Here is a 47,523-nt window from a genome sequence, read left to right on the forward strand (position 1 = left end):
TCCGCGGTCGCCAGGGCGGGGGCGACGGCCTTCTGGACCAGTACGTGAACGATCGCCCCTATGCGGCCTCGTCGTTTCTGAGTGTCGCGATCGCACGCGGCATCCGCGAGGCCATGGCGGGCCGGAGTCGGGAACGGCAGCCCCTTGCCGATACGGCGATCCCGCTCGACGCGGAGGTCGCGCCGCTCCCGGTGCGGGGGACGACGGACCTCGTCGGACGGCTGTTCGAACCCCTCGGCTACCACGTCGCCGTCACGCGCCATCGTCTCGATCCGGAGCGGCCGGATTGGGGTGAGGCCCCCTATGTGACGCTTCGGCTGTCCGGCACCGCGCGTCTTTCCGACCTCCTCACGCACCTCTACGTGCTGATGCCGGTCCTCGATGACCGGAAGCACTATTTCGTCGGCGAAGACGAGTTGCAGAAGCTGCTGGCGCGTGGAGACGGCTGGCTCGCAGCCCATCCCGAGCGCGACCTCATCACGGCACGTTATCTCAAGCGGCGGAGTTCCCTGATCAAAGCCGCGCTCGCGCAGCTCGTGCCGGACGAGGCCGGACCGGAGGGGCAGCTCGACCCCGCGCGGGGCGACGCGGCCGAAACCGTCATCGAGCGCCCGCTTCGTCTGCACGAGCGACGGCTGGACCGCGTGGCCGAATTGATCGCGCAGACGGGAGCACGGCGCGTGCTGGATCTCGGCTGCGGCGACGGCAAGCTGATCGCGCGCCTCATCCGCAATCCGGCCATCGCGGAGATCGTCGGGGTCGAGGTGTCGAGCCAAGAGCTGGCCCGTGCCGATGCCCGGTTCACCGATCTGCCGGAGGTGCAGAAGCGGAAGCTGACGCTCCTGCAGGGCTCGCTCATCTATCGCGATCTCCGCCTGCGCGGTTTCGAGGCCGCCGCCCTGGTCGAAGTGATCGAGCATTTCGAGTTGGATCGGCTTCCGCATCTCGAACGCGCGCTGTTCGGAGACGCGCGCCCTGCGACAGTGATCGTCACCACGCCGAACCGCGATCACAACGTGATGTTCGAGGGGCTGGCCCCCGGAGCGTTCCGGCATCCCGACCATCGCTTCGAATGGAGCCGTCGGGAGTTCCAGGGCTGGGCGCAGCGCGTCGCTGCGGAGCATGGTTACAGCGTGCGCTTCGAAGGGGTCGGCGACGCGCATCCGGAATTCGGTGCCCCCGGACAACTCGCGGTGCTGACGCGATGAGCGGAGAGATTGCCTCCACGGCGGGTCGGAAGATCGCCGTTCCCGAATTCTCGATGATCGTCCTCATCGGGGCGTCGGGCTCGGGAAAATCCACCTTCGCACGCCGCCACTTCCGGCAGACCGAGGTCGTTTCGTCGGACACCTGTCGTGGACTCGTCGCCGACGACGAGAACGATCAGGCGGCCACGCCGGATGCCTTCGCGCTTCTCCAGACCATCCTAGAGCTGCGCCTCAAGGGCCGCCGCCTCGTGGTCGTCGATGCCACCAACGTGCGGCCGGAGGATCGCCGGAAGCTCGTCGAGATCGCCCGCCGCTTCCATGCCCTGTCGGTCGCCATCGTGCTCGATCCCGGCGAGGATGTCTGCCGCAACCGCAATGCCGGGAGGCAGGATCGTGCTTTTGGTCCGCATGTCGTGCGCAACCAGATGGCGGCGCTCCGCCGCGGTCTGCGCGGACTGGCACGCGAAGGCTTCAGGCAGGTCCATCATCTGACGTCGGTCGACGAGATCGACAGTGCGGAGGTGAGCCGCCAGCGCCTGTGGACGGACCGCCGCGACGAGACCGGCCCGTTCGACATCATCGGCGACGTCCACGGCTGTGCCGACGAACTGGAGGCCCTGCTGGCCCGGCTCGGCTACACGGTCGAGCGCGGCCATGAGGACGGCGAGCCGCGCTATCGCGTCACCGCGCCCGCCGGCCGCAAGGCCGTCTTCGTCGGCGATCTCGTGGATCGCGGACCGCGGGTGGCGGACAGCCTGCGCCTTGCCATGGACATGGTCGAGAACGGCGTTGCCCTCTGCGTCCTCGGCAACCACGAGGCCAAGGTCGAGAAATGGCTGGCCGGTCGCGACGTGAAGGTCGCGCACGGACTTCAAACCACCATCGACGATCTCGCCCGGCAGAGCGACGCCTTCCGGGTGCGGGCGAAGGGCTTCATCGGCGGCCTCGTCAGTCACTATCTGCTCGATGGCGGTCGGCTGGCGGTCGCCCACGCCGGCATCAAGGAGGAGATGCAGGGCCGCGCCTCCGGCACCATCCGCGGCTTCTGCCTGTTCGGCGAGACGACAGGCGAGATCGACGATTTCGGCCTGCCCGTCCGACAGAACTGGGCGGCCGAGTACAGGGGAAGTACGAAGGTCGTCTACGGCCACACGCCCGTGGTCGAGGCGGCTTGGCTCAACAATACGCTCTGCATCGACACAGGCTGCGTGTTCGGCGGAATGCTCTCGGCCCTTCGCTACCCCGAGATGGAGATCGTCTCCGTCCCGGCCGCGCAGGTCCATTCCGAGCCGGTTCGGCCGCTCGCTTCCGCTGCCGCGCCCTCCGGCGCGATCAGCCGACAGGCCGAGGCAGACGATCTCCTCGACCTCGCCGACGTCTCGGGCAAGCGGATCATCACGACCCGGCTCCAGCCCTCCGTCACGATCCGCGAGGAAAACACGGCCGCGGCCCTGGAGGTGATGAGCCGCTTCGCCATCGACCCGAAATGGCTGATCTACCTGCCGCCGACCATGTCACCCTCCGAGACTTCGAAGGAAGAGGGCTTCCTGGAGCATCCGCGCGACGCGTTCGACTTCTACCGCCGCGAGGGCCTTCGCGAAGTCGTCGTTCAGGAAAAGCACATGGGGTCGCGCGCCCTCATGGTCGTCTGCCGCGACGCGGACGCCGCACGCGCGCGCTTCGGGGTGACGAGCGGCGAGATCGGGGCCGTCTATACGCGCTCGGGCCGGGCCTTCTTCAACGATCCGGCACGGCGCGACGCGGTTCTTGCGCGGACTCGCGATGCACTCGCCGCGACCGGCCTGTTCGATGAACTCGGATCGGAGTGGCTGCTGCTCGATGCCGAGATCATGCCGTGGTCGGCGAAGGCGCAGGCACTCATCTCCTCGCAATACGGCCCGACCGCCGCCGCCGCGCGGATCGGACTCGGTGCGAGCCGAGAAGCGCTCCGGCGCGCGGTGAGCGCCGGCCTCCCGCTGGACGATCTTGCCGCGAAGACGGCCAGCCGACTCGCCGGCGCCGAGGCCTTCGCCTCTGTCGTGCGTCGCTATGCCTGGCCCGTGGCCGGCATCGACGACCTGAAGATCGCGCCCTTCCATCTCCTGGCGAGCGAGAACCACGTCCACAGCGACAAGCCGCATTCCTGGCACATGGACCGACTGGTCCGGCTGGCCGAGGCCGACTCGCTGTTCAAGGTCACCCGGGTGCTCGGCATCGATCTCGACAGCGAGGCGGATGTCGAGCGCGGCATCCGTTGGTGGCTCGACCTGACCGCCGACGGCGGCGAAGGAATGGTCCTGAAGCCGGGCGAGTTTTTGGCACGGGGCCGGCGCGGGATCACGCAGCCCGCGATCAAGTGCCGGGGCCGCGAGTACCTGCGCATCATCTACGGCCCGGACTACGACAGGCCGGATCATCTCGACCGGCTGCGCCAACGCGGCCTCGGCGCCAAGCGCTCGATGGCCTTCCGCGAGTTCGCGCTCGGCCTCGAAGCCCTCGACCGGTTCGTCGCGCGCGAGCCTCTCCGGCGCATCCATGAATGCGTGTTCGGCGTCCTTGCACTCGAATCCGAACCGGTGGATCCGAGGTTGTGACCGTACGCTGACGCGGTCGGCGTTGCGGGCCAATTCGGTCCGCTTCCGGGCATGGAGCAGGCTTCCGTTCCCACCCGAACCGGCCCCGCAGCCCATCGAACAGCCGGCCTTCACCGCCTACCGCCGCGATCCGCCGTCGCCGCGCCGCGCGCGGGTCATGCGGGTGGGGGCGTGGAAGTCGTCGGGCTTGCCGCGCACCCAGTCGAGGAAGCGGGCGATCTCGGGGTCGGCGCGCAGAGCCTCGACCTCGGCCAGCCGGCGGGCGATCTCGGCCTCGCTGTAGCGGGCATGGATCGCCGAGTGGCAGATCTGATGGAGCCGGACGGTTCCCCCGTGGGTGCCGCCCTTCAGCTTCGGCGTGAGGTGATGCAGGCTCTGGCGCGCATGGGCCGGGATCGGCCGCTCGCAGAGCGGGCAGACCGGCAGGCCCGCCGGCTTCGGCCCGTGCGTCTCCAGATCGTCATCGCGCCAGCGACGGGAACGCCGCCCCACCACCCTCTGTCTCCGCTCGAGCCCCGGTCCTGCCGGGCGCGGGGGAAACGGGCCGGGAGGCCGCCCGGCTCCCGCCGCGGCCCCGCGTCACGGGCGCCGCCGCTGGAGCCCTCCGCCGTCCGGCCGGCGCCTTGTTGCGGCGGCGGGGGCAGGCTACCCCTGAGGGCGAGACACACCACGGGCGGTGGCACGGGGACGGGCAGGATGAAGCGGACACCCATCGATTCCAAGCTGTCGGTCGCCGGCCAGCCGAGCCTCGCGGAGATCGAGGCGCTCGGGGCCGAGGGCGTGAGCCTTCTCATCAACAACCGCCCCGACGGCGAGGAGTTGGGCCAGCCCGGCACGGCGGCCGAGCGCGCGGCGGCGGAGGCGGCGGGCCTGCGCTACCTCGACCTGCCGGTGACCGGCCCCACCCTCACCCGCGAGGCGGTGGAGCGCTTCCACGCGGCGGTCGAGGCGGCGCCGGGCCCGGTGGTCGCCCATTGCCGCAGCGGCACGCGCTCGCTGACGCTCTGGGTCATCGGCGAGGTGCTCGCCGGGCGCCTCCGGCGCGACGAGGTGGCGGCCCTCGGCACCCGCCACGGATACGACCTCTCCGGCGCCGAGCGCTGGCTCGACGCGAACGCGGCCTGAGACCGCCGCGACCGCGCTACGGGGCCGGCATGGTCAGGATCAGCGGCCCGTTGCGCGTGGCGACGACGGTGTGCTCGTACTGGACCGTGAGGGCGCTGGGCCGGCTGTAGAGGGTCCAGGGATCGTCGCCGTCCTCGGCGAAGTCGGCGCCGAGCGACAGGAACGGCTCGACGGTGAGCACCATCCCCTCCCGCATGATCCGGCGCTCGGACGGGTCGGGCCAGGTCGCGATCTCGGTCGGCTCCTCGTGCAGCGACAGGCCGACCCCGTGGCTCGCGAGGTTGCGCACCAGGGTGTAGCCGTTCTTGTGGGCGAAGGTGCCCACCGCCCGGCCGATCCCCGCGATCGGCTTGCCGGCGCCGACCTGGCGCAGGCCCGCCCACATCGCCCGGCGCCCGTCCTTGCACAGCCGCTCGACCGCGCGCGTCACCGGCGGCACGGCGAAGGAGGCGCCGGTGTCCGAATAGTAGCCGTCCTTCTCCGCCGAGACGTCGATGTTGACGAGGTCGCCGGGTGCGATCCGGCGCTCGCCCGGAATGCCGTGGGCGATCTCCTCGTTGACGCTGATGCAGGTCGCGCCGGGAAAGCCGTAGACCGTCTCCGGCGCCGAGCGCGCCCCGGCCGCCTCTAGGAAGGCCCGCCCGACGCCGTCGAGTTCGCGCGTGGTCATGCCCGGCTCGATCGCCCGGCCCATCACCGCCAGCGTGTCGGCGACGATGCGCCCGATCCGCTTCAGCCCCGCCAGCTCTTCGTCGTTCGACACCGTCATGTCGCCTCCCCCGCACGGCCGGAGCGGCTCCGGCCCCCGCGCTTGTGCCATCTTTGCCGAGCGTGGCGAAACGGCGTCCCGGTGCCGCTCAATGCGCCGCCGCCGCCCCGCCGCCGCGCTTCACGTTCTTCAGGATCAGCGCCAGCGGCACGAGGCAGGCGGTGAGGGCTGCCAGCACCCAGAACACGTCGATATAGGCCCAGTAGGCGACCTGCGTCGCCAGTTGCTGGCCGATCCAGGCGATCGCCTGGTTCTGCGCGTCGGGGCCGGCGAAGCCGTGCTGCTGGAAGTAGCGCGTCGCCTCGGCCAGGGTCCGCTGGTAGGCCGGGCTCGACGGGTCGAGCGTGTCGACGAGCCGGCTCTGGTGGAACTGGCTGCGGTCGGCCAGCACGTTCTGGGCGAGCGAGACGCCCATCGAGCCGCCGACGTTGCGCGCCACGTTGATGAGCGCCGAGGCCTGGTCGGTCCTGTCCTTCGGCAATCCCTCGTAGGAGGCGGAAGTCACCGAGAGGAAGATCATCGGCAGGCCGATGCCGATATAGATCCGCGACCACGCGAAGAAGCCGAAGGTCGTGTCACCGTAGAGCCGGGTGAGATCGTAGAGACCGAGCGACACGATGAGCCCGCCCGCGGCGATCAGCCATTTCGGCTGGATGAAGGACGAGACCCGGCCGATCAGGAACATCGAGATCACGGTCATGATGCCGCCGGGTCCGAGCACCAGCCCCGACAGGGTGGCGGTGTAGCCGTAATATTCCTGGGTGATCTGCGGGATGAACTGCGTGGTGGAGATCAGCACCGCGCCGGTGAACAGCATCACCACGAAGCAGGCGCTGAACTGCCGCCGCTTGAGGAGCCGGAGGTCGATGACCGGGTTCTTCGCGGTGAGCAGCCACGGGATCATGGCGAGGAACGCGACGAGGGTGATCGCGCCGAACACGTTCATCAGGGTCGAGGTGCCGAACCAGTCCTTGCGCTGGCCCTCGTCGAGGATGACTTCGAGCGAGCCGAGGAAGGTCGCCACCAGCAGGAAGCCGACGAGATCGAAGCGCACGCCGGTTGCCCGCAGGGCGCGGCGCTCGCGCTTGGCCGCCTCGCTGTCCTCGATCACGAGGGACATCAGCACCAGGGAGACGATCCCGATCGGCCCGTTGATCAGGAAGCACCAGTGCCAGGAGGCGTTGTCGGAGAGCCAGCCGCCGAGCGTCGGGCCGATCACCGGGGCCACCACGATGGCGACCCCGTAGAGCGCGAAGGCCTGTCCCCGCTTCTCCGGCGGAAAGGAATCGGCCAGGATCGACTGCGCCAGAGGGGCCATGCCGCCGCCGCCGAGCCCCTGGAGCACGCGGAAGAACAGGAGCGATTCGAGGCTCCAGGCGAAGCCGCACAGGATCGACGAGAGCGTGAACAGCGCCACCGACCACATGAAGAAGGCCTTGCGGCCGTAGCGCTTGGCGAGGAAGCTCGACGCGATCAGCGTGATGGCGTTGGCGACCAGATAGCTCGTCACCACCCAGGCGGACTCGTCGGGCCCGACCGCGAGCGCCCCGGAGATGTAGCGGAGCGCCACGTTCGCGATCGTCGTGTCGAGCACCTCCATGAAGGTCGCGAGCGCCACGACGAGGGCGACGATCCACGGATTGTGGCCCCCGGGCGCCTTGTCTCGGCCTGCGGGGGCTTCGGCGGCCGACGCGCTCACCGCACGTGGGCTCTCGGCACGACCGACATGCCGGGACCGATCGCGACGTCGCCCGGCCAGTCGTCGACCACGATCTTCACGGGGATGCGCTGCGTCACCTTCACGTAGTTGCCGGTGGCGTTCTGGGCCGGCAGCAGGCTGAAGGCCGTGCCCGAGCCCGGCTGCACCGAGGCGATCCGGCCGGTGACCTTGCGGTCGGGATAGGCGTCGATCGCGACATCGACCGGCTGGCCCGGCCGCATGTCGGTGATCTGCGTCTCCTTGTAGTTGGCCGTGATCCACTTCTCGTCGGGCACGAACATCGACAGGCTCTGCCCGGCCTGGGCATATTGGCCGACGCCGCCGGTGAGGCGCACCACGCGGCCGGCCTGCGCGGCCTTCACTGTCGTGTAGCCGAGGTTGAGCCGGGCTTGGTCGCGCTGGGCCTCGGCCTGGGCCCGCTGCGCCTCGGCGCTGGCGCGCTGGGCCTGGAGCGAGCCGATCTGCTTCTGGGCGGCGACCACGTTCGCCCGGGCGCTCGCCAGCGCGGCCTGACGCTGCTCAAGGGTCGAAGTCGAGGATTGCGACTGCTGGATCGTGCCGGCGCCGCGCTCGGCGAGCTTCTTGTAGCGGTCGGCATCCTCCTCGGCGAAGGTCAGCGCCGCCTGCGCGGTCTCGACCTGGGCCTTGGCCACCTCGACCTGCGCCTTCTGCGCCTCGATCTGCGCATCGACGTTCCGGATCGAGGCCTGCGCCGCCTGGACCTGCGCCTCGGCCTGTTCCAGGGCGACGCGATAGTCGCGCGGATCGATCTGGAACAGCGTATCGCCCGCCTCGACATGCTGGTTGTCGGTCACCGGCACGGCGACGACGTAGCCGCCGACCTTGGGCGCGACGGAGAAGCTGCGGGCATCGACGAAGGCGTCGTCGGTGGTCTCGTAGGGGTGCAGGGCGATCAGCCAGTAGGCGTAGCCGGCCGCGCCCAGGACCAGCACCGCCAGACCGCCGAGGACGAACCACCAGGGATGACGGCGCAGGACGCTCCCGCGCCTCCTCTCGGGTTCCGCGCCGGGATCCGACGCATCGGAGGCTTCGTCCGCATCGGCGGATCCGCCCGAGCCGGGGGCGTCCTTGCGGGCCTGCGGCGGACGATCCGCTCCGTCGCCCGCCGCGGCGTCGCGCCCATGCGCCGCGTCGGACCGGCGCGCGGGCGCGACGCCCGGCTCGGCCTGCCGTTGATCGTCAAGCATCGGGGAAATTGCCGAAGGAGGACCGGCCCGACGGGGCCAAGCCTCGGGTGAACCCACCTCGGTTGCAGAAGACGCGAACGGGACCGAAGTTCCATCCGTTGCGGCGACCGCGGAGGCCGTGTCGACGGCCGAAGGCAGAGGGGACAGCGGCGCAACCGCCGGAACGCCCGGCGCGACGCTGCGTTGCGGCAGGAATGGGACGTTCGCTCGCGGGCGCGACGGTCCGGCTCCGCCGCCGTCCGGCCCGTCCTTTCGGAGGAGTGTGGTCGATGGCTGGATCGTCCGAGACATCCGGGGCGACGAGCCCGTCCGGCGTGCCGCTGACCGGACCGGCGCGGCTCGATGCGATGAGTGCCGTGCTGGCCCGCAACTGGTGGCTCGTCGCCCTGCGCGGCCTCCTCGCCCTCCTGTTCGGGATCATCGCCTTCGTCGCGCCGGGGGCCTTCGTGCTGTCGCTGGTGCTGTTCTTCGCGGCCTACATGCTGGTCGACGGCCTCTTCGGCATCGTCGCCGCGGTGCGGGCGGCGCAGCGGCACGAGCGCTGGGGCTTCCTGCTCGTCGAAGGCCTGCTCGACATCGCGGTCGGCGTCGCGGCCTTCCTGGTGCCGGCCGCCGCCGTCTGGGCCTTCGTGCTCCTCGTCGCGGCCTGGGCGATCCTCTCCGGCGGCCTGATGATCGCGGCGGCCTTTCGCCTGCACCTGCATTACGGGCGCTGGTGGCTCGGCCTCGGCGGCGTGATCTCGGTGCTGTTCGGGATCGCGCTCCTGATCAATCCCGGCATGTCGGCGCTGGTGCTGACGTGGTGGCTCGGCGCCTACGCCGTGGCCTTCGGCGTGATGCTGCTGATCCTCGGCTTCCGCCTGCGCTCCCGCCACACCGAAGCCGGCCGCCCGCTGCCGGCCGCACGGTGACGGCCGGACGCGATCAGGCCATCATGGCCCGCGCCGTGTCGGCATCGGCCAGCGGCCGGCCGAGCAGGGCGGCGCCCTCGGCGGCGCGGCGGATCTGGGCGGCATTGCTCTCGGCCGGACGGCCGTCGGGGGCGAGGAGGCTGTTCTCGAAGCCGACGCGCACATGCCCGCCCAGGGCCGCCGCGGCGAGGGCGCAGGCATTCTCGCGGGGGCCGAAGGCGCAGATCGCCCAGAGCGGCAGCCTTTCCCCTGCCGTAGCGAGGAAGGGCAGCAGGTCGGCGGGCCGCGAGACCTGACCGGGCGTGTAGCGACCGAGCACGAACAGGGGAAAATCCCCGCCCTCGCCCAGCACGCCGCGCGCCTTGAGGTCGGCGTAGCGGGTCACCTCGTCCGGGGCGTAGAGGATGACCTGGAGGCGGACGCGCTCGGCCCTCGCCCAGGCGAAGAACGCGGCCGCCTCGGCCTCGGCGGCCGCGTCCGGCACGATCTCGCGCAGCGCCAGCGAGACCGCTTCCGGGCGGGTCGCGCGCACCACCGCCATCTGCTCCGGGCCTTGGTAGCGTCCCGCGGCTTCCGAGGTGATTTGCACCACGAGGCGGTCGCCGACCTCGGCGCGGATCGCGGCGGTCACCGCGCGATAGGCCTCGGCGTCGAGGAGATGGCGCCCCTGCGCGTCGCGGACATGGACGTGGATCAGGGCCGCGCCGGCCTCCGCGACCTCGGCGGCGGTGCGGGCGATCTCCCGTTCCGTGATCGGCAGGGCCGGATGGTCGGCCCTGGTGCGGGTGGCGCCGTTGGGGGCGTTGGCGAGGATGAGCGGCGGCCAGCCGGCGTCCTGGGTCATGGTCGGGAGGTCTCTCAACGGAAAGAAGGTCAATCGCCCGCGCTCAGGCCGAGGCGCCGCATGCGGTCGGAGAGGGTCTTGCGCGGCAGGCCGAGCGCCCGCGCCGCCTCGGCGATGCGCTGGCCCGAGGCCTTCAGCGCATCCTCGATGACGAGGCGCTCGACCCGGTCGAGCAGGGCGTCGAGCCCCGGCGCCGCGTCGGGACCGCCGGCGAGATCCGGGCTGAGGAAGCCGAGCACCGCCCGCTCGGCGGCGTTCTTGAGTTCGCGCACGTTGCCCGGCCAGTCGGCGAGCATCAGCGAGCGGCGCAGCGACGGCGGCACCTCGATCACCGGGCGCTGATACTTCACCGCCGCCTGGACGAGGAACAGCTCGAACAGGAGCGGGATGTCCTCCCGGCGCTCGCGCAAGGGCGGCAGGGTCAGCGTCACGACGTTGAGGCGGAAGAACAGGTCGCGGCGGAAGCGGCCGGCTTCCGAGAGCGCGTCGAGATCCTCCTTGGTGGCCGCCACCACCCGCAGGTCCACCGGCACGCTGGTGTTCGAGCCGAGGCGCTCGACGCGCCGCTCCTGCAGCACGCGCAGGAGCTTCACCTGGAGCGCCAGCGGCATGCTCTCGACCTCGTCGAGGAACAGCGTGCCGCCGCTGGCATGCTCGACCTTGCCGATGCGGCGCTTGCCCGCTCCCGTGAAGGCGCCGGCCTCGTGGCCGAACATCTCGCTCTCGAACATGCTCTCGGGGATGGCGCCGCAATTGACCGCCACGAAGGGCTTGGCCGCGCGCCCGCCCCCCTCGTGCAGGGCGCGGGCGACCTGCTCCTTGCCCGCCCCGGTCTCGCCGAGCACCAGCACGTCGGCGGCGGCGGAGGCCAGGGCGGCGACGTCCTCGCGCAGGCGGCGGATCGCCGGCGACTGGCCGACGAGGCAGCGCTCCACCGCCCCCTCGCGCGCGTCGCCGCGGCCGAGGGCGTCGCGCAGGCGGCGGTTCTCCATCACCAGCGCCCGCTTCTCCAGGGCGCGCCGGACCACCTCGACGAAGGCGTCGTTGACGAAGGGTTTTTCGATGAAGTGGTAGGCGCCCTCGCGCATGGCGGCGACCGCCATGGCGATGTCGCCGTGGCCGGTGACGAGCACCACCGGCAGTTCCGCGTCGCGGCGGCGGATGTCGGCGAGGAGGGCGAGCCCGTCGCTGCCCGGCAGGCGCACGTCGCTGACCACGACGCCGGAAAACTCGCGGCCGATGGCCGGCAGGGCCGCCTCGGCGCTCTCGAAGCTCTCGACGGCGAACCCGGCGAGCTGGAGCGCCTGCTCCATGGCGAGGCGGACCATCTCCTCGTCGTCGATGAGCACGACCCGCGGGGCGGCCGGCCCGGCCTCAGGAAACATGGCTGATCCTCTGGCGTGCCCGCTCCGGCGCGGGCGTCCCGACCGCTTCCTGAGCCGTCTCGCGCGCCACGTCCATCACGAGGTCGAAGGCCAGCCCGCCGCCGGGCATCGGCCGGGGCTGGAGCGTGGCGCCGAATTCGCGGGCGATGGCCAGCGAGATCGGCAGGCCGAGGCCGAGCCCCTCCCCCGCCGGCTTGGTGGTGAAGAACGGATCGAAGATGCGGCTGAGCGCCGCCGCGTCGAGGCCCGGCCCGTTGTCCTCGACGCTGAGCACGACCTGCCCGTCCCCGGCCCAGGCGCGCACCGCGACCTCCGCGCCCGGCCGGCCCTTGACCGCGTCGAGGGCGTTGCCGACGAGGTTGATCAGCACCTGCGACAGGCGGATCGGCTCGAACACCACCCATTGCGCCGCCGGGTCGAGATCGGTCGTCACCCGCGCCCCCGCGTCGCGGATGCGGGCGGAGAGGATCGCGAGGCTCTCCGAGACGGCCACGCCGACATCGACTGCGACCCGTTCCGTCCCTGAGCGGCGGGAGAAGCTGCGCAGCTGGCCCGTGATCTTGCCGAGCCGATCGACCAGGGAGACGATGCGGGCGAGGTTGGCCGCGGCCTCCGCCTCCCGTCCCTGGCGCAGGAAGGCCGAGGCGTTGTCGGCGAGCCCCCGCAGCGCGGCGAGCGGCTGGTTCAGCTCGTGGGTGATGCCCGCCGCCATCTGGCCGAGCGTGGCCATCTTGGCGGCCTGGACCAGCTCGCCCTGGGTCTCCCGCAGGTCGCCCTCGGCACGGGTCCGCTCCTCGATCTCCCCCGCGAGCCTGAGATTGGCCGCGCTCAGGTCGGCGGTGCGGGCCGCGACCTTGGCCTCCAGCTCGCGCTGCGCCGCGCGGTTCTCGCGCACCCGCCGCAGGTGCTGGCTGCCGTAGAGGCCGATCAGGCCGAGCACGACCAGCGTCAGGATCGCGCCGACGCGGGCGCTGCGCCCGGCGATGGCCACCGGCGCGGCGTCGGCGAAGAGCAGCAGCGTCCAGCCATAGGCCGACACCGCTTTCTCCTCGAACAGGGCGCGGCTGCGCGGCACCACCTCGGAATGCTCGACCAGGGGCGCGCCGCCGACCGTCTCCGCCCGGCCGAGATCGATCGGCGGGTAGGTCTCGCGCCCGTACTGGCGCGTGCGCGCCATCTGCGCGCGGGCGGCCTCGTCGAGGGGCTTCGTCGCGTGGAACTTGAGGGCGGGGTCGGAGGCGAGGAAGACGATGCCGTTCTCGTCGGCGACCAGCACGCGGTCGGTGCCCTCGCGCCAGATCGCCTCCAGCGGATCGAGGCTGACCTTGGTCGCCACCACACCGCGCACCGCGCCGTCGATGATGACGGGGGCGCTGATGAAGTAGCCGGGCACCCCGGTCACGGTGCCGATGGCGTAGAACCGCCCGGTGCGCCCCGCCCGCGCTTCGGTGAAGTAGGGCCGGTAGGAGAAATCCTGGCCGACATAGCTCTGGGACGTCTCCCAGTTCGAGGCGGCGATGGTCAGGCCCGAGGGGATCAGCAGGTAGACGACGCCGCCCCCCGCATCGCGGCTCAGCCGCTTGAGATAGGCATTGACGGTGGCGACCTGCGCCGCGTCGTCGGGCGCGGCCAGCACCTGCCGGACCCGGGGGTCGAGGGCGGCCGCCGCCGGCAGGAAGCCGAAGCGCTCGATCGCGCCCTCCAGGGTCTGCGCGTAGATCTCCGCCCGCTGACGGGCGTCGGCGGCGAGGCTCGCGGCCACCCGGTCCTCGGCCACGTCGCCCGCCTTGATCACGACGAGGAGAGCCGCGACCGCGAGGGCGGCGAGAAGCAGGACGCGCACGGCCTTGGCGTGGGGGAAGGGCGTCACTCTCATGGATCAGACGAGGCTTTGCGCCGCCGTCATGCGTGGCGGGCGGGCTCGGAGCCTAACATGTCGGCGTCGCGCTCTGGATTGCTTCGCCTGCCGGCTCGCAATGACGGAAAGGCAACGCATGCTCCGTCATTGCGAGGCAAAGCCGAAGCAATCCAGCGGCACGCCGGCGGCCGATCTCGCGCCGCGGCCTGGAAAGCCGCGGCGGCAATGCTCAATCCGTCGTCAGCCCCTTCATCTCCACCTCTTCGAAGCGGTGCTGCTCGGCGGTGACGAGGGCCGAGAGGTCGCGCTTCAGGGCGTTGAAGGCGGCCGAGGCGCTGTCGCGCGGGCGCGGCAGCTCGACCCGGATGTCGCGCTTGATCGTGCCGGGGCGGTAGGTCAGCACCACGATGCGGTCGGCCAGATAGATCGATTCCTCGATCGAGTGGGTGACGAACACGATGGTCTTGCCGGTCGCCGCCCAGATGCGGAGCAGCTCGTCCTGAAGCGAGCGGCGGGTCAGGGCGTCAAGGGCGCCGAAGGGCTCGTCCATCAGCATCACCGGGCTGTCCAGCGCCAGAACGCGGGCGATCGCCACCCGCTGGCGCATGCCGCCGGACAGGTCCTTGGGGAAGCGGTCGCGGAACTCGGCCAGCTTGAGCATGTCGAGGAGTTCGGCCACCCGCGCCTCGATCGCGGCGCGGCCCATGCCCTTGATCTCGAGACCGAAGGCGATGTTCTGCGCCACGCTCATCCAGGGGAACAGCGCGTATTCCTGGAACACCATGCCCCGGTCGGGACCCGGCTCGGCGACCGGACGGCCCTCGACGGTGATGCCGCCGCGGGTCGGGTGCGAGAAGCCGGCGATGGCGTTGAGCAGGGTCGATTTCCCGCAGCCGGAGGGGCCGAGCAGGCAGACGAACTCGCCCCGGTTGACGGTGAGGTCGATGTCCTTGAGGGCGACGACCTCACCGCCGGGGACGGGGAAGACCTTGTCCACGCCGGTGACCACGATGTGGGCGGCGGCGCGGGAGGGGGCGTGGGAGGCGGCGGCCAGGGGCGGCGCGGCCGGCCCGGCGACCGGGACGGCGTCCTGCGTGACGGCGTCGAGGGGATGCGGTTGCACGGACATGGGCTGCCTCACGATTCCAGGCCGCGGTGCCAGCGGAGCAGGTGGTTGTTGAGGCGGCTCACGCCCATGTCGATCATCAGGCCCAGCGCCCCGATGGTCAGCATCCCGGCGATGATCTTGTCGGACCAGAAGTACTCGCGCGCCTCCAGGATGCGGAAGCCGAGGCCGTTGTTGACCGCGATCATCTCGGCCACGATCACCACGATGAAGGCGGTGCCGATGCCGATCCGCGCCCCCGACAGGATGTAGGGGGTGGCCGCCGGCAGGATGACCCGCCGGAAGATCGTCATCCGGCTGGCCCCGAGGCTGCGGGCGGCGCGGATGTAGATCCCGTCCACGTGCCGCACGCCGGCGATGGTATTCATCAGCACCGGGAAGAAGGCGCCGATGGCGATGAGGAACACGGCGGGCGCGTTGCCGAGTCCGAACCACAGGATCGAGAGCGGGATGTAGGCGATCGGCGGGATCGGCCGCAGCACCTGCATCAGGGGGTTGATGTGGCGGTAGATCAGGTCGCTCGAACCCATGAACAGGCCGAGCGGCAGGGCGAGCCCGGCGCCGACGGCGAAGCCGACGACCACCCGGTAGAGCGAGGCCAGGGCGTCGTGCAGCATCTCGCCCGAGAACAGCCACGCGAACCAGGAGCCGTGCGCCGGGTCATAGGCTTCGAGGGGGGCGAGATAGGCCCACCAGCGCACCGCGACCGCGGCGGGCGAGGGCAGCACCATCGGGTTGACGAGCCCGGCCGTGCAGGCGAGCTGCCAGATCACGAGGACGGCGATGGGAACCGCGAGGCCCTCGGCCAGGGGTTTGAGACGCGAGGCGTTCACGCGACGTCCTCCTCAGTTCGTGCCGGCGGAAGCCTTAGCGGCCTCCAGCAGGTCGAGCTTCACCCAGTCGGCGGCCTTGGCGGGCTTCGACATCTTGCCGATGCCGTGCTCGGCCATGACGTCCGTTGTCTTCTGGATGTGGTCGGCGCTCATCTCCAGGGTGTAGGGCGAGTTGGCCAGCGCCTCCTGGAACTCGGGGCCGGTGAGCTGGCCCTTGAACACGTCCTGCGTGACGAAGGTCTCGGCGACCTTCGGGTCGTCCATGAAGGTCTTCTGCGCCTTGACGAAGCATTCCATGAACTTGGACGCGACCGCCTTCTTGTCGTTGTAGAACTTCTCCGTCATCACCAGGGTGCGGATCGGCGAGCCGACCGGCGTGTCGTAGGGCTTGAGCACCTCGACGCCGAAGCCGCGGGCGATGGCCTGGGCCGATTGCGGCTCGGTCTGCATGATCGCGTCGACCTGCTTCTGCAGCAGCGCCTGGTTCAGGTCGGGATAGCCGAGATAGATCAGGTTGACGTCGCGGGCCTTCAGGCCGTGCTTGGCCATCTCGGCGCCGAGCAGCACCTCCTGGATCGAGCCGCGGGTGACGCCGACCTTCTTGCCCTTGAGGTCGGCCGCCGACTTGATGCCGGATTCCGGCGTCGCCAGCAGGCGGGCGCCGCCCTTGGCGAAGCCGCCGACGATGTAGACGGGCGCGCCGTTGCCGCGGGCGGAGATCACCGCCTCGGAGGCGGTGGCGCCGACATCGAGTTCGCCGGCGAGCATCGCCTGCATGATGTCCGGGCCCTTGGCGAAGATCTTGAGATCGACGGTGATGCCGCAGTTCTTGGCGATCTCCTTGACGTAGGAGACGCCGGCGAAGTGGGCGAGCTTCAGGTTGCCGACCCGCACCACCTCCTGCGCGGAGAGCGGCAGCGGCGCGAGCACCACGGCGGTCGCGGCGGCGAGGATCGCGAGACGGCGACGCGTGAAACGGAGGCGTTCGAACAAGGGGCTTCTCCCGGATGGCCCGGCTCTGCGGCCGGTGCGGATGGCCCATTCCTTTTGCAGAGCGCATGCCAGCCATGCAGAAGGCGCCCGAATCCGCGCAATCGCCTGGGTCGCAAGAGGTTTTTTGAAGCGGCTGGCTCAGGGCCTACCGGAAGAAGCGGCGGATTTCCGCCACCCGGCCCGACGAGGCGGCGAAAAACCGCCGCCGGCAGGGCACGCCGGATCCGCGGCGTCAGTCGAACGGCACGAGGACGATGGCGTCCCCTTCGAGCCGGGCCTGGACGGCCTGCCCCCAGCGGGCGCCGCCGAGATCGTCGGCGGTCTTGTAAAGGCCGTCGATGGCGATGAGTTCCGGCTCGAACTTGCGGGCGAGGATGCGCGCGCCCGGATCGCCCACGGCGCCGGCGATGGCCCGGCCGCGCAGGGCGCCGTAGACGTGGATCGAGCCGCCGGCGATCACCTCCGCCCCCGAGGCCACCGAGCCGAGCACGGTCACGTCGCCGTCGAGATGCTGGATCACCTGCCCCGAGCGCACCGGCGCGTCGAGGACGAAGGAGCGCGGCCGGGGCGGGGCCGGGGGCGCCACCAGGGCCGGCGCCGACACGTGAGCCGACGCGGCGGGCGCCTCGGCCGGCGTCGCCGCGCCGGGCTCGGGCGGTGCGATGTCCTCGACCGGCTTGCCGCCCACCAGCGGCGGCGGGAAGCCCGGCCCGAGCGAGGTCGGGCCGATGCCCTCGATGCCGAGGATGGTGATCGAGCGCCGGTTCAGTTCCTCGCAGAGATGGGCGAGGTCCGAGCGCTCGAAGCGCAGGCCGGTCACGTCGAGGATGATCGCCCGCACCGCGAAGAAGGCGGGCGCGCGCTGCTTCAGGGCGTCGAGCTCGGCGAGCCACTGGTCGATCGGCGGCACGGGGGCCAGCACCATCGCCAGGAAGGAGCGGCCGCGGAAGCGGATCGGGGGACGGTCGGTCACGGGTTCATTCGCGGCGAGGGGATCATGCCGGACAGCTTATGGCAGATCGCGCGCCGCGCCGCATGAGCGGGCGGATTCCTCAACAGCAAAGGCGCCCGGGGGCCTTCCCTCACCGGTGTCCAACCCGGCCGACCCGGAGTGAGAGCGGAAAGGACACGGGCTTGACCGCATCCGGATCACCCCACGCGGCCGCCAACGCCGCCTGGAACGTCTCGACCGGGCCGCGACCGACAGCCTTCTCCGCCGCCCGCACCGCCGACCACGTCTCGATGTAGCCGATCAGGTCGGCCAGCCGCCAAGCCACCTCGATGCTGAGCCCGGGCGCATCCAGCGCCGGGAATGGAAAGGGCAGAGAACGGTAGCCGTCCTCGACATGCCGACGCTCCGGCGGCCAGTAGGGTCCGATCACGGCGTCGTAGAAGTGCCGGACGACCCTGTCGGCGGGTGCGTCCGCGACGTGCAGCACGCCGTAGGTGATCAGGGCCAGCACCGCCCCGGGCCGGGCGACGCGGCGCACCTCGTCGTAGAAGGAATCGAGGTCGAGCCAGTGCGCCGCCTGCGCAACGGCGACGAGGTCGGCGCTCGCATCCGGCAGGCCGGACCGCTCGGCCGGCGTCGCGCGGTAACGCACCCGGTCATGCGGCGTCGCCGCCGCGATCTGCGCGGCGCTGGCATCGATGGCGACCACCTGCGCGAATCGTTCGGCCAGACGCGTGGAGAGCTGACCGGTGCCGCAGCCCGCATCCAGAGCGAGAGCCCGGCCGGGCGCCGCCTCCGCCAGGAAATCCACCAGCGCCGCCGGATAGGTCGGCCGATGCGCGGCGTAGCCGGCATTGTGGGTCGAGAAGTGATCCTTGAACGCGCTCATGCGAATGGTTCCTCCCCCCCCGGCGGCTCCGCCCGGGTCGCATGGCATGTCCCACGGGCAGGGGTAACCGCCCCTTCCGCGGCCAGCCCGCACTTGCCGGATCGACCGCCAGCTTATATTGCGACGCGATACCGCCCGAATCCGTACACTGGCGTCACGACCGTCGAAGCACGGCCCGCGACACGCCGCTTTATGGCCGGGCTCCACGTTTCCGAACGTTTTCGAGACCCCGATGAAGCTGCGCAACATCGCCATCATCGCCCACGTCGACCATGGCAAGACGACGCTGGTCGACAAGCTGCTCCAGCAGTCCGGCACCTTCCGCGAGAACCAGCGGGTCGAGGAGCGGGCGATGGACTCGAACGACCTCGAGAAGGAGCGCGGCATCACGATTCTCGCCAAGGCGACCTCGGTCGTCTGGCAGGACACCCGCGTCAACATCGTCGACACGCCCGGCCACGCCGATTTCGGCGGCGAGGTGGAGCGCATCCTCTCCATGGTCGACGGCGTGATCGTGCTGGTCGACGCGGCCGAGGGGCCGATGCCGCAGACCAAGTTCGTGGTCGGCAAGGCGCTGAAGATCGGGCTGCGCCCGATCGTGGCCATCAACAAGGTCGATCGGCCGGACGCGCGCATCAACGAGGTCGTCAACGAGGTGTTCGACCTGTTCGCGGCCCTCGACGCCACCGACGAGCAGCTCGACTTCCCGATCCTCTACGGTTCGGGCCGCAACGGCTGGATGGCCGATTCGCCCGACGCCTCGCCGGATGTCGGCCTCGCACCTCTGTTCGACCTCGTGCTCAAGCACGTGCCGCAGGCCCGCGTCGAGGAGGGTCCGTTCCGGATGCTCGGCACGTTGCTCGAAGCCAACCCGTTCCTCGGCCGCATCATCACCGGGCGTATCGCCTCGGGCACGGTGAAGCCGAACCAGTCGATCAAGGTGCTCTCGCGTGACGGCAAGGTCGTGGAGACCGGCCGCGTCTCGAAGATTTTGGCCTTTCGCGGCCTTGAGCGTGCTCCCATCGACGTGGGCGAGGCCGGCGACATCGTCTCCATCGCCGGTCTGCTCAAGGGTACCGTGGCCGACACCTTCTGCGATCCGGCCGTCAACGAGCCGATCCAGGCCCAGCCGATCGACCCGCCGACCGTCACCATGTCCTTCATCGTCAACGATTCGCCGCTGGCCGGCACCGAGGGCGACAAGGTCACGAGCCGGATGATCCGCGACCGCCTGTTCAAGGAGGCCGAGGGCAACGTCACGCTCAAGATCGAGGAAGCCGCCGACAAGGACTCGTTCTACGTCTCCGGCCGCGGCGAGTTGCAGCTCTCGATCCTGATCGAGACCATGCGCCGCGAAGGGTTTGAGATTGCCGTGTCCCGGCCGCGCGTCGTGCTGGAGAAGGACGAGAACGGCGAGGTTCTCGAGCCGGTCGAGGAGGTCGTGATCGACGTCGACGAGGAGTATTCCGGCGTCGTCGTGCAGAAGATGTCCGAGCGCAAGGCCGAAATGATCGAGATGCGGCCCTCGGGCGGCAACCGTCTCCGGCTCGTCTTCCACGCTCCGACCCGCGGCCTGATCGGCTACCAGGGCGAGTTGATGACCGACACCCGCGGCACCGCGATCATGAACCGCCTGTTCAAGGCCTACGAGCCTTACAAGGGCGAGATCGCCGGCCGCCGCAACGGCGTGCTGATCTCGAACGACAAGGGCGAGGCCGTGGCCTACGCCATGTGGAACCTCGAAGACCGCGGCCCGATGATGATCGAGCCCGGCGCCAAGGTCTACCAGGGCATGATCGTCGGCGAGCACAACCGCGAGAACGACCTCGAGGTGAACGTGCTCAAGGGCAAGAAGCTCACCAACATCCGCACCACTTCGAAGGACGAAGCCGTGCGCCTGACGCCGCCGATCCGGATGACGCTGGAGAAGTCGCTGGCCTGGATTCAGGACGACGAGCTGATGGAAGTCACGCCGAAGTCGATCCGCCTGCGCAAGATCCACCTCGACCCGAACGACCGCAAGCGCTTCGAGCGCTCGAAGGAAGCGCTCTCGGCCTAAAACCTACCCGATCGAACCGAGAAGGCCCCGGTGCGGCGAACGCACCGGAGCCTTTTTGCATGGAACGCCGCCTCGATCCGATCCCGTCGGATGTCACCGGTTGCCCACTCCCCCAAGGGCCACCGATCGTCTCCACTGCTTTTGCACCCGACAGCCGGCAAACATTCAACGGAGCAATCCGCGTGTCCCCTTCCCCCTTGTCGGGAGGGGTTCGGTTTGGGGGTGGTGCAGGAGGCACCGCCGCGCTCGATCCGGCGCCACCCCCACCTCCTGCCTCCTCCCCGCAAGGGGGAGGAGAGACGCTCCGGCATGCCAGCACAGAGCGGCGACATCGCCGCCCTTGCGCTGCGCCTCGGCACCGCCCCCGCCAGGGCCGCCTCCTCCTCCAGTGCCCGGGCGCGCGTCGCAAGCACGGTCGACTCGGACCGGCCATCGCCACGGCGTCCATGGCGCCCTTGCCGGCACCGGATGCCTCGATCCGGCCCGCCTGCTCCCGGGTCGCGCATCAGCGCGCTCGCGCGCTCGGCGACGTCGCGGATCCGTGATCCGCGAGCCTGATTCGCATCGGTCACAGGATCCGGCGATCCGGGCGGCACAGGCTGGCTTAAGGATTGTTTCCGCCGGCACATTTCAGCCAAGCCGTTGGCGGGAAGCCGTTTTTCGGGACGAGAGCGTGTGGTGGAAACATCCTGCCCGGCAATTCTTGCCCAGCACCCGGAAAAATTAACCCCCCGGTAACCATCCGGGCGGTCAATGGGTGCGTCGGTAAGGAAACGTCAACGCCCGTGACCAGCCCCGCTCCCACCCGCCCCTCACTGCCCCTGCGAGGCCGCGTGTTCCGCGCCGTCTCGCTGGCGCCGGAAGCTCCCCTCGCCGAATGGCTCGCCCTGCTGGACGCGGCCCTGAAGCGCTCGGCCACGCTCTTCGACGACCGGGCCGTGATCCTGGACGTCGCCGGCCTGAACGCCGCGCCGTCCGAGTTGGAGAGCCTGATCGCGGAACTGTCGGCCCGCAAGCTCCGCATCCTCGGCATCGAGGGCGCGGAGGCTCCCCTGCCCTCGCTCCTGCCGCCGCGGCTCGTCGGCGGCCGCCCCGTGGGCGACGTCTTCGAGGCGCCGGCTCACGAGGAAGAGAAGCCGGGCGTGTCGTCCCTCACCATCGAGGGCTCGGTGCGCTCGGGGCAAAGCATCGTCCACCGGGAGGGGGACGTGACCGTGATGGGCTCGGTGTCCTCGGGCGCCGAGATCCTCGCGGGCGGCTCCATCCACGTCTACGGCGCCCTGCGCGGGCGGGCCATCGCGGGCGCCGCCCGCAACCCTCGCGCACGCATCTACTGCCGCAAGTTCGAGCCCGAGCTTCTCGGCATCGACCGCCTCGTCCGCACGGCCGAGGACATGGGCACTCACCTGCGCGGCCAAGCGGTCCAGATCTGGTCCGACGGCGGCGCGATCAAGATCGCAGCCTTGGGTTAAGGGGAAACGAGAATGGCCAAGGTTCTTTGTGTCACGTCCGGCAAGGGCGGCGTCGGCAAGACCACCACGACGGCAGCGCTCGGTGCGGCGCTGGCGCAGGCCGGCGAGAAGGTCTGCGTGGTCGATTTCGACGTCGGCCTGCGCAACCTCGACCTGATCATGGGCGCCGAGCGCCGCGTGGTCTACGACCTGATCAACGTCACCAACGGCGACGCCAAGCTGCCGCAGGCGCTGATCCGCGACAAGCGCCTGGAGAACCTCTCCCTTCTGCCGGCCTCCCAGACCCGCGACAAGGACGCGCTCACCGACGAGGGCGTCGAGCGCGTGATGGGCGAGCTTCGCGAAAAGTTCGACTGGATCGTCTGCGACAGCCCCGCCGGCATCGAGCGCGGCGCCCAGCTCGCCATGCGCCACGCCGACGTGGCGGTGGTGGTCACGAACCCCGAGGTCTCCTCGGTGCGCGATTCGGACCGGATCATCGGGCTCCTCGACTCCAAGACCGTGCGCGCCGAGCGCGGCGACTCGATCGAGAAGCACCTGATCCTGACCCGCTTCGACCCGGCCCGCGCCGACCGCGGCGACATGCTCAAGGTCGATGACGTGCTGGAGATCCTCTCGATCCCGCTGCTCGCCATCATCCCGGAGAGCCTCGAAGTCCTGCGCGCCTCGAACGTCGGCTGCCCGGTGACGCTCAACAACCCGCTCTGCGCGCCCTCCCGCGCCTACATCGACGCCGTGCGCCGCCTGAAGGGCGAGACCGTGCCGATGGCGATCCCGTCCGACCGCAAATCCCTGATCAACAAGCTGTTCACACGGAGGGCCGCATGAGTGTTCTGACCTTCCTCAAACCCCGCGGCTCGGGCTCGGTGGCCCGCGAGCGCCTGCAACTGATCCTCGCGCACGAGCGCGCGGAGAACGGACGGCCCGACCTGATCATCACCCTGCGCGAAGAGATCCTGAACGTGATCGCCAAGCACGTCACGGTCGAGCGCGACAAGGTGCAGATCAAGCTGGACCGGGGCGAGGGCGTCTCGACGCTCGGCGTCGACATCGAATTCCCGGTGGACGCCGTCCTCAGCCAGAAGCCGAAAGCGAAGCGCGCCAGCGCCTGAGCGTCTCTCACGAAACGCCCGCTGCCCTTTCATCGCCAGAGCCAGAACGGCCAGCGATCGGGAGTTTTGTGAAACACTCCGAATTGGGATCTCGAAACCTCGTAGAAGCCCGCGCCGTCGGATCGATGGCGCGGGCTTCTCTCGTTTCGCCGATGCCGCGGAATTCGATCCTGCGCTCGTCGGGCGGCCGTCCCTATCCAGGAGCGCGACACGGATCGCGCCCCTCCCCCTCACGCCCGCCGCGTCAGCCGGAAGGCGGGGGCGTGGTCGGGCTGGGTCGTCACCACGGCCGCCGGCAGCACCGGGCGGGCGTCCGCCCGCTCGATCCGGAAATGCCCGACGATCCGGCTCAGCGCGAGGGTCGCCTCGGTCAGCGCGAAGGCCGCGCCGATGCAGACCCGCGGCCCGGCGCCGAAGGGCAGGTAGGCGAAGCGGGGCACGGGCGGCGCGCCGGGCAGGAAGCGGCTCGGATCGAAGGCGTCGGGGTCGCGCCACAGCCGGCGATGACGGTGCAGCAGCCAGGGCGAGATCGTCACGCTGTCGCCGGGCCGGACGCTCTCGCCGGCGAGCACGTCCGGACGAAGCGCGCGGCGGGCCAGCACGAAGGCGGGCGGGTAGAGCCGCATCGTCTCCTCGATCACCGCGCGGGTGAACGGCTTGTCCGCACGCGTGGATTCCGCCGCGACGGCCGCTTGCGCCTCCGGCGCGAGCGCGAGCAGGGTGCAGGCCCAGAGCAGGGTCACCGCCGTGGTCTCGTGCCCGGCCAGGATCATGGTGGCGACCTGATCGCGCAGTTCCTCGTGCGAGAAACCCCGGCCGGTCTCCGGATCGCGGGCGGCGCGCAGGAGGTCGAGCAGATCGCGGGCCTCACCCTGATGCCGCCCGCCCTGGCCCTCGTCGCGGTCGGCGATGACCCGATCGAGGAAGGCGACCCAGTCGCGGCGGAAGCGGGCGCGGGCCCGGTCGAGCGGCGTGGCGAAGCGCAGGGGCACGAGCAGGTCGGTCAGGTGCGGGCGCCCGAGCCGCGCAGCGTAGGCTTCGAGGAAGCCGCGCAGGCGCTCGCCGTGATCCGCCATGCCGACGGAGAACATGGTGCGCCCGGCAATCTCCAGGGCAAGCCGCTGGAGCGCGGCGAACAGATCGACCGGCCCGCGCGCCGCCGCGCCGTCGAGGGCGGCGACCGCCTCGTCGCTCGCCGAGAGGATGTGGGGCACCAGCGTCTCCACCGCCCGGGGGGTGAAGGCGGGGGCGAGCGTCCGCCGCTGGTGGCGCCACGCCGTCCCCTCGCTGATGAGCAGGCCGTCGCCGAGCATCGGCCGCAGCAGGCGGATGGTGATCGGGGTGCGGGCGTAGTGGGCGGCGTTGTCCACCAGCACGCGCCGCACGAGGTCCGGGTCGCTGACGGTGAAGCGGGTGCGCCCGAACAGCCGGCGGCGGCGCAAGGGGGCCTCGTAGGCGGAGGCTGGCCAGCAGAGGATACCGTTGACCCGCATCGCCGCGATGAAGCGCAGCGTCGGCAATTCCCGCTCCGGCGGCGCCGGCACCGGCGGCACCAGACGCGCCGCCGCCTGTCCGGGCGGAGCCTGCATGTCCATTCCGTCCGTTCCTCTCGCGCCCGTGATCGGGCGATCGCGAAGCGTTCTAGGCGCTCATGCCCGCCGGGGCGAGCGCAACCGCGGAAGGATTCGGCGGGAGATATGGTCCAGGGGCGGTCCTGCGCCCGTCGTCCGGCGGCGCAATCGCGTCCGCGTGTCCCACGACCCCGGCGCCGTCGGCCAAGTACCGGCCAAGGGCGAGTCCCCCGGAACCGGACATTCAATCGGGACCCGCGAAGGGCCGAACGCGCCGTGAGATGTCGGCCACGGCCGATCGCAGGTTCGGCGTCGCGTGATCGATGAAGGCCCGCATGGCGACGTTCCGCCGTGGGATCGGGTGGAAGACCAGGTGCACCGGGGAGGGCGCCGGCTCGAACGCGCGCAGGAGCGGGACGAGGCGGCCCGCCTCGATGTGCTCGGCGACCTGGTAGGCCATCACGCGGCAGATGCCGCCTCCGCGGAGGGCGGCATCGATGGCGGCGCCGGCGATGTTGAGGGCGATGCGGGGCTGGATCGTCTGCGACAGGGGCCGGTGACGGCCCGGTCGAGGGTCGATGAACGGCCACAGCTCGCGTGCGGCGCCGTCGTCCGTCCCGAGGCAGCGATGCTGCTGGAGGTCGCCGGGCGTTGCCGGGCGACCCGCCCGGTCGAGATAGCTCGGCGCCGCGCAGAGCAGTCGGCGCATCTCGCCGAGCCTGACCGCCACGAGGCTCGAAACCGGCAGCGGCGCGAGCCGGATGGCGGCGTCCACCCCCTCCTCGACGAGGTTCACGACCCGGTTGAGCAGGAGCACGCGCGCGCTCACCTCGGGATGCGCCTCGAGGAACCTTTCGAGGATCGGCATCAGCACCTTCTGGCCGAAGAGCTCCGGCGCGGTCAGGACGATGCGCCCCGTGACGCGCGTCGTCGCCGAGCCGGCTTCGTCCGCCTCGGCGAGTTCGGCCAGCACGCTTCGGTACACCATCACCTGGCGCTCGCCGCGCTCGGTCAGCCTCAGGGAGCGGGTCGAGCGATGGAGCAGGCGCTCGCCCAGGCCGGCCTCCAGCATGGCGACCGCGCGGGTGACGGTGGCCGGCGAGTGCCCGAGCCTGCGCGCGGCCGCGGCGAGCGAGCCTGCCTCGACGACCGTCACGAAGACGGCCATGGCATCGAGCCGGTCCATCGTTGCAGATCCTGGAATTTGAGATTGCAGTCGCCGAGACTTGTTGCAGATCGCGTGAAAAGCCACCCTCCGGCCTATCGAAAGGCATGGAGGAGAAGCGGCCATGACGGCGACCCTGAACGGTCCGGATCGGCGCAACGTGCTCGCGGCTCTGGGTGTGGGCGTCGCCGCGATGCCGCTCGCGGCCTGGCCGGCTAGGGCCGACACATCCGCCCCGCGCTCCTCCGCTTCCCCGGAGATCCATCGGATGACGACGAGCTACGCAACCAAACGGGTCGACGATGTCGAGGTGTTCTATCGCGAGGCCGGTCCCCGCGACGCGCCCGTGCTGCTCCTGCTGCACGGCTTCCCGACCGCCTCGCACATGTTCCGCGACCTGATCCCGCTGCTGGCGGACCGCTACCGGGTCATCGCGCCCGACCTGCCGGGCTTCGGCAACACCGTCGCGCCGCCACGGGCGCAGTTCGCGTACAGTTTCGACCGCCTCGCGGAGGTCGTCGAGTCTTTCGTCGATGCGATGGGGCTGAGCCGTTACGCCCTCTACATCTTCGATTACGGTGCCCCGACCGGCCTTCGCCTGGCCATGCGCCATCCCGAACGGGTCAGCGCCATCGTCACCCAGAACGGCAACGCCTACCTCGAGGGTCTCAGCCGCGAATGGGAACCCTGGCAGGCCTATTGGCGCGACCCGAGCCCGGCGAACCGCGAGGCCTGTCGCGCCGCGCTCAGCGACGCGGCCATCGACGTCCAGTACCGGCAGGGCGCACCCGCCGGCCTCGTCTCACCCGACGGTCTGACGCTGGACAAGCACTTCATGCGCCGGCCCGAGGCGCAGGAGATTCAGCTCGACCTGATCCTGAGCTACCGCACGAACGTGGCGCTCTACCCCGCGTTTCAGGCCTATTTCCGCGCGCACCGACCGCCGCTGCTCGCGGTCTGGGGCCGGAACGATCCGTTCTTCATCCCGCCCGGCGCGGAGGCCTACCGGCGCGACCTGCCCGAGGCGGAGATCCACTTCCTCGACACCGGGCATTTCGCGCTGGAAACGCACCACGCCGAGATCGCGCGGCTGATGCGCGACTTCCTCAAGCGCAAGGTGGCGGACGGCTGATACGGTTTCCGGCTGATCACCTCGGGCCTTGCCTGATTCGTCATCGCGAGGCGGAGCCGAAGCGATCCAGCGCGCCGCCCTAACCGGAAAGGTCGCGCCCTGGATTGCCACGGCTTCGCCTCGCAATGACGGGGGAGAAACCGAAGTGATCAAACGGAAGCCGTACGAGGGGGCTTCAATCCCGAGATCGGGGGAGCGGACGGGCCGCGCACCGTGGGTCCAGGCCGGAGGGTGCGTGGTTCCCGCGGCCTCCTGCGGGAGGCGCTTTCGACGGCCGCGTCAGAGCGGCTCCGGCCTGCCACGCCGGGCGATGGCCGCGCGGGCCGTGCCGGCCCCCCAGGCCTCGTCGGGATCGTCGTCGGCCACCTCGGCCGCAGTCACCGGGACGGCTTCGAGGAGCGGGACGAAGCCGAACGGCAGGTCGGCGATCGCCGCGCCGTCGGCCGCCCCGGCGAGGATCACGTGCGCGAACGGCGCGCACTCGGCCGGGAGGCGGGAGAACAGGATCGCCCCATGCTCGGCCACGTCCCGCGCCACACGATGGCCGTCCGCGACGCGGTCGCCGAGGCTGATCAGGATGTTGGCCCAGAGGCGCACCCGCTCCGCCTCCTCCGCCGGCCCGTCCGGCAGCCGCAGGGCGACCTCGCAGGCGACGCCGTTCTCCGGGTCGGGGATGCCGGCCCAGGGCGTGGACAGGCCGTCGGTGGCGAGCACCACCCCCTCCCCCGCCCCGCCGGCCGGGCGCAGAAGCAGGATGCGGCGATGGGGGCCGAACCATTTCGTCTGGCCGTACATGTTGGCGTTCGAGGCGTCCGCGGCACGGCCGGAGACCAGCCGGCCGCGCCTCTCCCAGAACCGGCGGCGGGCCGCCGCGGCGGCCTCGTAGGCCGGGTCGTCGGGCCCCCGCGGAACGATGCCGGGGTCGAACGCCGTCTCCACTCGGACCCGGCCCGGTTGCCCGAGCAGGGACCGGGGAAAGCGCGCCGGCGCCCAGCGGATCTCGACCCGGTTGAAGGCGGCCCCGCCCGCCGCGGCGAGGCGCTCGACCACCGCGCCGACGGCGTCGAAGGCGCGGCGGGGCTCGGGATCCAGGTAACGTCCCGCGGCGTCGGTGTAGCCGCCCGAGATCTGCGCGTGGCCCGCCTGCATCGTGGTGGCGCTCCAGGCGCCCGCGACTGCCCCCGCCGGGGCGCGGCCGAGATCGGCGCGAAGGTCGCGCTCCGCGTCCGCGATGCCGTAGGGCGTGCCGGCCATGCCGCGTCCTCCCGTCCCGCCCGGATCAGGTTTTCTTGCCCGGCTTCTCCCCGCCGGGGCAATCGCCGAGCCGGCGCATCAGGGTCAGGATCTCGGAGGAGAATTCGGGGCGCCGGGTGATGAGGGTTTGGATGGTGCCCGTCACATTGTCCTTGGAGAAGTGATAGGTCAGGACGACCTTCGATTCCTTGCAATCCATGGCGAAGACGAAGCCGTCGGGCAGGTCGCGGGTCTCGCTCAGACGACAGGCATTGAGAAAACGCGGGTTCGACTGGTACTGCGCCATCGTCTCGCGGCGGAACGCCTCGTAGTCGGCGGAGGCCAGGCAGGCCTCGCCCTTCGCGCCCTGATCCTGAAACCGGCTGTTGCGGCTCTCGGTCTCGTAGAGGCCCGGCACGAAGACCGGCCGCGGCGTCAGGAGCGGTGCCGCCTCGGTCGAAGGCGTCTGCGCCCGGCCACCGCCGCCGAGAAGCAGCACCGCGCCCACGGCGACGAGTCGGATCGCGGTCGTCGTCAGCATGTCGGCGAACCTCTCTTGGTCCGAGCTTTGGTCCGAGCGGGGCCGGCTTCCGGCCGGGCAGCCAGGGACTCCGGCGCCGCGGGCAAGTCAAGCCGACGCGGTCGAGCCGACGCGGCGCGGACCGCCCTATCGACCGAGCAGGGTGGTGATCATGGCCGCCAGCCCGAAATAGGGGCCGATGAAGGCGATGGAGCCGCCCCACAGCAGCACCAGCCAGCCCCAGCCGCCCATGCGGGAGCCGGCCTTGCGCAGGCGCGTCGCCCGCTCGGCGGGCGCGTAGACGCCCTTGCGCCCGGCCCGGCGCGCGGCGCGGGCGGCCGCTGCGATCTGGATGCGGTCGGCCCGGAACGCCGTCGCGGCGGCGGTGCCGGCCCAGAGAAGGAGCGCGAGGATTCCGAGGGCGATCGCCCGGCCCCCGCTCTCCTTCGTCGCGGCCTCCGCGAGCAGGAACGAGAGCCACAGTCCCGCCAGGGTCGCGAGCGCCACGCCCCAGCGGCGATGCGCCACCGCCCAGACATGCGGGGCGAGCAGCGCGTAGAGGGCGAGGTGCCGGGGCGGGGGAAGCTGCCGCCGCATCGCCTCGTAGGCCTTGAGGGCGTGCGGCGCGGATTCGAGGAAGGCGACGGCATCGCCCGCCTGGAGCGGCAGGCGCCCGTGCGGAAAGACCGGCACCGCCACCACCGCCGGATCGCCGGGTTCGGGCGGGATCATGTCGCGCAGGATCTGGGCGACGATGGCCGCATCGCGCGTATCGAAGCGGGCGGCGAGCACCGCATCCTCCCGCGGCCAGCCGAACACCGGGGCGGCGCGCAGGATCGCCGGGCGGGTGGCCTCGACGCGCTTGGCCGTCAACCGTCCGTCCGGACTGCGCCAGAGGCCGAACAGCGCCCGCAACAGCGCCGCCTCCGCCACGGCGCGGGGCCGGGCGGGCAGCCGCCGCGCCCGCGCCAGCCACGGGGTCAGGCTGTCCGGGCCGTCGCGGAGGAAGGGTGGCAGGTCCGATTCGAGCGCGCGGGCGGGGGGTCGAGGTCGCGCACGAGAAGCGCCGGCGCCTCGGGCGCGGAGGCCGCGGCATCCGCATCGCGCGGGAGAGGCGGTTCCGGCGGCGCGGCGAGATCGTCGGCCGGGCCCGGATCCGGCGAGGCGGTCCCCGCGACGCCCTCTACCTGCCCGGCGGTCACGTCCGGGTCGTCGGCCTCCTTGGACGCCTCGGCCGGGAGCCGCCGCGCCTCGGCCAGGGCGCGCTCGCGGGCGGCGAGCAGGGCCTGAAACCCCTCGGCGTCCTCGTCGGGCCGGGTGAGCTTGAGGCGGCGGGCATAGGCGCGGCGGATCGCCGACGCGTCCCGCGTCGGTTCGAGCCCGAGCAGGCGCCAGGCGCTGTCGGTCATGGCGGCGCTCAGAACCGGAAGCGGTGGTCTTCGAGGGCGTCGAGATCGGCGGCGAAGGCCGCCCGCACGGCCTCGGGCTCGCTGCCCGACGCCTCGGCGATCTCCCGCTCGAAGCGGGCGATGCGGCCGGCGACGTGCTGGCGCAGATCGCCGCGCAGCTCCGCGTAGAGCGCGTCGGCGCGGGCCAGCAGCGCCCGGTTCTCCGCCTGCTCCCGCGGCGCGAGCTTGATCGCGGCGAGGGCGGCGAAGCGGGCCTCGATCTCCGCCTCGTCGAGATTGGCGCCGTTGCGGAAGACCTGACGGCGGCGCAGGCCGGTGGAGACCACCGCGACCTCGACCTCCAGCGCGCCGTTGATGTCGTAGGTGAAGCGCACCTCGGCGGTCTCGCTGCCGGCGGGCGCCTTGGGCAGCGTCACCGGGACCTCGCCGAGCGGGATGTTGTCGTCCGGGCGCAGGCTCTCGCCCTGGAACACCTTCACGTCGATGTGGTCCTGGCCGTCGTAGAGCGTGGTGACGCGGTGCGCCCGGCTCACCGGCACGGCGGCGTTGCGCTCGATGATCGGCAGCATCACCTGCGTCGCCCCGGCGGTGCGGGCGTTCTCGGTGACGGCGATGCCCAGCGTGAAGGGGCAGACATCGGTCATCACCACCTCTTCGAGGGCAGCGTGGCGCGCCTTGAGCCCGGCCTGCACCGCCGCCCCCTGCGCCACCGCCGTATCGGGATCGACATGGACCAGGGGCAGCCGCCCGAACAGCCGGGCGACCAGGCTGCGGATCACCGGCATCCGGGTCGCGCCGCCGACGAGGATCACGCCGTCGAGGTCGGCGAGCCGCTTGCCGGAATCCGACAGCGCCCGCTCCAGCGGCGCGCGCAGGCGGTGCAGGAGCGGGGCCGCGGCGGCCTCCAGCCGGGCGCGGTCGAGATGGCCCCGCCGCACTTCCTCGCCGAGCCGGATCTCGTAGGCCGCCTCCGGCGCGGCCGTGAGCCCGCGCTTGACCGCCTCGGCGACCCGCAGCAGGCGGGCGCGGTCCCCCGGCGACAGGCCGTCGTGGGCGACCCGCTGATCCTCGGCGATCGCCGCCGCCAGCACCTCGGAGAAGTCGTCGCCGCCGAGCGCCACGTCGCCGGCGGTGGCGCGCACCTCCATCACGCCCTCGTAGAGTTCGAGCAGCGAGACGTCGAAGGTGCCGCCGCCGAGATCGAACACGAGGACGGTGCCCTCCTGCTTCGACGCGACCCCGTAGGCGAGCGCCGCCGCGGTCGGCTCGTTGACGAGGCGCTCCACCGGCAGGCCGGCGAGGCGGGCGGCGTCGAGGGTGGCCTTGCGCTGGATGTCGTTGAAATAGGCCGGCACCGAGATCACCGCCTCGGTCACCTCCGTCCCGAGATGCGCCTGCGCGTCGGCCTTGAGGCTCTTCAGCACCAGCGCCGACAGCTCCTCCGGGCGGAAGCTCTGGCCGCGGCCGAGCCGGGTGACGTGGCCCGACCCCATCCAGCGCTTGAAGGAGGCGACCGTGCGCTCGGGCTCGGTGGCGAGCCGCTCCCGCGCGGCGCGCCCGACCAGCACCGTCCCGTCCGCGTCGAGGCCGACGACGGAGGGCGTCAGCGGCTCGCCGAGCGCGTTGGGGATGAGCCGCGGTCCCTCCGGCGTCCAGACGGCCACCGCCGAGTTCGTGGTGCCGAGATCGATGCCGACGATCGCCATGAAGCCCCCTTCGGTTCGGGCGGCGCCGGCCCGGCGACGGCCGCCCCGCCGCGGTTATAATAGCAATCGGCGGGGATCCTGACTCGGTGACGGTCTCGCCCGCTCCCGCCGACGTTCCGGGAAGGGCGGACGGTTCAGTCGCCCGCGCGATAGAGGATGTCGGCCAAGCGCCCGCGGCTGCCGGGGCCGAAGACGCTGTCGATGACGGCCCAGGTCGAGGGGCTGAGACCGTGGTCGCTCCGCAGCCGGCGCGGGTCCGCCCGTTCGAGCCGATCCATTTCACCGGCGCATTTCTGGAGCGCGAGCCCCGCCTTGGCGGTCGTCGGCACGTGCCGTTGCGACCGCGTCCCGTCCAGCTCGAACCGGAGGCAGGCCGAAAGATCCTCCTTCAGATTGTCGAAGGGCGCGGCCCCGGCGCCGACGGTGAGGGCCAGGAGGCCGGGGACGAGCAGGACGGCGGCACGAACGGACATCAAGGCGCTCCGGTCACGGTCGATCGACGACGACAACGCGCCGGCCCGCGATTCGCCGCACGGGCAGAACGCGATCGCTGCCGGCGGCTGCGGCGACCCGTGTGGTCTCAGGGCAGATGCCCCGTGCGCTTGGCGATGCGACGGACCGCTTGCGACCGATTTCGTTGAAAAACTCGGGACCGGTCTTGGGCGGTACCACGACCTGCGCTAGGCGGAGAACATATTTCTAAAAGGTCGATCATAAACCGCCTTCGTAGCGGAAATATATCTCATTATAGAGAAAAATCATCTCTAGCGCTCAGCCTAAGATGACGCGTGAAGTGCAGAGCCTGAGTTTTTCAACAAGATCGACCCAGAGGAGCCATTCGGTGTGCCACCTACGAAGGGCTGCTGACGAAGGCAAAGCGAACCTCCGGCGCGTCTGCTGGCGAGATGGAGGGGCTTGGTAGTTGCAACCAGTTCTAGAGCTTCGAGGAAGGTGACGTACCAGAGGGCCGCCCCATTATACTGGAAGAGTTGACCGACCGTCTGGGCTACGGCGCATCATCGGCGCTTCTGGCCGCCGGGTTCAAATTCGTCGATGTGGTAGGCCATCGCGGGTGCCAGTCGTGCGATATGCGGTTGCCATTGTGCCTTTAGGGTAAGGTAAGTCTCCACCCCTGCTCCATCGGGCCTCGTCTCCACACCCGCAGCTGAAAGCCGCCTGAGAGCCTCTGCGAAGCGGATGCGCCATGCCTCGCTCTCAGAGTTGTTCACGTCGGCTGGGGCGGCCAGGTCTCCGGGCAGAAACGTCGTTTCAAGCGTGACGACGAGCAGTGTGGCAACGCGCCAGATCGCATCGACAGCGGCGGTCTCCTTCAGCCACGCCGCCTGCCGGTCTGCAATTCCGCTGCGGATCAGTGACACGGCGTCGAGGGCGATAAACGTCTGTGCCGAGACAGAGTAGAAGGGCTGCCGGAAGCGAAAGTAGAACAGCACAGGATAAAAGTGGTGTGCCTCTTTCATTTCGGCCATGGACGCTGCGGTGTCGGCCAAGTGGGTGTAGCCTGAACTGAACTGCCCCTGTGGTCCGAGCCGTGCCAGGAGTTCGGCCGCATCCGCCGTTTCACCCGCCAAGAGATGCAGCTTCAATCCGAGCGCGTTGCGCTGCCGAAGCGCGCCGTAGACCTGCATGACATAGGTGAGAACCAAGGACGTTGCCGACATCCCAACGAGCGAGTTTGCGAGATAGAGGACGCGGTAGGCGTCCGTCACCGGCTTGAAGTCGCTGGCTCCTACAATCGCCATGCTGCTACCGCCGGCATAGAGGGCGGTCATGAAGTCGGTCGGCGTCTCGCCGGTACTGGCTCGAACGGCCGTCCCGAGAGCGGGGTGGATGATCAGGCCGGCTCCAAGGGTCAGTCCCAGTGCCCAGAGCAGGACGTAAACGATGAGGATGACCGGACCGCAGAAGGAGAGCACGGCGTTCCGCCTCCGCCCGACCCGATCGGCGGCAAGACGGAAGACTGCCCAGATGAGATAGGCGACCCGGTCCGCGATCAGTCCCGTCCCGATGCGCGCGTAGAGGACCGTCAGGAAAATGTCAGTGAGGACGAGACCCATCACGAGCGCGCCCACCGCTTGTTCGATGGTTGGCAGCATCAGGCGTTGGTCAGCGTCCAGGGACGCATCGCCTCCGGGCCGATGATGTCAGGGGGCAGTTCGAAGTCGCGCGCCGCCCCCCGCATTGCCTTCGCGGGACGGCGAAAGCCGCTGCGGCGGCGGTAATCCTGCCGGACCTTCCGGGACGGGGAGAGGGGTGCTCCCGAGAGGTTTTGCGCGCAAACCACGTCGATGGCTGTCACGCCGATCAAAGCCACGAGGGTGATCAGCACGTTGTCCTTGTGCGGATTATGGCCCTCAAGCCCTGGCAAAACCGTGGCGATGTCGAGCGCGTCCCCGGCGACGCGCGCCGAGATCCATGGTGTCGGATCACTCGAGCCCAAGATCCCGGCACCCTGTATGAGTTCGCGCACCCCGTAGGCATGGATGACCGGGGCCGCGCGCGGCATTCCGAGCCAACGGGCAATAGCACCGCCAAACGCCACCTCGGTCAGACCTAAGCCGATCGAGAACCAGCCCAGGCCGCGGGCGAGTTCCCTGGTTGCGGGATCCGGTCTACGGCGCGGGTCCGAGGTGAGGTAGCTCGGCAGGGAGGAGGGCATAGGCGCGTGACCCCGGTCGCGCTGAGGCATGGCATCGGACATGCTGACTTCCTCGGTGCCGCAATGAGGGAGGGGTGGCAGGCCCGCCGCAGCGCCGCGAGCGACGGAGTCGATCAGGGTCGAATCACAACCTTGATGCAGTTGTCCTTCTTGTCGCGGAAGGTCTTGTACATCTCGGGCCCTTGATCGAGCCCGACCCGGTGGGTGATGACGAAGGAGGGGTCGATCTGCCCGTCGTCGATGCGCTTGACGAGGTCATCCGTCCATCGGTTCACGTGGGTCTGCCCCGTGCGGATGGTTAGCCCCTTGTTCATCAAGGCTCCCATCGGCAGCTTGTCAACGAGACCGCCGTAGACACCAGGGATCGAGAGGATGCCTGCGGGACGGCACACATAGATCATCTCGCGCAGCACTGCGGCGCGGTCGCTCTCCAGCATCACGGCCTGCTTCAATCGGTCGTAGGCGTGTTCCAGCGCGCGCGGCGAATGTGCCTCCATGCCGACGGCATCGATGCATTTCTCCGGACCCTTGCCGTCGGTCAACTCGTTGAGGCGCTCGACCACGCTTTCCTGCGCGTTGTCGATCGTGACGGCCCCACCCGCCCGTGCCATCTCGAGGCGCTCGGGCACGCTATCGATGCAGACGACCTGCTTGGCCCCGAGAAGGAGCGCGGAGCGCAACGTCATCTGGCCGACCGGTCCAGCCCCCCAGATCGCAACCGTATCGGTGGGCTGAATGTCGGCTTGTACCGCCGCCTGCCAGCCGGTCGGGAAGATATCGCCGAGGAACAGCACCTGCTCGTCGCTCAGGTTCTCCGGAACCTTGATGTGGGTCTTGTCGGCAAACGGCACGCGGACGTACTCGGCTTGTCCACCCTGGTAGCCACCGGTGAGGTGGGTGTAGCCGAACAGGCCCGCCGTGGTGTGGCCGAAGACCTTGTCGGCGACATCCTTGTTGCGATTCGAGCGTTCGCAGACGGAGAAGAAGCCGCGCTTGCACTGGTCGCACTCGCCACAGATGATCGTGAACGGCACAACGATACGCTCACCTTTCCTGAGAGCGCCGTTGATCCCTTTGCCCACCTCGACGACTTCGCCCATGAACTCGTGGCCCATCACATCGCCCTTCTCCATGCCGGGCATGACGTGATCGTAGAGGTGCAGGTCAGACCCGCAGATCGCGCACGTAGTCACCTTGATGATCGCGTCGCGCTCGTCCTCGATCTTGGGGTCGGGGACCGTATCGCAGCGAATGTCCTCAGTGCCGTGCCAGACCAGTGCTCTCATAGGAAATCTCCGCAACAAGTAGGAATTATTGCGAATAGCTTGGGGTCGTGACGCTAATCCTGACGCATCCCTGCAACTACAACATAAGATCAAATACAGTTATATTTGGAAAAATTTGTCACCTTGGCCGCGATTACATGCTAAGAGCAAAGCTAAAATCCATCGAAAGGTCCGTCATAACTTTTGGAAGTGTCATTGATCGAAATACAACCTTAGATATATTTTAGGTGGCTCGGTGGACTTTGGGCGTGATTATGACGAGCGCCTGCTTCCGACGGCGATGCAGTCCCATGGAGTTGCTCGGCCAAAGGCCTGCTTCCCACCCGAAGCAGCCTCTCACACGGTCACGCTGCCGAGGTTATGCCCCTCCCCTTCGCCTCGGGATGCCCCCTTTGATCTGCGCCGGAACAGGAAGACCTGCCGCCCCTCGCCCGCCAGCGCCGCGGCGCCCTGGCGTCCGCAGATCCAGTCGCGCACCATCGCCGCGGCGGCGGGCGAGACGGCCGGCTTCCACAGCCAGATGTCGCGGGCCTCGTCGACTCCGTGCTCGCGGAACAGGGCGGCGGGCGCGTCCTCCGCCACGCCCACCGACCAGGCGGAGAAATCGGCGCCGAACTCCTTCACGTAGCTGATGAACTCGAACTTGATCTGCTGCACGCTGTAGGCGGCCATCGGCGCCGCCCTCACGCGGGGATCGGCGCGATGCGGCCGGGCTCGGTGCGCCGGGCCTGCGCCCGGGCGGCGCCCTCGCGCTTCTCCTCGGCCGACATCTCCTTGATGACCTCTTCGAGCGCGTTGAGCGCCGTGCCGACGCCGTGCCCGGCGGCGAGCGAGAGCCAGGCGAAGGCCTCGACCCGGTCGCGCGCCACCCCGATCCCGTGGGCGTAGAGATGGCCGAGCCGGGCCTGGGACGGGTAGTGCCCGGCCTCAGCCGCGCTCCGGTAGAGTTCGGCGGCCCGTGCCGGGTCCGCGGGCAGTCCGTCGCCCTTCGCCAGGAGGGTGGCGAGGTTGTAGGCCGCCATCACGTCGCCGCCGGCGGCCGCCCGTTCCAGCCAGCGCGCGCCCTCGGTCCGGTCCTGCGCCACGCCCTGGCCCATGGCCAGCATCGCCCCGACATTGGTCGCGGCCGGGCCGTGGCCCTGCTCGGCGGCGCGGCGATACCATTCGAAGGCCTTCGGCAGGGAGGCGGGGAGTCCGGCCCCGGCGGCGTAAAGCGCGCCGAGCCACGCCTGCGCCTCCGGGTCGCCCGCCTCGGCGAGCGGACGGAACACGGCGAGCGCCCGGTCGTAGGCGCGGGCCTGGAACGCCGCGACGCCGTCGGCGAGGACGGGGGCGGCGGCGAGAGGCTGGGCGGCAAGGCTCATGAGGCGTCTCCCGGAACGATCAGCAGCCGCGGCCCTGGGCCGTGGCGAAGAGGGGTTGGGTGTCGGTGATCGCGGGCCGTGCCCGCACGCGGGCGGCGATGCGCTGCTGCAGCCACAGGCCGGCGGCGTTGGCCGCCCCGGAGAGAGCCGCCTGCGCCGCTACGGCCGGCGCCATCCGGGCGGCGATCTCCGCCTGCCACGCGATCCAGGAGGCTTCCCAGGAGGCTTCCCAGGAGGATTCCCGAGAGGTTTCGCGATCGGCCGGCTCCGCGTCGTCCGAGCCGAGCAGCCCGATCCGCAGCAGCGTCTGCCCGAGCGCCGTCGGCTGGAGCATCACCGCGCAGGTCTTCCCGCGCGCCTCGATCAGGACGAGGTTGGGGAAGTGGACGGCGATCGCCGCGGCCTCTCCGGTCGCGAGGCGGCCGGTCAGATGCAGGCTGTCGGAGGTTTCCGAGAAGCGCTCGCCCTCGGCCAGCGCCTGGAGCGCGAGCTTCCAGTTGCAGGCAAACTCCGCCCGCCGGGTCTCGGCGGCGAGGGCGGCCAGCCCCTCGGGCGGGGCTTCGGGCGGCACGGCACCAGGGTCGAGGTTGATCCGCACCAGCGGCCCCCAGGCGCGGACGGCGACCGGCAGCAGCCGCTCCGGGCGCAGGCCGAGATACTGGTGCATCGCCGGTGTCGGCCCGTCCCTCCCTGCCGGCAGGACGGTGCCGTCGCGGCTGTAGCCGCAGGCGGTGAAGGAGCAGCGGGTCTTGGTGCCGGTCCGGCATTGCAGCGGCACCGCGCGGCAGCCGCCGTGCTGGGCCTTGTTGAAGCGCCCGACGAGGCCGCCGTCGCCCTCGCGCTGGACGTGGAGGCCGTGATGGCCGGCGGTGAAGGGCAGGAGGTCGCCGGGCGAGGAAATCTCGGCGCCGAGGCCGATGGTGAGCCAGGAACAGGTCCAGACCGCGTCGTCCTCAAGTTCCGCGAAGGCGAGGGCGCGGTAGGCGGCCGGGGGCAGCAGGCGCGGCGCGCCCGGATCGAGGCTGTCCGCGAAGAAGGCGGGGTCGGCGAGATCGACCCCCTCGGCCCGGTGGCCGAGATCGGGGCGGTCCGGCACGAAGCCGGCGGACGCGGCGAGGACCATGAACGCCTCTCACTTCTACCGGAAAGGGGGCGGTGGCAGCGCCTTGGGGGGCTGACGGGCGCTGCCACCGCGGCTCCGCCCGAGGAAGGCGAGGACGGAGCGTCGGATGCAGCTCCCGCCGTGGCGGGAGCCGTCGGGTCGTCAGGCGGGCAGCGGCTCGCCGCGCTCCTTGCGGCTGCGGTGCTCCATCGGCGTCGGATCGTAATCGGCCCGGCCGCGATGCTTGATCGCGCTCTCCGGCGCGGCCGGCAGCGGCCCGTCCATCGCGAAGCGGTCGAGCACGTTCTTGGTCAGCCGCGAGATGTTGTTGTCGCAGTTGTTCCACGGCAGCGAGCCGCAATAGGCGATCGACGAGAAGGCGAAGCAGGCGCCGCCGTTCGGCGTCTCGTGATAGGCGATGTCGCCGCGCACCCGCGGGTGGGTGGTGCCGTCGAGGCCCTGCTGGTTGAAGCCGAAATCCTCCATGACGAGGAGGTAGGCCTCCGTGTGCCGCCCGGCCGAGGTCGCCACCGTGAGGGTGTGCGGGGGCGAGCCCAGCATCGTGTCGACGATGTCGAGTTCGAGACCCGCCGCGCCGCCGCCGACGAGGCCGAAATTGCCGAGTTTTTCGTCGTAATCGATGCCCTCGAAGGCCCACGACACACGGGTATCAAGGCTGTCCGGCGTGCGCGAGAAATAGCTCGACACGTCGAAGCCTTCCGACGACATGCCGACGCCGGCCACCGAATGCAGGTAGCGCCCGCGGAAGCGCCACATGCCGCCGAGTTCGCCCGTGCCCTGGTGGTAGTACTCGCCCGGATCGGCCCGCCAGGTGCGGATGCCGGATTCGCAGCGGCGCATCTCGGTGACGACGCCGCGGCCCTTGTCCTCGTAGCCCGGGTGATACGAGTGGACCCAGTACCACGCGTCGGCGCCCATATACATCAGCCGGCCGCCGCGCTGGGTGTAGTTGTGGAGCGCGTCGAGCTGGGTGCCGGAATTGTGCTCCGGATGCGAGCCGGTGATGATGACGTTGTAGTTCTCGATCCTCGCGAGCCCGTCGTAGGTGATGTCCTCGTCGGTGAAGACGTCGTACTCGTAGCCCATCGTCTCCAGCCAGTAGATCAGGTGGAGGTCGGCCGGGTATTGCCACGGCGCCTGGGCGAGGAAGTGGTCGTATTTCGGCCGGATCGACAGGATCGGCCGCAGGCGCGACGAGATCGAGATGCCGGTGCCGTCGGTATGGGTGTCGTAGATCGAGCCGCCGTACTCGCGGTGCTCGGACAGGAACATGTTCTGCTGCTGCATGATCGGCACGCGGTAAACGAACAGCTCCGCGCCGCCGGCGTTGCAGGCCACGTGCTCGTTGGCATAGGCCATGTAGCTGATGGTCGGCACCATCACCGCGATCTTGGCGGTCTCCTGGCCGATGCGCGGCACCACCCAGAACGGGATGAACTCCTCGTCGCCCTCGGCCGTGGTCAGCTTGGCGGCGTAGAAGCGGCTCTTCACGCCGGTCTCCGGCAGGACCCAAGCGAAGTCGGAGACCCAGCGGGCGTCGTCCACGTCGTCGTCGTGGAAGCTGATGGCGCCGTATTCCTGCGGCGCGTGCTTCCAGTCGAAGTTCTGGCCCGACCAGTTGTAGCCGGTCATGCCGCGATTGGGGCAGTTCACCAGGGTCGCATCGAAGCGATAGGGGCCCTCGTCCTTGGCCGTCAGAGTGTCGATCCCGACGGAGAAGTTCCAGGCGGCGACGATGCACTCGGAGAGCTTGCCGGTCGGTCCGGCGTTGCGGCGCTCGGTCAGGCCGGGCTGGGCGCCGGCCTTCATCATCTCGATCTCGGCGCGCGAGAGCGCCCGGCTGCAGATGCGCGGGCTGTCGAGCTTGCCGTTGTATTTGCCGGCAAAGACCACGCCCGCGGGCTTCGAGGAGGCGGCGAGCGGATCCTCGGGCGCCAGCCGCTCGACATAGGCGCCGAGCGCCACCGGGACCGGGGCGTGGGCGATGGCCACCTTCAGGCTCGCCTCGACCGGGGCGATCTCGGGATCGAGGGCGTAGACGACCTGCGGCTCGTGGATCAGCGTCACGAGGCCGGTGGCGGCGTCGAAGGTCGCGGCGCAGAAGTGCCAGGCATGGTCGCGGATCGGCACGCCGGTGGTGATCCGGTGCTCGTTGATGCGCAGTTCGAGGCAGCCCTCCTCGTTGATGAAGAGGCCGTAGCCGCACTCGTTCGACCACTTGGTGACGAGCCCCTGCGGCCCGTGCTTCCAGTAGCGCGGATGGGTCTTGGGCGCGGTCGGCCAGATCCAGCACTGGAGCGTGAAGCTCTCGACGTGGAACGGCTTGGCATCGGCCACGTAGGCGTAGGAGCCGCCGTGGATGATCTGCTTGCGGCCCGTATAGCTGCCATTGACCGCCGCCTCGACCGGCTTGTCGATGTAGCCGGGGCCGCGCGGGTTGGTGTCGCCGTTGATCATCTGGACGATCTCGACCTTGTACTCGGACGGACCGTCGCAATTGACGTAGAACTGGATCGTATCGCCGGGATGCACGCCGAACTTGTCGGCGTAACCGGTCAGCCTCATTGTGGTCATCGGGTCAATCCTTCGGGCATCGTCGTTGGTGCGCGCCGCATCCGTTCCGCGCGTCCTTGCGCGAGGGGGCGCCGGGAGGCGTCCGCGGCCTCCCGCTGATCGACTGGGTCTCGGAGTTTTGCCGGCTCAGGTGATCGGCCAGTTGTCGTCCTTGCGCTTCCAGCCCTCGTGATAGTCCTCCGGGAAGCCGTAGCTGTCGGAGAGCTCGTCGAGGCGCATCAGGAAGATGTCGTGCTGAATCTCCTGCTCGTCGGTGTAGATCGTGTCGCCGACGAATTCGGGGGGCACGCCGCGGATGCCGGAGAGGCGGGCGATGCGCCACTCGGCATCGACCTTGGTGCAGATCACGATCAGCTTGCCCTTCGGGCTCTGGCCGCGCATGCGCAGCAGCACCCGCTTGAGCACCGGATCGGCATGGACGCCGCCCGTCACCACCGTGGTGTCGCCCGGCGTCTCGCACAGCAGCACCGTGTTGCCGGCGACCCCCTTCATCGAATCCATGCAGGCCTTGTGCGCGTCGATCAGGCGCTGGCGCTCGGGCGTGCCCTTCCTCGGGATCGGTTCCATCGTCGTCGCTCCTCGTGATCCGGGCCGCGCCGTTGCGGCCGGAGATGGTTGCGGGCTCGCCTGCACCGCCGGTTCAATCCGGCGGGCGGCCCGTGCCGGCGGAGCGGCCATGCTCCGCTGAGAAGTTGAGATGTGGGCAAAATCGCCCATAGTATTCGGAAACATCGATCCGAATACGTCGCTCTTATTTACTAGTCGAGTTTAGTTCTGTTCGAGACTGCGGGTCAAGCAGAGATTTCTTGTGAGGAAACGTTTTTTACGCTGATCTTGGACATTTCTGCCGTCATCGCGAGCGTCGGCGAAGCGATCCGGCGGCGCGGCCTTTCCGGAAGGAGCGGCGCCCCGGATGGCCTCGCCATGACGGCGTGTCCGAGGGCTCAGATCGTCATGTGCCGCTCGATCAGTTCGTCGGTCATCTCGGCGATCGGCCCGCGGGCAACGATGCGGCCGTTCTCCATCATCAGGAAAGCGTCGCCGAGCTTGCGCGCCACCTTGATGTGCTGCTCGGTGAGGATCAGCGTGATGCCGAATTCCTTGTTGAGCCGCCCCAAGGTCTGGCCGATCTCGGCGACGATGTTGGGCTGGATGCCCTCGGTCGGCTCGTCGAGGAGGAGGATGCGCGGGTTGGTGGCGAGCGCCCGCGCGATGGCGAGCTGCTGCTGCTGGCCGCCCGAGAGCAGGCCCGCCTTCCGGTGCAGGTTCTGCGCGAGGTAGGGGAACAGCGTGAGGCAGAGTTCCGGCACGTCCTGGCGCCCGTCGGTGCGGGCGAAGGTGCCGAGCAGGATGTTCTCCTTGACCGTGAAGTGCGGCAGGATCTGGCGTCCTTGCGGGATGTAGCCGAGGCCGTACTTCGCCCGCACATGGGTCGGCGCCTTGCCGACGGACGCGCCGTCGATCCGGATCTCGCCGGAGGTGCGGTCGGTCAGGCCCATGATGGTGCGCAGCAGCGTGGTCTTGCCGACGCCGTTGCGGCCGAGCACGCACAGGCACTGCCCCTCGGGCAGCCCGAGGCCGATCTCCTTCAGGATCGGCGTCTTGCCGTAGTAGGAGGTCACGCGGTCGAGATCGAGCAACATCATCAGACCTCCGGCTCGCCGAGATAGACCTCGCGCACCCGCGGGTCGTTCTCGATGTCGCTGAGCTTTCCCTGCGCCAGGAAGGCGCCCATGTGCATCACCGTGACCACGTCGGCGATCTGCCGGACGAAGCCCATGTCGTGCTCGACCACGATCAGGGTGTTGGTTCGCTTGAGTTCGTTGAGGAAGACGATGGTCTTCTCGATCTCGGACTCGGTCATGCCCGCGACCGGCTCGTCCAGCAGCAGGATCGCCGGGTTCTGCATCAGCACCATGCCGATCTCGAGCCACTGCGTCTCGCCGTGGGAGAGGAAGCCGGCTTCGACCTCGAGACGGTCTTTGAGGCCGGTCAGGGTCGCCACCTCGTCGAGCTTGGCCGAGAAGCCGGCGGGCCGCCGCCGCAGCATGTTGCGGAACGGGTTGACCTCCCGGCTATAGGCCACCTCGAAGTTCTGGCGCACGCTCAGCTCGCGGAACACCGCCGGCACCTGGAATTTGCGCCCGATGCCGCGCTGGGCGATCTCGTGCTCGCTCAAGGACGTGATGTCGTCGCCGCGCAGGACGATGGAGCCGGAGGTCGGCTTCTGCCGGCCGGTGATGAGGTCCATGGTGGTGGTCTTGCCGGCCCCGTTGGGGCCGACGAGGCAGCACAGGGTCAGTTCGGTCACATCGAGGCTGAAGCCGTTGATGACCTTGGTGCCGCCGAAGCTCTTGTGCAGGTCGCGGATTTCGAGAACGCCCATCGCCCCCTCCCTTACTCGCCCGCCGCCGGGGCGCCGGAGATCGCATCCCGCAGGTCGGGCCGCGCATGCTTGCCCGGCTGGCGCGCCAGCGCGCCGAGCACCTTTTCGAGAAGCCCCGCCAATCCCTTGGGCAGGAAGCGCACGACCACGATGAAGAAGGCGCCGAGGACGAGGAGCCAGGTCGCGAGGAACTGGTCGCCGAGATAGCTCTGGCCGCCCTGGATCAGGAAGGCGCCGAGGATCGCCCCGAGCAGCGACAGGCGCCCGCCGATCCCGGCCCAGATCACCATGCCGATGCTGAAGGTGGTGTCGAGCTGGGCCGGCGAGACGTACTGGATCAGCATCACCCACAGGCAGCCGGCGAGCGCGGCGATGAAGCCGGAGATCGCGTAGATGCAGGTCTCGTAGAGGGCGACGTTGTAGCCGAGGAAGCGCACCCGCTCGGGGTCGCCGCGCAGGGCCTGGACGACGAGGCCGAACTTGCTCTGGGTCAGCAGCTTGGCGCCGACCGTCGTGACGATGAGCAGGCCGCAGACGATCCAGTAGGCGGTCGGGCTGTAGGGGTCGATGTCGGTGCCGAACACGCTGAGGGGCGAGGGCGGCGAGATGCCGTTGGCGCCGTTGGTGTAGGGCTGCATGTCGAGGATCAGCGTGGCGAAGGCGGAGAGCATCGCCAGCGACATGATCGCGAAGAACGGCCCCGAGACCCGGGCGCGGAACATCAGCGTGCCGAACACGACGTAGAACAACGTCGGCACGACGAGCGCCAGGAGGATGCCGCCGCCGGTGCTCCAGAACGGCTGCCAGAACCAGGGCAGGTGCTCCAGGCTGTTGTTGAGCATGAAGGGCGGGATCGGGTTCGAGTCCGGATCCTGCGACTGCATCTGCATGGTCATGGCCATGCCGTAGGCCGCGAGCCCGAAGGCGATGCCCTGGCCGAGATTGAGGATGCCGCCGAACCCCCAGCACAGGCTGATCGAGAGGGCGAGCATCCCGTAGATGCCGTAGACGGCGAACTGGTTGAGCAGGAAGCCGTCGGAGACGAAGGCCGGGATCAGGGCGATGGCGACGAAGAACAGTCCGTAGACCGCCCATTGCGCCGGCTTGCTGTGATAGAGGTTGCGCGTCGTCATCTGCGGGTGAGACTCTTCTGACGGGCTGGGACGGGACGGCCGACGCTGACGGTGTCAGCGGCGGCCTTTGGCGACGGCGAACAGGCCGCGCGGGCGGAAGCGCAGGAACACGACGATCAGCACGTAGAGGAGGAAGCGCGCGAAGGTGTCGTTGGTGACGAAGGCGAAGACCGACTGGAGTTCGCCCGTCAGCCCCGCCGCCGCGACGCTGCCCATCAGCGTGCCGCCGCCGACCACCACCACGAGGAAGGCCTGCACCACGTAGGCCGTGCCCATGGTCGGCAGCACGATGGCGAGCACGCCGAAGAGAGAGCCGGCGACCCCCGCGAGGCCCGCGCCCAGCGCGAAGGTCGTCATGTAGACCCGGTCGGCGTTGATGCCGAAGGAGGCGGCCATCTCCTTGTTCTGCATCACCGCGCGGACCTGCATGCCGAAGCGGGTGCGGTAGAACAGCCAAGCGGTGGCCGCGACGATGAGCGCGGTGATGGCGAGCACCACGAGGCGGAACACCGACAGGCTGGCGAAGCCCACCTCGACGTTGCTCTGGAAGATTTCGGGCACGGCGATGTATTTCGGGTCCGAGCCGAAGATCAGCCGCACGCCCTGCATCAGCACCAGCGACACGCCCCAGGTGGCGAGCAGCGTGTCGAGCGGGCGGTTGTAGAGGTAGCGGATCAGCCCGCGCTCGATGACGAGCCCGATCAGCGCCACCACGGCGAAGGAGGCGGGCAGGCAGAGCAGGAACGGCAGGCCGAGGGAGCTCTGCAGGGCGTAGGAGGTGTAGGCGCCCAGCATGATGAACTCGCCGTGGGCCATGTTGATGACCCCGACGGTGCCGTAGATGATCGTGAGACCGATCGCGGCGATGAGCCAGATGCTGGCGATGCTCAGGCCCAGCACCAGGGCGTTGGCAAAGGGTGCGATGTCGAGGGACGTCACGGGACCTCCGTGCGGGTCTCTCACAAAACTGCCGCGGCACTTCCCTCGCCAGAGGGAGAACGGCCAGTGACCGGGAGTTTTGTGAGGCACTGTGAATGCGAGGCCCGGCCGCGCGGAAGCGCGGCCGGAGCGGTTGGGCGGGGACGCGTCAGATCACGTTCTTGCGGCTCTTGCCGTCGGGGGCGACGAGGCCCGTGGCGGTGCATTTCCCGGCATTCGGGTAGATCGAGTAGGGATCGGGCGCGACGTGCTCCTTAGCTTCCGAGACGATCTTGAAGCTGCCGTCCGCCTGGCACTGGCCGATCTTGGGCTTGAGCCAGGAATTGAAGTTGTCGCCGTCGATCCAGATCAGGCCTTCCGGCGAAATGTTGTCCTCCACCCGCACGCCGCCGCTGACGTCGCGGATCATGCGCGAGGTAACCTCCTCGATGTTGCCGGTCTTCTTCAGCGCGGCTTCGAGCCCGGCCTTGAACACGTAGGCCGACAGGTAGGTCTCCTCCATGTTGTAGTGGGTGGAGCCGTTCTTGCCGTACTTGCTTTTGAGGAAGTTCTCGACGAACTTCTGGTTGGTCGGATTTTCGAGCGACTGGAAGTAGGGCGCCGAGAGGAAGTGCCCGGCGCCGAACTCGGCGCCCATCGCCTTGGTCTCGATCTCACCGGTGGTGAGCGAGGCGATCGGCATCGAATCGACCTTGAAGCCCTCCTGCTTGAACTGCTTGTGGAAGGCGATGTCGGAGGCGCCGACCACGGTCGAGAAGATGAAGTTCGGCTTGGCGTCGCGGATCTTGCCGAGGACGGGCCCGAACTCGGAGCTGCCGAGCGGGATGTACTCCTCGCCGACCAGCTCGCCGCCGGCCTCCTGGAGCCAGATCTTGGCGTTCTTGTTCGACTCCTTCGGCCAGACGTAGTTCGAGCCGACGAAGAAGACCTTCTTGCCGAAGTTCTTGACCATGTAGGGGATCAGGTCCTTCGAGTGCTGGTTGGCCAGCGGACCCGTGCAGATCGTGTTCTGGGTGCATTCCGCACCCTCGTAGCAGGTCGGGTAGTAGAGCAGGCTGTTCTGCGACATCACCACCGGCAGGATCGCCTTGCGGCTCGCCGAGGTGTAGCAGCCGAACAGCGCGATCACCTTCTCGCGGATGATGAGTTCCTTGGCCTTCTCCGAGTAGACGTTGAAGTCCGACTTGGCATCGACGATCACCGGCTGGATCTGATGCCCGGCGATACCGCCGCTCTTGTTGATCTCGTCGATGGCGTACTGCATCACGAGCGTGGAATCTTCCTCCGGCACCGCGAGCTGGCCGGTGAGGGAGAACAGCAGGCCGACCTTGATCGGCTCCCCCTTCTTGAGCGTCGCGCCCCAGGCCTCACGGGCCGTCGGCAGCCAGAGATGCGGCGCGGCGATCGCTGCCGCGGCGAGCGAAGACTGCTTCAATAGCTTCCGACGCGTGAGGTCCATGTCGATCCCCTTATTTGCTGTGCAATTGCCTGATTTTTGAGCGGATACTCGGCTCTTTGCTCAAGAAGTAAATCTTGTTTCTTACAAGGAAACGCTACGGCGCTCTTTCGCGGCGCGTCAAGAGGACATTTCCTTTGGGGACACTTTTTTTCTCTGAGGCAATGGCGACGACGCGTTTTGCCCGCTTCCGCCCGCATCGTGGCCCGCTTGCAAGCCTGATGCCGCAAAATCCAAAAAGTCCAAATTCGCAGTTGACCGTATGGGATCTTCAGTGCCAGCCTAGTACAGCAAGCCATATGTGATCAAAAAATACGCAAAAGCGCGAGCTTTGATCACATTGCTAAAGAATCGAACGGCACGAAGGCTGCGGCCCGAGCCTGCCGGGGGTTCCGCCAAAAACCAGAAATCGGACAATGGCTGTTGCACGGCACTTGCGAGGCGTGCGGCAGCATCGTGAGCCGGATAAGCGATCGGATTGTGCGATGCGCAATCCAGGGTCGCCAAAGGTCAGCGAAGTTTTGATCGCAACGGGTAAAGTCAAGGGGATGACGTGATGCACGGCGGTGGATACGGGAAGGAACCGGGGACGACCCGTTCCGAACAGCGGGGACGACATCGTGGATGGGCGGCCGGCGCGCTTCTGGCGGCGAGCCTTGCCGGGGGGAGCCTTGCCGGGGCGGGCGCGGCGCTCGCGCAGCAGCCCTCGCCGGTGGGCCAGTTCAACGATCAGACCCAGCCGCGCACCGATCCCGCCATCGCCGCCAAGCCCGCCGACCCCGTCCGCACCG

At 69.6% G+C, this 47,523-nt stretch carries 42 protein-coding genes and 1 pseudogene (1 of these 43 only partly in view); 10 read left to right on the forward strand and 33 right to left on the reverse strand.

Features of this window, described 5'->3' with window-relative positions; all coding sequences use genetic code 11:
- Both ABS772_RS20755 and ABS772_RS20760 read left to right on the forward strand, forming a co-directional pair.
- On the forward strand, positions 1-1,208 hold the 3' portion of the coding sequence (locus ABS772_RS20755; protein ID WP_350396631.1) for a 3' terminal RNA ribose 2'-O-methyltransferase Hen1. Its footprint begins 184 nt before the window's first position; only the last 1,208 of its 1,392 coding nucleotides appear in the window; its start codon lies beyond the left edge, outside the window; its stop codon occupies positions 1,206-1,208.
- Positions 1,205-3,802 carry a polynucleotide kinase-phosphatase gene (locus tag ABS772_RS20760; RefSeq protein ID WP_350396633.1) on the forward strand — a complete coding sequence of 866 codons (2,598 nt, stop codon included), beginning with the start codon at positions 1,205-1,207 and terminating at the stop codon, positions 3,800-3,802. The genes ABS772_RS20755 and ABS772_RS20760 overlap by 4 nt, the downstream gene beginning before the upstream one ends.
- A gap of 117 nt (positions 3,803-3,919) precedes the next feature.
- On the opposite strand, the gene ABS772_RS20765 is transcribed toward ABS772_RS20760, so the two are convergent.
- Positions 3,920-4,297 carry an HNH endonuclease family protein gene (locus ABS772_RS20765; protein ID WP_350396634.1) on the reverse strand — a complete coding sequence of 126 codons (378 nt, stop codon included), beginning with the start codon at positions 4,295-4,297 and terminating at the stop codon, positions 3,920-3,922.
- 201 nt (positions 4,298-4,498) lie between these two features.
- On the opposite strand from ABS772_RS20765, the gene ABS772_RS20770 reads away from it, so the two are divergent.
- Positions 4,499-4,927 carry a TIGR01244 family sulfur transferase gene (locus ABS772_RS20770; protein ID WP_350396635.1) on the forward strand — a complete coding sequence of 143 codons (429 nt, stop codon included), beginning with the start codon at positions 4,499-4,501 and terminating at the stop codon, positions 4,925-4,927.
- A 16-nt stretch (positions 4,928-4,943) separates the two neighbouring features.
- Here the strand turns inward: ABS772_RS20770 and map are convergent, their stop codons facing one another.
- From map to ABS772_RS20785, 3 genes are all read right to left on the reverse strand, one after another.
- Positions 4,944-5,696, reverse strand: a complete 753-nt coding sequence (map, locus tag ABS772_RS20775; protein ID WP_238256039.1) for a type I methionyl aminopeptidase — start codon at positions 5,694-5,696, stop codon at positions 4,944-4,946.
- An 88-nt stretch (positions 5,697-5,784) separates the two neighbouring features.
- Positions 5,785-7,395, reverse strand: a complete 1,611-nt coding sequence (locus tag ABS772_RS20780) for a DHA2 family efflux MFS transporter permease subunit (RefSeq protein ID WP_350396636.1) — start codon at positions 7,393-7,395, stop codon at positions 5,785-5,787.
- Positions 7,392-8,624 carry an HlyD family secretion protein gene (locus ABS772_RS20785; RefSeq protein WP_350396637.1) on the reverse strand — a complete coding sequence of 411 codons (1,233 nt, stop codon included), beginning with the start codon at positions 8,622-8,624 and terminating at the stop codon, positions 7,392-7,394. The genes ABS772_RS20780 and ABS772_RS20785 overlap by 4 nt, the downstream gene beginning before the upstream one ends.
- 269 nt (positions 8,625-8,893) lie before the next feature.
- On the opposite strand from ABS772_RS20785, the gene ABS772_RS20790 reads away from it, so the two are divergent.
- Complete coding sequence (locus ABS772_RS20790; RefSeq protein ID WP_350396639.1) at positions 8,894-9,535, forward strand: HdeD family acid-resistance protein; 642 nt, start codon at positions 8,894-8,896, stop codon at positions 9,533-9,535.
- A 13-nt stretch (positions 9,536-9,548) separates the two neighbouring features.
- On the opposite strand, the gene ABS772_RS20795 is transcribed toward ABS772_RS20790, so the two are convergent.
- From ABS772_RS20795 to ABS772_RS20830, 8 genes are all read right to left on the reverse strand, one after another.
- Positions 9,549-10,379, reverse strand: coding sequence for a BKACE family enzyme (locus ABS772_RS20795; protein ID WP_350396640.1), 831 nt, complete (start codon positions 10,377-10,379; stop codon positions 9,549-9,551).
- Positions 10,380-10,408: 29 nt separating this feature from the next.
- The gene (locus tag ABS772_RS20800; RefSeq protein WP_350396641.1) at positions 10,409-11,764 is read right to left on the reverse strand and encodes a sigma-54-dependent transcriptional regulator; all 1,356 of its coding nucleotides are present in this window, start codon (positions 11,762-11,764) and stop codon (positions 10,409-10,411) included.
- The gene (locus ABS772_RS20805; RefSeq protein ID WP_350396642.1) at positions 11,754-13,634 is read right to left on the reverse strand and encodes a sensor histidine kinase; all 1,881 of its coding nucleotides are present in this window, start codon (positions 13,632-13,634) and stop codon (positions 11,754-11,756) included. The genes ABS772_RS20800 and ABS772_RS20805 overlap by 11 nt, the downstream gene beginning before the upstream one ends.
- 217 nt (positions 13,635-13,851) lie before the next feature.
- On the reverse strand, positions 13,852-14,751 hold the full coding sequence (locus tag ABS772_RS20810; RefSeq protein WP_350396643.1) for an ABC transporter ATP-binding protein: 900 nt from the start codon (positions 14,749-14,751) through the stop codon (positions 13,852-13,854).
- Between the two features lie 8 nt (positions 14,752-14,759).
- A complete protein-coding gene (locus tag ABS772_RS20815; RefSeq protein WP_350396644.1) occupies positions 14,760-15,581 on the reverse strand; it encodes an ABC transporter permease in 822 nt (273 codons plus the stop codon).
- Between the two features lie 12 nt (positions 15,582-15,593).
- Positions 15,594-16,574, reverse strand: a complete 981-nt coding sequence (locus tag ABS772_RS20820) for an ABC transporter substrate-binding protein (protein WP_350396645.1) — start codon at positions 16,572-16,574, stop codon at positions 15,594-15,596.
- A 232-nt stretch (positions 16,575-16,806) separates the two neighbouring features.
- Positions 16,807-17,547 carry a septum site-determining protein MinC gene (minC, locus tag ABS772_RS20825; protein WP_350396646.1) on the reverse strand — a complete coding sequence of 247 codons (741 nt, stop codon included), beginning with the start codon at positions 17,545-17,547 and terminating at the stop codon, positions 16,807-16,809.
- Between the two features lie 109 nt (positions 17,548-17,656).
- Positions 17,657-18,415 (reverse strand): class I SAM-dependent methyltransferase, encoded by a 759-nt coding sequence (locus ABS772_RS20830; RefSeq protein WP_350396647.1) that lies wholly within the window; start codon positions 18,413-18,415, stop codon positions 17,657-17,659.
- A 232-nt stretch (positions 18,416-18,647) separates the two neighbouring features.
- Between ABS772_RS20830 and typA the strand changes: the two genes are divergently transcribed.
- From typA to minE, 4 genes are all read left to right on the forward strand, one after another.
- Positions 18,648-20,474: a translational GTPase TypA gene (gene typA, locus ABS772_RS20835; protein WP_350396648.1), complete on the forward strand. Its 1,827-nt coding sequence runs from the start codon at positions 18,648-18,650 to the stop codon at positions 20,472-20,474.
- 833 nt (positions 20,475-21,307) lie between these two features.
- Complete coding sequence (gene minC, locus ABS772_RS20840) at positions 21,308-21,946, forward strand: septum site-determining protein MinC (protein WP_238258753.1); 639 nt, start codon at positions 21,308-21,310, stop codon at positions 21,944-21,946.
- 12 nt (positions 21,947-21,958) lie between these two features.
- Entirely contained in the window at positions 21,959-22,774 is an 816-nt protein-coding gene (gene minD, locus ABS772_RS20845) for a septum site-determining protein MinD (RefSeq protein ID WP_012453139.1), read from the forward strand.
- On the forward strand, positions 22,771-23,058 hold the full coding sequence (gene minE / locus ABS772_RS20850) for a cell division topological specificity factor MinE (RefSeq protein ID WP_238258752.1): 288 nt from the start codon (positions 22,771-22,773) through the stop codon (positions 23,056-23,058). Before minD ends, minE begins: the two co-directional genes overlap by 4 nt.
- Before the next feature lie 230 nt (positions 23,059-23,288).
- On the opposite strand, the gene ABS772_RS20855 is transcribed toward minE, so the two are convergent.
- Together ABS772_RS20855 and ABS772_RS20860 are read right to left on the reverse strand one after the other, a co-directional pair.
- Positions 23,289-24,653 carry a cytochrome P450 gene (locus ABS772_RS20855; protein WP_350396649.1) on the reverse strand — a complete coding sequence of 455 codons (1,365 nt, stop codon included), beginning with the start codon at positions 24,651-24,653 and terminating at the stop codon, positions 23,289-23,291.
- A gap of 220 nt (positions 24,654-24,873) precedes the next feature.
- Entirely contained in the window at positions 24,874-25,815 is a 942-nt protein-coding gene (locus ABS772_RS20860) for a LysR family transcriptional regulator (protein WP_350396650.1), read from the reverse strand.
- Positions 25,816-26,062: 247 nt separating this feature from the next.
- Here ABS772_RS20860 and ABS772_RS20865 point away from each other — a divergent pair, with 247 nt between their 5' ends.
- Positions 26,063-26,926 carry an alpha/beta fold hydrolase gene (locus tag ABS772_RS20865; protein WP_350396669.1) on the forward strand — a complete coding sequence of 288 codons (864 nt, stop codon included), beginning with the start codon at positions 26,063-26,065 and terminating at the stop codon, positions 26,924-26,926.
- 279 nt (positions 26,927-27,205) lie between these two features.
- Here the strand turns inward: ABS772_RS20865 and ABS772_RS20870 are convergent, their stop codons facing one another.
- The 19 genes from ABS772_RS20870 to ABS772_RS20960 form a co-directional block, all read right to left on the reverse strand.
- Positions 27,206-28,180: a hypothetical protein gene (locus ABS772_RS20870; protein WP_350396651.1), complete on the reverse strand. Its 975-nt coding sequence runs from the start codon at positions 28,178-28,180 to the stop codon at positions 27,206-27,208.
- Positions 28,181-28,205: 25 nt separating this feature from the next.
- The gene (locus ABS772_RS20875) at positions 28,206-28,700 is read right to left on the reverse strand and encodes a DUF3617 domain-containing protein (protein ID WP_350396652.1); all 495 of its coding nucleotides are present in this window, start codon (positions 28,698-28,700) and stop codon (positions 28,206-28,208) included.
- Positions 28,701-28,826: 126 nt separating this feature from the next.
- Complete coding sequence (locus ABS772_RS20880) at positions 28,827-29,594, reverse strand: hypothetical protein (protein WP_350396653.1); 768 nt, start codon at positions 29,592-29,594, stop codon at positions 28,827-28,829.
- Between the two features lie 65 nt (positions 29,595-29,659).
- A complete protein-coding gene (locus tag ABS772_RS20885; RefSeq protein WP_350396654.1) occupies positions 29,660-30,088 on the reverse strand; it encodes a hypothetical protein in 429 nt (142 codons plus the stop codon).
- A gap of 8 nt (positions 30,089-30,096) precedes the next feature.
- On the reverse strand, positions 30,097-31,794 hold the full coding sequence (locus tag ABS772_RS20890; RefSeq protein WP_350396656.1) for an Hsp70 family protein: 1,698 nt from the start codon (positions 31,792-31,794) through the stop codon (positions 30,097-30,099).
- Positions 31,795-31,928: 134 nt separating this feature from the next.
- Positions 31,929-32,267 (reverse strand): hypothetical protein, encoded by a 339-nt coding sequence (locus ABS772_RS20895; RefSeq protein ID WP_350396657.1) that lies wholly within the window; start codon positions 32,265-32,267, stop codon positions 31,929-31,931.
- Between the two features lie 543 nt (positions 32,268-32,810).
- Entirely contained in the window at positions 32,811-33,908 is a 1,098-nt protein-coding gene (locus ABS772_RS20900) for a two pore domain potassium channel family protein (RefSeq protein ID WP_350396658.1), read from the reverse strand.
- The gene (locus ABS772_RS20905; RefSeq protein WP_350396659.1) at positions 33,908-34,513 is read right to left on the reverse strand and encodes a cyclase dehydrase; all 606 of its coding nucleotides are present in this window, start codon (positions 34,511-34,513) and stop codon (positions 33,908-33,910) included. The genes ABS772_RS20900 and ABS772_RS20905 overlap by 1 nt, the downstream gene beginning before the upstream one ends.
- A gap of 71 nt (positions 34,514-34,584) precedes the next feature.
- Positions 34,585-35,757, reverse strand: coding sequence for a zinc-dependent alcohol dehydrogenase (locus ABS772_RS20910; RefSeq protein WP_350396660.1), 1,173 nt, complete (start codon positions 35,755-35,757; stop codon positions 34,585-34,587).
- Between the two features lie 336 nt (positions 35,758-36,093).
- A complete protein-coding gene (locus tag ABS772_RS20915; protein ID WP_350396661.1) occupies positions 36,094-36,429 on the reverse strand; it encodes a hypothetical protein in 336 nt (111 codons plus the stop codon).
- Between the two features lie 11 nt (positions 36,430-36,440).
- A complete protein-coding gene (locus ABS772_RS20920; RefSeq protein WP_350396662.1) occupies positions 36,441-37,121 on the reverse strand; it encodes a tetratricopeptide repeat protein in 681 nt (226 codons plus the stop codon).
- Between the two features lie 19 nt (positions 37,122-37,140).
- Positions 37,141-38,244 carry a hypothetical protein gene (locus ABS772_RS20925; RefSeq protein WP_350396663.1) on the reverse strand — a complete coding sequence of 368 codons (1,104 nt, stop codon included), beginning with the start codon at positions 38,242-38,244 and terminating at the stop codon, positions 37,141-37,143.
- 141 nt (positions 38,245-38,385) lie between these two features.
- On the reverse strand, positions 38,386-40,818 hold the full coding sequence (locus ABS772_RS20930; protein ID WP_350396664.1) for a N,N-dimethylformamidase beta subunit family domain-containing protein: 2,433 nt from the start codon (positions 40,816-40,818) through the stop codon (positions 38,386-38,388).
- A 126-nt stretch (positions 40,819-40,944) separates the two neighbouring features.
- Positions 40,945-41,385, reverse strand: coding sequence for a N,N-dimethylformamidase, small subunit (locus ABS772_RS20935; RefSeq protein WP_350396665.1), 441 nt, complete (start codon positions 41,383-41,385; stop codon positions 40,945-40,947).
- A 377-nt stretch (positions 41,386-41,762) separates the two neighbouring features.
- Positions 41,763-42,461 carry an urea ABC transporter ATP-binding subunit UrtE gene (gene urtE / locus ABS772_RS20940; RefSeq protein WP_238255613.1) on the reverse strand — a complete coding sequence of 233 codons (699 nt, stop codon included), beginning with the start codon at positions 42,459-42,461 and terminating at the stop codon, positions 41,763-41,765.
- 2 nt (positions 42,462-42,463) lie between these two features.
- Complete coding sequence (gene urtD, locus ABS772_RS20945) at positions 42,464-43,204, reverse strand: urea ABC transporter ATP-binding protein UrtD (protein WP_108939158.1); 741 nt, start codon at positions 43,202-43,204, stop codon at positions 42,464-42,466.
- A gap of 11 nt (positions 43,205-43,215) precedes the next feature.
- A complete protein-coding gene (gene urtC / locus ABS772_RS20950; protein WP_350396666.1) occupies positions 43,216-44,337 on the reverse strand; it encodes an urea ABC transporter permease subunit UrtC in 1,122 nt (373 codons plus the stop codon).
- A 54-nt stretch (positions 44,338-44,391) separates the two neighbouring features.
- Positions 44,392-45,276 carry an urea ABC transporter permease subunit UrtB gene (urtB, locus tag ABS772_RS20955; RefSeq protein WP_238255606.1) on the reverse strand — a complete coding sequence of 295 codons (885 nt, stop codon included), beginning with the start codon at positions 45,274-45,276 and terminating at the stop codon, positions 44,392-44,394.
- Between the two features lie 148 nt (positions 45,277-45,424).
- Entirely contained in the window at positions 45,425-46,735 is a 1,311-nt protein-coding gene (locus tag ABS772_RS20960; protein WP_350396667.1) for a transporter substrate-binding domain-containing protein, read from the reverse strand.
- A gap of 553 nt (positions 46,736-47,288) precedes the next feature.
- On the opposite strand from ABS772_RS20960, the pseudogene ABS772_RS20965 reads away from it, so the two are divergent.
- Positions 47,289-47,523: pseudogene (locus tag ABS772_RS20965) on the forward strand (carbohydrate porin); the annotation flags it as partial.

This window comes from Methylorubrum podarium, assembly GCF_040270385.1.
GTDB classification, from domain to species: domain Bacteria; phylum Pseudomonadota; class Alphaproteobacteria; order Rhizobiales; family Beijerinckiaceae; genus Methylobacterium; species Methylobacterium podarium.

What these genes read in the sequence shown, in the direction of transcription:
- ABS772_RS20935 (WP_350396665.1), bottom strand. Translation starts at nt 41,385, where the DNA reads ATGGAACCGATCCCGAGGAAGGGCACGCCCGAGCGCCAGCGCCTGATC.
- ABS772_RS20895 (WP_350396657.1), bottom strand. Translation starts at nt 32,267, where the DNA reads ATGTCCGTTCGTGCCGCCGTCCTGCTCGTCCCCGGCCTCCTGGCCCTC.
- urtC (WP_350396666.1), bottom strand. Translation starts at nt 44,337, where the DNA reads ATGACGACGCGCAACCTCTATCACAGCAAGCCGGCGCAATGGGCGGTC.
- ABS772_RS20865 (WP_350396669.1), top strand. Translation starts at nt 26,063, where the DNA reads ATGACGACGAGCTACGCAACCAAACGGGTCGACGATGTCGAGGTGTTC.
- urtD (WP_108939158.1), bottom strand. Translation starts at nt 43,204, where the DNA reads ATGGGCGTTCTCGAAATCCGCGACCTGCACAAGAGCTTCGGCGGCACC.
- ABS772_RS20855 (WP_350396649.1), bottom strand. Translation starts at nt 24,653, where the DNA reads ATGGACATGCAGGCTCCGCCCGGACAGGCGGCGGCGCGTCTGGTGCCG.
- ABS772_RS20875 (WP_350396652.1), bottom strand. Translation starts at nt 28,700, where the DNA reads ATGCTGACGACGACCGCGATCCGACTCGTCGCCGTGGGCGCGGTGCTG.
- typA (WP_350396648.1), top strand. Translation starts at nt 18,648, where the DNA reads ATGAAGCTGCGCAACATCGCCATCATCGCCCACGTCGACCATGGCAAG.
- ABS772_RS20930 (WP_350396664.1), bottom strand. Translation starts at nt 40,818, where the DNA reads ATGACCACAATGAGGCTGACCGGTTACGCCGACAAGTTCGGCGTGCAT.
- ABS772_RS20905 (WP_350396659.1), bottom strand. Translation starts at nt 34,513, where the DNA reads ATGTCCGATGCCATGCCTCAGCGCGACCGGGGTCACGCGCCTATGCCC.
- ABS772_RS20915 (WP_350396661.1), bottom strand. Translation starts at nt 36,429, where the DNA reads ATGGCCGCCTACAGCGTGCAGCAGATCAAGTTCGAGTTCATCAGCTAC.
- ABS772_RS20890 (WP_350396656.1), bottom strand. Translation starts at nt 31,794, where the DNA reads ATGGCGATCGTCGGCATCGATCTCGGCACCACGAACTCGGCGGTGGCC.
- ABS772_RS20960 (WP_350396667.1), bottom strand. Translation starts at nt 46,735, where the DNA reads ATGGACCTCACGCGTCGGAAGCTATTGAAGCAGTCTTCGCTCGCCGCG.
- ABS772_RS20810 (WP_350396643.1), bottom strand. Translation starts at nt 14,751, where the DNA reads ATGTCCGTGCAACCGCATCCCCTCGACGCCGTCACGCAGGACGCCGTC.
- ABS772_RS20760 (WP_350396633.1), top strand. Translation starts at nt 1,205, where the DNA reads ATGAGCGGAGAGATTGCCTCCACGGCGGGTCGGAAGATCGCCGTTCCC.
- urtE (WP_238255613.1), bottom strand. Translation starts at nt 42,461, where the DNA reads ATGTTGCTCGATCTCGACCGCGTGACCTCCTACTACGGCAAGACGCCG.
- ABS772_RS20800 (WP_350396641.1), bottom strand. Translation starts at nt 11,764, where the DNA reads ATGTTTCCTGAGGCCGGGCCGGCCGCCCCGCGGGTCGTGCTCATCGAC.
- ABS772_RS20870 (WP_350396651.1), bottom strand. Translation starts at nt 28,180, where the DNA reads ATGGCCGGCACGCCCTACGGCATCGCGGACGCGGAGCGCGACCTTCGC.
- ABS772_RS20925 (WP_350396663.1), bottom strand. Translation starts at nt 38,244, where the DNA reads ATGGTCCTCGCCGCGTCCGCCGGCTTCGTGCCGGACCGCCCCGATCTC.
- ABS772_RS20920 (WP_350396662.1), bottom strand. Translation starts at nt 37,121, where the DNA reads ATGAGCCTTGCCGCCCAGCCTCTCGCCGCCGCCCCCGTCCTCGCCGAC.
- ABS772_RS20860 (WP_350396650.1), bottom strand. Translation starts at nt 25,815, where the DNA reads ATGGACCGGCTCGATGCCATGGCCGTCTTCGTGACGGTCGTCGAGGCA.
- ABS772_RS20910 (WP_350396660.1), bottom strand. Translation starts at nt 35,757, where the DNA reads ATGAGAGCACTGGTCTGGCACGGCACTGAGGACATTCGCTGCGATACG.
- map (WP_238256039.1), bottom strand. Translation starts at nt 5,696, where the DNA reads ATGACGGTGTCGAACGACGAAGAGCTGGCGGGGCTGAAGCGGATCGGG.
- ABS772_RS20900 (WP_350396658.1), bottom strand. Translation starts at nt 33,908, where the DNA reads ATGCTGCCAACCATCGAACAAGCGGTGGGCGCGCTCGTGATGGGTCTC.
- ABS772_RS20830 (WP_350396647.1), bottom strand. Translation starts at nt 18,415, where the DNA reads ATGAGCGCGTTCAAGGATCACTTCTCGACCCACAATGCCGGCTACGCC.
- ABS772_RS20770 (WP_350396635.1), top strand. Translation starts at nt 4,499, where the DNA reads ATGAAGCGGACACCCATCGATTCCAAGCTGTCGGTCGCCGGCCAGCCG.
- ABS772_RS20785 (WP_350396637.1), bottom strand. Translation starts at nt 8,624, where the DNA reads ATGCTTGACGATCAACGGCAGGCCGAGCCGGGCGTCGCGCCCGCGCGC.
- minD (WP_012453139.1), top strand. Translation starts at nt 21,959, where the DNA reads ATGGCCAAGGTTCTTTGTGTCACGTCCGGCAAGGGCGGCGTCGGCAAG.
- ABS772_RS20790 (WP_350396639.1), top strand. Translation starts at nt 8,894, where the DNA reads ATGGCTGGATCGTCCGAGACATCCGGGGCGACGAGCCCGTCCGGCGTG.
- ABS772_RS20885 (WP_350396654.1), bottom strand. Translation starts at nt 30,088, where the DNA reads ATGACCGACAGCGCCTGGCGCCTGCTCGGGCTCGAACCGACGCGGGAC.
- ABS772_RS20795 (WP_350396640.1), bottom strand. Translation starts at nt 10,379, where the DNA reads ATGACCCAGGACGCCGGCTGGCCGCCGCTCATCCTCGCCAACGCCCCC.
- minE (WP_238258752.1), top strand. Translation starts at nt 22,771, where the DNA reads ATGAGTGTTCTGACCTTCCTCAAACCCCGCGGCTCGGGCTCGGTGGCC.